Source organism: Nocardiopsis sp. MG754419, assembly GCF_018207095.1.
Classification (GTDB): Bacteria; Actinomycetota; Actinomycetes; order Streptosporangiales; family Streptosporangiaceae; genus Nocardiopsis.
Window position 1 is genome coordinate 1 of sequence record NZ_QOCZ01000001.1, and the last position, 57,083, is coordinate 57,083.

General features: G+C 71.3%; 52 protein-coding genes (1 of these 52 running past the window's edge). 35 read left to right on the forward strand and 17 right to left on the reverse strand.

What is annotated here, in order from left to right; genetic code table 11:
• Positions 1 to 531, forward strand: a 531-nt coding sequence (locus DSY14_RS00005; RefSeq protein ID WP_249187089.1) for a cupin domain-containing protein, incomplete at its 5' end; no start/stop codon positions are given.
• Between the two features lie 56 nt (positions 532 to 587).
• Here the strand turns inward: DSY14_RS00005 and DSY14_RS00010 are convergent.
• Entirely contained in the window at positions 588 to 1,241 is a 654-nt protein-coding gene (locus DSY14_RS00010; RefSeq protein ID WP_211714295.1) for a TetR/AcrR family transcriptional regulator, read from the reverse strand.
• Positions 1,242 to 1,524: 283 nt separating this feature from the next.
• Here DSY14_RS00010 and DSY14_RS00015 point away from each other — a divergent pair, with 283 nt between their 5' ends.
• The 4 genes from DSY14_RS00015 (at position 1,525) to DSY14_RS00030 (ending at position 4,481) form a co-directional block, all read left to right on the forward strand.
• Entirely contained in the window at positions 1,525 to 1,908 is a 384-nt protein-coding gene (locus tag DSY14_RS00015; protein WP_211714296.1) for a hypothetical protein, read from the forward strand.
• Between the two features lie 129 nt (positions 1,909 to 2,037).
• A complete protein-coding gene (locus DSY14_RS00020; protein WP_211714297.1) occupies positions 2,038 to 2,733 on the forward strand; it encodes a thioredoxin domain-containing protein in 696 nt (231 codons plus the stop codon).
• Positions 2,730 to 3,389 carry a vitamin K epoxide reductase family protein gene (locus tag DSY14_RS00025; protein WP_211714298.1) on the forward strand — a complete coding sequence of 220 codons (660 nt, stop codon included), beginning with the start codon at positions 2,730 to 2,732 and terminating at the stop codon, positions 3,387 to 3,389. Before DSY14_RS00020 ends, DSY14_RS00025 begins: the two co-directional genes overlap by 4 nt.
• Before the next feature lie 396 nt (positions 3,390 to 3,785).
• A complete protein-coding gene (locus DSY14_RS00030; protein WP_211714299.1) occupies positions 3,786 to 4,481 on the forward strand; it encodes a hypothetical protein in 696 nt (231 codons plus the stop codon).
• A gap of 279 nt (positions 4,482 to 4,760) precedes the next feature.
• Here DSY14_RS00030 and DSY14_RS00035 read toward each other — a convergent pair whose 3' ends face one another.
• The 3 genes from DSY14_RS00035 to DSY14_RS00045 are packed head-to-tail and all read right to left on the reverse strand — an operon-like array spanning position 4,761 to position 7,538.
• A complete protein-coding gene (locus tag DSY14_RS00035; RefSeq protein WP_211714300.1) occupies positions 4,761 to 5,489 on the reverse strand; it encodes a cupin domain-containing protein in 729 nt (242 codons plus the stop codon).
• Complete coding sequence (locus DSY14_RS00040; RefSeq protein ID WP_211714301.1) at positions 5,486 to 6,391, reverse strand: PmoA family protein; 906 nt, start codon at positions 6,389 to 6,391, stop codon at positions 5,486 to 5,488. The genes DSY14_RS00035 and DSY14_RS00040 overlap by 4 nt, the downstream gene beginning before the upstream one ends.
• Positions 6,384 to 7,538, reverse strand: a complete 1,155-nt coding sequence (locus tag DSY14_RS00045) for a Gfo/Idh/MocA family protein (RefSeq protein WP_211714302.1) — start codon at positions 7,536 to 7,538, stop codon at positions 6,384 to 6,386. The genes DSY14_RS00040 and DSY14_RS00045 overlap by 8 nt, the downstream gene beginning before the upstream one ends.
• A gap of 332 nt (positions 7,539 to 7,870) precedes the next feature.
• On the opposite strand from DSY14_RS00045, the gene DSY14_RS00050 reads away from it, so the two are divergent.
• The 7 genes from DSY14_RS00050 (at position 7,871) to DSY14_RS00080 (ending at position 16,419) form a co-directional block, all read left to right on the forward strand.
• The gene (locus DSY14_RS00050) at positions 7,871 to 8,977 is read left to right on the forward strand and encodes a substrate-binding domain-containing protein (RefSeq protein ID WP_211714303.1); all 1,107 of its coding nucleotides are present in this window, start codon (positions 7,871 to 7,873) and stop codon (positions 8,975 to 8,977) included.
• Positions 8,978 to 9,068: 91 nt separating this feature from the next.
• Entirely contained in the window at positions 9,069 to 10,394 is a 1,326-nt protein-coding gene (locus tag DSY14_RS00055) for an ABC transporter substrate-binding protein (RefSeq protein ID WP_211714304.1), read from the forward strand.
• Between the two features lie 155 nt (positions 10,395 to 10,549).
• The gene (locus DSY14_RS00060) at positions 10,550 to 11,410 is read left to right on the forward strand and encodes a carbohydrate ABC transporter permease (RefSeq protein WP_249187090.1); all 861 of its coding nucleotides are present in this window, start codon (positions 10,550 to 10,552) and stop codon (positions 11,408 to 11,410) included.
• Positions 11,407 to 12,267, forward strand: a complete 861-nt coding sequence (locus tag DSY14_RS00065; RefSeq protein ID WP_211714306.1) for a carbohydrate ABC transporter permease — start codon at positions 11,407 to 11,409, stop codon at positions 12,265 to 12,267. Before DSY14_RS00060 ends, DSY14_RS00065 begins: the two co-directional genes overlap by 4 nt.
• Positions 12,264 to 14,168 carry a DUF2264 domain-containing protein gene (locus tag DSY14_RS00070; protein WP_211714307.1) on the forward strand — a complete coding sequence of 635 codons (1,905 nt, stop codon included), beginning with the start codon at positions 12,264 to 12,266 and terminating at the stop codon, positions 14,166 to 14,168. The genes DSY14_RS00065 and DSY14_RS00070 overlap by 4 nt, the downstream gene beginning before the upstream one ends.
• Before the next feature lie 195 nt (positions 14,169 to 14,363).
• Positions 14,364 to 15,422, forward strand: a complete 1,059-nt coding sequence (locus tag DSY14_RS00075) for an NAD(P)-dependent alcohol dehydrogenase (protein WP_211714308.1) — start codon at positions 14,364 to 14,366, stop codon at positions 15,420 to 15,422.
• A gap of 109 nt (positions 15,423 to 15,531) precedes the next feature.
• Positions 15,532 to 16,419: a helix-turn-helix transcriptional regulator gene (locus DSY14_RS00080; protein ID WP_211714309.1), complete on the forward strand. Its 888-nt coding sequence runs from the start codon at positions 15,532 to 15,534 to the stop codon at positions 16,417 to 16,419.
• Between the two features lie 24 nt (positions 16,420 to 16,443).
• Here the strand turns inward: DSY14_RS00080 and DSY14_RS00085 are convergent, their stop codons facing one another.
• Complete coding sequence (locus tag DSY14_RS00085) at positions 16,444 to 17,010, reverse strand: dihydrofolate reductase family protein (RefSeq protein ID WP_211714310.1); 567 nt, start codon at positions 17,008 to 17,010, stop codon at positions 16,444 to 16,446.
• A gap of 245 nt (positions 17,011 to 17,255) precedes the next feature.
• Here DSY14_RS00085 and DSY14_RS00090 point away from each other — a divergent pair, with 245 nt between their 5' ends.
• Positions 17,256 to 18,956, forward strand: a complete 1,701-nt coding sequence (locus DSY14_RS00090; protein ID WP_211714311.1) for a PQQ-binding-like beta-propeller repeat protein — start codon at positions 17,256 to 17,258, stop codon at positions 18,954 to 18,956.
• An 87-nt stretch (positions 18,957 to 19,043) separates the two neighbouring features.
• Here DSY14_RS00090 and DSY14_RS00095 read toward each other — a convergent pair whose 3' ends face one another.
• Positions 19,044 to 19,427, reverse strand: coding sequence for a helix-turn-helix domain-containing protein (locus tag DSY14_RS00095; protein WP_211714312.1), 384 nt, complete (start codon positions 19,425 to 19,427; stop codon positions 19,044 to 19,046).
• An 82-nt stretch (positions 19,428 to 19,509) separates the two neighbouring features.
• Between DSY14_RS00095 and DSY14_RS00100 the strand changes: the two genes are divergently transcribed.
• A complete protein-coding gene (locus tag DSY14_RS00100) occupies positions 19,510 to 19,920 on the forward strand; it encodes a RidA family protein (RefSeq protein ID WP_211714313.1) in 411 nt (136 codons plus the stop codon).
• Positions 19,921 to 19,966: 46 nt separating this feature from the next.
• Here DSY14_RS00100 and DSY14_RS00105 read toward each other — a convergent pair whose 3' ends face one another.
• Positions 19,967 to 20,926: an FkbM family methyltransferase gene (locus tag DSY14_RS00105; RefSeq protein WP_211714314.1), complete on the reverse strand. Its 960-nt coding sequence runs from the start codon at positions 20,924 to 20,926 to the stop codon at positions 19,967 to 19,969.
• A gap of 314 nt (positions 20,927 to 21,240) precedes the next feature.
• On the opposite strand from DSY14_RS00105, the gene DSY14_RS00110 reads away from it, so the two are divergent.
• Positions 21,241 to 21,852, forward strand: a complete 612-nt coding sequence (locus DSY14_RS00110) for a GNAT family N-acetyltransferase (RefSeq protein WP_211714315.1) — start codon at positions 21,241 to 21,243, stop codon at positions 21,850 to 21,852.
• A 136-nt stretch (positions 21,853 to 21,988) separates the two neighbouring features.
• On the opposite strand, the gene DSY14_RS00115 is transcribed toward DSY14_RS00110, so the two are convergent.
• The 5 genes from DSY14_RS00115 to DSY14_RS00135 form a co-directional block, all read right to left on the reverse strand.
• Positions 21,989 to 23,074 carry a hypothetical protein gene (locus DSY14_RS00115; protein ID WP_211714316.1) on the reverse strand — a complete coding sequence of 362 codons (1,086 nt, stop codon included), beginning with the start codon at positions 23,072 to 23,074 and terminating at the stop codon, positions 21,989 to 21,991.
• Positions 23,071 to 24,075 carry a toll/interleukin-1 receptor domain-containing protein gene (locus DSY14_RS00120; protein WP_211714317.1) on the reverse strand — a complete coding sequence of 335 codons (1,005 nt, stop codon included), beginning with the start codon at positions 24,073 to 24,075 and terminating at the stop codon, positions 23,071 to 23,073. The genes DSY14_RS00115 and DSY14_RS00120 overlap by 4 nt, the downstream gene beginning before the upstream one ends.
• A 38-nt stretch (positions 24,076 to 24,113) precedes the next feature.
• The gene (gene fxsT, locus DSY14_RS00125; protein ID WP_211714318.1) at positions 24,114 to 28,004 is read right to left on the reverse strand and encodes an FxSxx-COOH system tetratricopeptide repeat protein; all 3,891 of its coding nucleotides are present in this window, start codon (positions 28,002 to 28,004) and stop codon (positions 24,114 to 24,116) included.
• 249 nt (positions 28,005 to 28,253) lie between these two features.
• Entirely contained in the window at positions 28,254 to 29,423 is a 1,170-nt protein-coding gene (locus DSY14_RS00130) for a PrsW family intramembrane metalloprotease (RefSeq protein ID WP_211714319.1), read from the reverse strand.
• Positions 29,420 to 29,959: a hypothetical protein gene (locus DSY14_RS00135; RefSeq protein ID WP_249187091.1), complete on the reverse strand. Its 540-nt coding sequence runs from the start codon at positions 29,957 to 29,959 to the stop codon at positions 29,420 to 29,422. The genes DSY14_RS00130 and DSY14_RS00135 overlap by 4 nt, the downstream gene beginning before the upstream one ends.
• A gap of 440 nt (positions 29,960 to 30,399) precedes the next feature.
• On the opposite strand from DSY14_RS00135, the gene DSY14_RS00140 reads away from it, so the two are divergent.
• The 3 genes from DSY14_RS00140 to DSY14_RS00150 all read left to right on the forward strand — a co-directional run bounded on the left by DSY14_RS00140 (position 30,400) and on the right by DSY14_RS00150 (position 32,631).
• Positions 30,400 to 31,191, forward strand: coding sequence for a class I SAM-dependent methyltransferase (locus DSY14_RS00140; protein ID WP_211714321.1), 792 nt, complete (start codon positions 30,400 to 30,402; stop codon positions 31,189 to 31,191).
• Positions 31,192 to 31,531: 340 nt separating this feature from the next.
• Complete coding sequence (locus DSY14_RS00145) at positions 31,532 to 31,957, forward strand: hypothetical protein (RefSeq protein ID WP_211714322.1); 426 nt, start codon at positions 31,532 to 31,534, stop codon at positions 31,955 to 31,957.
• A complete protein-coding gene (locus DSY14_RS00150) occupies positions 31,942 to 32,631 on the forward strand; it encodes a hypothetical protein (RefSeq protein ID WP_211714323.1) in 690 nt (229 codons plus the stop codon). Before DSY14_RS00145 ends, DSY14_RS00150 begins: the two co-directional genes overlap by 16 nt.
• Positions 32,632 to 32,911: 280 nt before the next feature.
• Here DSY14_RS00150 and DSY14_RS00155 read toward each other — a convergent pair whose 3' ends face one another.
• Positions 32,912 to 34,387, reverse strand: a complete 1,476-nt coding sequence (locus tag DSY14_RS00155; protein ID WP_211714324.1) for a bifunctional phosphatase PAP2/diacylglycerol kinase family protein — start codon at positions 34,385 to 34,387, stop codon at positions 32,912 to 32,914.
• A gap of 562 nt (positions 34,388 to 34,949) precedes the next feature.
• Between DSY14_RS00155 and DSY14_RS00160 the strand changes: the two genes are divergently transcribed.
• The 7 genes from DSY14_RS00160 to DSY14_RS00190 all read left to right on the forward strand — a co-directional run bounded on the left by DSY14_RS00160 (position 34,950) and on the right by DSY14_RS00190 (position 42,381).
• The gene (locus DSY14_RS00160; protein WP_211714325.1) at positions 34,950 to 35,273 is read left to right on the forward strand and encodes a hypothetical protein; all 324 of its coding nucleotides are present in this window, start codon (positions 34,950 to 34,952) and stop codon (positions 35,271 to 35,273) included.
• A 122-nt stretch (positions 35,274 to 35,395) separates the two neighbouring features.
• Positions 35,396 to 36,814, forward strand: a complete 1,419-nt coding sequence (locus tag DSY14_RS00165) for a PQQ-binding-like beta-propeller repeat protein (RefSeq protein WP_211714326.1) — start codon at positions 35,396 to 35,398, stop codon at positions 36,812 to 36,814.
• 177 nt (positions 36,815 to 36,991) lie between these two features.
• The gene (locus tag DSY14_RS00170) at positions 36,992 to 38,278 is read left to right on the forward strand and encodes an NAD(P)/FAD-dependent oxidoreductase (protein WP_211714327.1); all 1,287 of its coding nucleotides are present in this window, start codon (positions 36,992 to 36,994) and stop codon (positions 38,276 to 38,278) included.
• On the forward strand, positions 38,275 to 39,036 hold the full coding sequence (locus DSY14_RS00175) for a DUF1365 domain-containing protein (RefSeq protein ID WP_307851082.1): 762 nt from the start codon (positions 38,275 to 38,277) through the stop codon (positions 39,034 to 39,036). The genes DSY14_RS00170 and DSY14_RS00175 overlap by 4 nt, the downstream gene beginning before the upstream one ends.
• Complete coding sequence (locus DSY14_RS00180; RefSeq protein ID WP_211714329.1) at positions 39,033 to 40,271, forward strand: cyclopropane-fatty-acyl-phospholipid synthase family protein; 1,239 nt, start codon at positions 39,033 to 39,035, stop codon at positions 40,269 to 40,271. The genes DSY14_RS00175 and DSY14_RS00180 overlap by 4 nt, the downstream gene beginning before the upstream one ends.
• On the forward strand, positions 40,268 to 41,575 hold the full coding sequence (locus DSY14_RS00185) for a cyclopropane-fatty-acyl-phospholipid synthase family protein (protein ID WP_211714330.1): 1,308 nt from the start codon (positions 40,268 to 40,270) through the stop codon (positions 41,573 to 41,575). The genes DSY14_RS00180 and DSY14_RS00185 overlap by 4 nt, the downstream gene beginning before the upstream one ends.
• Positions 41,572 to 42,381, forward strand: coding sequence for a DUF1295 domain-containing protein (locus DSY14_RS00190; protein ID WP_211714331.1), 810 nt, complete (start codon positions 41,572 to 41,574; stop codon positions 42,379 to 42,381). Before DSY14_RS00185 ends, DSY14_RS00190 begins: the two co-directional genes overlap by 4 nt.
• A 46-nt stretch (positions 42,382 to 42,427) precedes the next feature.
• On the opposite strand, the gene DSY14_RS00195 is transcribed toward DSY14_RS00190, so the two are convergent.
• Together DSY14_RS00195 and DSY14_RS00200 are read right to left on the reverse strand one after the other, a co-directional pair.
• A complete protein-coding gene (locus DSY14_RS00195) occupies positions 42,428 to 43,213 on the reverse strand; it encodes an SDR family oxidoreductase (protein WP_211714332.1) in 786 nt (261 codons plus the stop codon).
• A gap of 246 nt (positions 43,214 to 43,459) precedes the next feature.
• Positions 43,460 to 44,509 (reverse strand): NAD(P)-dependent alcohol dehydrogenase, encoded by a 1,050-nt coding sequence (locus tag DSY14_RS00200; protein ID WP_211714333.1) that lies wholly within the window; start codon positions 44,507 to 44,509, stop codon positions 43,460 to 43,462.
• 239 nt (positions 44,510 to 44,748) lie between these two features.
• On the opposite strand from DSY14_RS00200, the gene DSY14_RS00205 reads away from it, so the two are divergent.
• From DSY14_RS00205 to DSY14_RS29405, 5 genes are all read left to right on the forward strand, one after another.
• Complete coding sequence (locus DSY14_RS00205) at positions 44,749 to 45,132, forward strand: VOC family protein (protein WP_211714334.1); 384 nt, start codon at positions 44,749 to 44,751, stop codon at positions 45,130 to 45,132.
• Between the two features lie 310 nt (positions 45,133 to 45,442).
• Entirely contained in the window at positions 45,443 to 45,841 is a 399-nt protein-coding gene (locus DSY14_RS00210; protein WP_211714335.1) for a glyoxalase/bleomycin resistance/extradiol dioxygenase family protein, read from the forward strand.
• A gap of 119 nt (positions 45,842 to 45,960) precedes the next feature.
• A complete protein-coding gene (locus tag DSY14_RS00215; protein WP_211714336.1) occupies positions 45,961 to 46,947 on the forward strand; it encodes a sigma-70 family RNA polymerase sigma factor in 987 nt (328 codons plus the stop codon).
• A gap of 117 nt (positions 46,948 to 47,064) precedes the next feature.
• Complete coding sequence (locus tag DSY14_RS29400) at positions 47,065 to 47,259, forward strand: hypothetical protein (RefSeq protein ID WP_307851083.1); 195 nt, start codon at positions 47,065 to 47,067, stop codon at positions 47,257 to 47,259.
• Between the two features lie 384 nt (positions 47,260 to 47,643).
• Positions 47,644 to 47,922 carry a hypothetical protein gene (locus DSY14_RS29405; protein ID WP_307851084.1) on the forward strand — a complete coding sequence of 93 codons (279 nt, stop codon included), beginning with the start codon at positions 47,644 to 47,646 and terminating at the stop codon, positions 47,920 to 47,922.
• Between the two features lie 50 nt (positions 47,923 to 47,972).
• Here the strand turns inward: DSY14_RS29405 and DSY14_RS00225 are convergent, their stop codons facing one another.
• Complete coding sequence (locus tag DSY14_RS00225; protein ID WP_249187092.1) at positions 47,973 to 48,566, reverse strand: TetR/AcrR family transcriptional regulator; 594 nt, start codon at positions 48,564 to 48,566, stop codon at positions 47,973 to 47,975.
• Positions 48,567 to 48,606: 40 nt separating this feature from the next.
• Between DSY14_RS00225 and DSY14_RS00230 the strand changes: the two genes are divergently transcribed.
• A complete protein-coding gene (locus DSY14_RS00230; RefSeq protein WP_211714337.1) occupies positions 48,607 to 49,509 on the forward strand; it encodes an alpha/beta hydrolase in 903 nt (300 codons plus the stop codon).
• A 147-nt stretch (positions 49,510 to 49,656) separates the two neighbouring features.
• Here the strand turns inward: DSY14_RS00230 and DSY14_RS00235 are convergent, their stop codons facing one another.
• On the reverse strand, positions 49,657 to 50,037 hold the full coding sequence (locus DSY14_RS00235) for a VOC family protein (RefSeq protein ID WP_211714338.1): 381 nt from the start codon (positions 50,035 to 50,037) through the stop codon (positions 49,657 to 49,659).
• Positions 50,038 to 50,127: 90 nt separating this feature from the next.
• Here DSY14_RS00235 and DSY14_RS00240 point away from each other — a divergent pair, with 90 nt between their 5' ends.
• The 4 genes from DSY14_RS00240 to casA all read left to right on the forward strand — a co-directional run.
• The gene (locus DSY14_RS00240) at positions 50,128 to 50,745 is read left to right on the forward strand and encodes a TetR/AcrR family transcriptional regulator (protein ID WP_211714339.1); all 618 of its coding nucleotides are present in this window, start codon (positions 50,128 to 50,130) and stop codon (positions 50,743 to 50,745) included.
• A gap of 160 nt (positions 50,746 to 50,905) precedes the next feature.
• On the forward strand, positions 50,906 to 52,075 hold the full coding sequence (locus tag DSY14_RS00245) for a glycosyltransferase (protein ID WP_211714340.1): 1,170 nt from the start codon (positions 50,906 to 50,908) through the stop codon (positions 52,073 to 52,075).
• Between the two features lie 1,435 nt (positions 52,076 to 53,510).
• Complete coding sequence (cas3, locus tag DSY14_RS00250) at positions 53,511 to 56,423, forward strand: CRISPR-associated helicase Cas3' (RefSeq protein WP_211714384.1); 2,913 nt, start codon at positions 53,511 to 53,513, stop codon at positions 56,421 to 56,423.
• Positions 56,413 to 57,083, forward strand: the 5' end (the start) of a protein-coding gene (casA, locus tag DSY14_RS00255) for a type I-E CRISPR-associated protein Cse1/CasA (protein WP_211714341.1). The gene runs 1,087 nt beyond the window's last position; 671 of the gene's 1,758 nt are visible here — the first part of the coding sequence; its start codon is at positions 56,413 to 56,415; the stop codon falls past the right edge of the window. The genes cas3 and casA overlap by 11 nt, the downstream gene beginning before the upstream one ends.

The following is a 57,083-nucleotide window of genomic DNA, read 5'->3' on the forward strand; positions in this document are numbered from 1 at the left end:
GCCATGAACGAGACGACGCCGCACCCGCCCGACCCCACCCCCGGGCCCGGCCTGGACGAGCGCACCTTCGTTCTCGGCGCGCAGATGCGCGCCACCATCCTGACCTCGGGGGAGGAGTCGGGCGGGCGCTTCGACGTCACCGACTCCACACGGACCCCGGGCGCGCGCACGCCCCTGCACCTGCACACAAGCTACGAGGAACGCGTCTACGTGCTGGAGGGCACGTTGACCGTCTGGCTGGGAGACGTGGTCAGGCACGTGGGGCCGGGCGACTACGTCACGATCCCCACCCACGTGCCGCACACCATCGAGGCCGGTCAGGGAGGCGTGCGCGCCCTCAACATCAGCTCCCCGCCCGGGTTCGCCGAACTCGTCGCCCGTGTGGGGATCCCGGAGGAGCAGGCCACGGAGCACACCGACCTCGACCTCGACCTGCTCGCGCGGGTGGCCGCGGAACTCGGTGACGTCGTCCTCGGTCCCCCCGGTACGGTCCCCGCCGATCTCGACGCGGATGCCGCGGCCCGGTCGTAGGTCGCCCACGCGCGGCGCCCGGGGCGGGTGCCACCGCCCAAGCCGGGACCGGGGGACTACTCGGGAGTGCGGGAGGCCGTCCGCGGGTCCGGCGCGCCGAGCATGGCGACGGCCTGGTCGCCGAGCCACCGTTCGGCCTCGTCGTAGGTCCATCCGCACTCGTCGATGAGCGTGCGCCAAGCCGACAGCCCGAAGCAGAACCACAGGCGGTCCGTCACGCCGTCGACGTCGAGGTGCGGGGCGACGCCCCCGATGTCGACCAGGTGCTCGGCGGCGCCGCGCAGAGCGCCTCGGTACTCCTGGAGCACGCGCTCCCAGGTCTGTTGCGCCGCGTCGTCGGCGTTCCGCGTGGAGTGCAGCAGATCGATCGTGGTCTCGAACCGCTCGGTGTTCTCGCGGGTGCTGCGCGCCAACAGCCCGACCGCGGTCGCCAGGTCCGTCGTCCGACCCACTTCCGCGACGGTCTCCGAGGCCCGCGAACCGGCGACATCGGAGGTGATGAGTGTGTGCAGGACCTCGGACTTACCGCCGACGCTCACGTACACCGTCTTCACGGCGGTGCCGGCCGCGCGGGCGATGTCGGACACGGTCACCCTGCTGTACCCCTGGGCGATGAACAACTCACGCGCGGCGCGCAGGATGTCCTGCTGGGTCCTGTTCGCCTCCCGTTCGCGTCGGGGGGAGTTGTACTTCCGGGTCGATCCTGACATGCGTCAACGATAGCGGAGATTCACCCTGTGGATATTCGTTATACCTGCTGTGATGTGGATGTGTCCGTGGCCGCCGTGTCCACGGCGTCCGGCGCGCGGGTTCCAAGACCGTGGTGACTCGGACGGGGTCCCCGGCGGCCTCGGTGGGTCTCGTCGGACACCTCCACGCGGAGTGGGCCCACGGCGCGGACGGGGTCGCGGGGCCGCACCGCGCACGGGCCGACCCGACCCGGAATCACCACCCCACAGGGGCTCCGGCCAGGGGAGGGGTACAGTGCATCCCATGAGAAGCGACCTCGCCGGTCAGCGCCTGGGCACCCTCGCCGTGCTCGTGGCGCTGCTCGTGGTGATGTCGTTGGCCTGTTCCCTCCCCGTCGCCCGGATGAGCGCGTCGGCCGCGACCGCTCCGGTTCCGACCGGTACCGCGGAGCGGTCCGTCGAGGTCGAGGACACCTCCGGCGCCGAGGAACGGTCTCACGTGTGCGGCGTTCCCGAGAGCCCGCCGTCCCTGGCCTCGAACCCGCTCCTCGACCCGCTCACGCTCCTTCCCGTGCTCGATCTGTTCGAGCCCGCCCCGGACGTCGACGCACCCCCTCCCGCGCAGGAGGACGTTCCCCCGCCTCACGGAGAAGGCCTGCTGACCCTTCTCTGTGTGCAACGGGTCTAGATCACGACCTCGGCGTCGCTCCGTCGCCGAGCCTCCCTCTCCGCGCGGCGCCCCACGCCGGTGGCGCGCGCACGATCGTGATCACCTCATCCCGGCGCGCCCCACGCGCGCCGGTCGAAGAAGGAACCCGTGAACAAGAACCTGACCATCAGTCTGTCCCTCCTGGCCGCCGTGGCGCTCGTCATCACGCTCGCGGCCTTCCTCGCCACGGGGAACGACTCGACGCCCGGCACCGAGAACGCCGCCGGGCCGCGCGCCGTGGCACCGGACGAGATGCCCACCGTGGACCCCGAACTCCTCGTGCGCGAGGACAGCCGCCACCTCGACGAGGTCGACGGCGCCCGGGTGACCGTCGTGGAGTTCCTCGACTTCGAATGCGAGGCCTGTTACGCCCAGTACCCGGTCATGGAGCGGGTCCGGCAGGAGTACGACGGGCGGATCGACTTCGTGATCCGCTACTTCCCCCTGCCCGGTCACGCCAACGCGGTCCCCGCGGCCGCCGCGGTCGAGGCCGCCGCCCAGCAGGGCGAACTGGAACAGATGTACGCGCGCATGTTCGCGACCCAGCCCGAATGGGGCGAGTCCCAGGAGTCCCAGGTCGCGGTGTTCGAGGGATTCGCGCGGGACCTGGGGCTGGACATGGACGAGTTCACCGAGACCATGAACTCCCCCGAGACCGCCGAGCGGGTGCAGGCCGACTTCGACGACGGTGTGGAGGCGGGTGTGCAGGGCACACCGACGATCTACGTCAACGGCGCGCGGACGTCGAGCATGCCCACCTTCGAGGAGCTCTCCTCGATGATCGACGTCGAGCTGGCCGAATGAGCGGCCCGGCGACCGCCGAACGGTCCCCGGTGCGGTCGGACGGCCCCGAGCCCGGAGCGCGGGTCGTCGCGGCGGTCCTTCCCTGGCTCCTGACCCTGTGCGGGGCCGTCGGTCTGACCGCGGCCACCGCTCTGCTCGTCGAGAAGATCCGTGTCCTGGCCGACCCCGACCACGTTCCGGCGTGCAGTATCGACCCGGTCCTGTCCTGCGGCACGGTCATGACCACCCCGCAGGCCGAGGTGTTCGGCTTTCCCAACCCGATCCTGGGCGTCATCGGGTTCACGATCGTCACCACGGTGGGGGTGGCGCTCATCGCGGGCGGCCGGTTCCCCCGGTGGTTCTGGCTGGGGCTCCAGGCGGGAACGCTGTTCGGGGCCGTGTTCGTGCACTGGCTGATCTTCCAGAGCCTGTACCGCATCGGCGCGCTCTGTCCCTACTGCATGGTCGTCTGGGCGGTCACCGTGCCGATCTTCTGGTACGTCACGCTGTACAACCTGCGCGCGGGACACGCGTCGCCCGCGCCCGCGCCCGTGTCCGTGCGGGCGGTCGTGGACGTCCTCACGCGGTACCACAGCACCGTGCTCGGTGTCTGGGCCGCCGTCCTGGTCGGCCTCATCGCGCACGCCTTCTGGTCCTACTGGTCCCTGCTGCTGTGAGCCGCCCCTCGGTGCGTCCCTGAAGGACCGGTCCCCTCGTCTCCGGCGATCGGACGGCAAGGGCGCCCCGCGTGGGTGACGGGGCCCGATCCATCACGGCCCGGACCGATCGGTGCTCCGACCGTCGCTCGCACGTCCGACGGTCGGGACGCCGACGGGGACCGGTGGCCGCCGCCGTTCCGCGCCGGCGGTCCGGTGGAGGGGCGGCCGGGGTGCGGGCACGTTCCCCGCACGCCACGGTGCGGCGCCGCCGCCGTGCGCGGAAGGACCGCCGGGCGGCGTCTCGTGTGTGACGCGGCCCGCATCGCGCGCCGTGGGGGTGACTGTGCCCCGACGGCATGGTGTTCGATGGTCGTGTCCGGGACACGGCAGGGGATCGACGGGCGCGGAGGAATCATGGACAGTCGTGGTCGACCGTCGGGGTCGAAGGACGTTGATCCCTGGGGGGAGTGGGACCTGTGCGGTGGTGAGGAGGAGTCCGACGGTGCCGATGGCGCGCGACTGCGCCCGATCCGGCGCCGCGACGTCCTGCACCGTGTCCTCTACTCCATCGAACACCGTGGTCCTCAGGGGGAACGGGTCGAGTACACCGTCGAGTTCGACGCCACCCGTGAGGACGGGAAGGCCGAGCTGTACGCCGACGGTCGACGGCGGGCCACGGCCGAACCACCGGCCGCCTTCCCCGTCCCCGGCGGGACGATCGAGTTCGACGTGTCCCTGTACGGGGTCCGCCGCGTGCACCTGGTCCTCGACGACGGTGAGGAACGACGGCTCACCCCGGTGCGGGGCACGATCGAGGACCTGCGCGGCCGGTTGCACCGACGGCATCCGGGGGTGAGTCGGACCATCGCGGTGTCGGCGATCGTCGTCCTGCTGGTCAACCTCGTCCTGGCCGTTCCCCAGGGGTGGGAGACGCTGACCGAGGTGCCCGGGATCGCCGCGATCTTCGGCACCTTCGACGCGCCGATCCACCTGCCGGCATGGCTCAACACCGCACTGCTCCTCGCCGGGGTCGTCGCGGTGGTGGAGCGGGTCCTGACCTTGCGGAGCAACCGCGTCATCGACGCCGAGACGCTCTGGACCGGGCTCTGACCACGACCGGTCGACCACGTGAGCGGCCCTCCGACGGGGGCGGGCCGGCGCGTGGGCCGTGCACGGAAGGGTTCGGTGCCGGAGGCGGGATCCGTCGTCGGGGGAACGGTTCTCCGAGCACCGCGACCCGTCGGTCGTCGGACCCTCCGGGGGTGCCGCTCGGGCCACGTTCGGAGACGGCCCGTGGGGTGTCCTCGGCGCGTCGGCCGCCCCGGAACCCTCCGGGGCGGCCGACGCGGGCCGGTGCACGCGTCCGTGGGGACGGGCCCGGCGCACCGATCACTCGGGTCCGTTCACCCGCCAGGTGCGCAGACGACCGCACATGCCGAAACGGCGCGGCCCGGGGTGCGGTTCGGGGCGCACCACGGCGGCCTCGCCCATGATCCCGCGCTCGCCCCGGCCCAGGGAGGCGAGCTGGTCCCTGGTGCGCGCGGTCTCGCGCTCCACGCCCTGCTCCCAGATCTCCCGCCACCGCGCCACATGGGGCTCCACCAGGCGCACCGCCAGACGGTGGAACTCCTCCAGGGCCGCGGGCCCCCGGGCGTCGATGGCCGACACGAGTTCGGCGTACCCGCGCAGCGCCAGGTCACGGCGGGTCCGTGCGGCCCCGGCCAGGCCCTCCTCGGACGCCTCCTGAGGCAGGCGCACCGCCGCGGCGTAGGCCTCGGGGTCCGCCAGGATCTCCCGGGGGAAGGTCAGCACGGCGTCCCCGGCCTCCGGCAACCCGGAGTTCTGCATCACCACGACCAGTTCCAACCGGTCGACGTTGACCAGGCGGTGCACCGTGCCGGGACCGAACCACAGCAGGGAACCGGCCGTGAGGGGGGCCACGGACACCCCGGCCTCGGCGATGGTGTGGACCTCGCCCTCGCCGGAGGTCACCACGTAGGCCTCGGTGGAGGCGGTGTGCACGTGCGGTGTGCCTCCGTGCACACCGTCCGGGGTCGGCCAGTCGTAGACGCGCAGGTGGCTGACGGCGGTCACGCCCGGGAAGCGCGGGGCGCTCATGGTGTGAACTCCTTCGCGAGGTCGCCCGCGTCCTCGGCGTCCAAGAGACGGTCGACGAACACCAGACGGTGGGCGAGTTCCAGGCTCCGGTCGGGCGGGAGCGTCATCTCCTCGGCGAAGGTGGGGGAGGGGCTGAACACCGGGAAGGGTTCGGAACGCACGAACCATCGGATCGGGACCGGGCCGCTCGTGGTTCCGGCGTGGGCGATGATGGTCGCGCCGCCGTCGTGTTCGTCGTGTCGCCCCCCGAAGGCGATCCAGTCGGCCTCGGTCCCCATGATGTCCGCCCCGCTCCGTCCGGTCGCGCTGACCACCGGGCCCCCGGTCCAGGCGCGCGGGCCGCGCCAGAAGAACCCGGTGTACCCGGCGTTCGGACGCCCGTGGGTGGTCGGGCTACCGAGCTCCAGGTCGGAGCCGCGCACGTTGGTCAGGGTCGTGGAGAAGTCGAGCGCCCACAGCCCCCGGGCGTGGTCCACCGAGTGGAAGCGGTGGGTGCGGGCCTCCGTCAACCACCGTTCCCCGGTCGAGCCGACCCAGGTCAGGGACTCCGTGACCGTCACCTCGCCGTCCTTTCCGGTGAGGGCGTCGAACCGGTCGTGACGGATCGTGCCCACGTTGTCCAACCACTGGTAGTCCCGTCCCTCGACGAAGGTCGGTCCGCCCCAGAAGTTCTGCCCCGAGACATGGGACCAGGTCATCTGCAGACCCTTGTGCCAGCGGTGGTCCCACGGGCGGTACCCGGTCAGCGGGGCGCCGGTCAGGGTGCGCAGGGGGTGGAGGTAGGGCTTGGGCGCCTCGACGGCGGGGGCGTCGGACCGCAGCACGTAGCGGGCGATCTCGACGTCGCCCACCAGCACGGTGAGAGCGTCCGGACCTTCGACGAACCGTGGGGTCTCAGACATGGGCGGTCTCCTCCTGGTGGGACAGTACGGCGGTGGCCGCGGCCGGGTCGGGTCCGTACATCGCGTGGTGGAAGGGGTCGTCCTCGGTCAGCTCCGACCGGCGGACGGTGGCGCCGGTGAGCGCCGACCGGTACATCCCGGCCACGAGTTCGAGGGCTCTGCGGCCGTCCCGGCCACTGGCCGCCGGTCGCTCGCCGCGGTCCATCGCGTCCAGCAGCTCCTTGAGCTGGGCGCCGTGCGAACTCGGTTCGTCGGCCCGGGGCGGCCAGTGGGCGGCGTCGAACGTCCGGTCGGTGTGCTCGGCCGGTGTCCACCGCCAGTTCGCGTTGGCGTGGCCGTACAGGTGCTCCAACTCGACGGTGGCGTGCTCGAAGTCGAAGCGCAGGTAGCTGGTCTCGCGCGGGGAGAGCAGGCTGTTGACCACCGACACGGTCGCCCCCGACTCCAGACGCACGATCGCCATCGACACGTCCTCGGTCTCGGTGGCGCGCGCGGTGGTGCTCATCACCGCGGTCACCTCGGACCAGTCGCCGAGCAACGAGAACATGAGGTCCATCTGGTGGATGCCGTGGCCCATGCTCGGGCCACCGCCCTCGGTCTCCCAGCGCGCACGCCAGGGCACCTCGAAGTAGGCCTCGTCCCGGTACCACAGGGTGTGGCACACGCCCACGAGGGGACGTCCCAGTGCCCGGCGGTCCAGGAGCGAGCGCAGGTGCGTGGCGCCCGACCCGAACCGGTGCTGGAACACGTAGGAGGCGTAGGGGCCCCGTTCGCCCTCGTGGGCGCCGATCCGGTCGTACTCCGCCAGTGACAGCACGGGGGGTTTCTCGCACCACACCCAGGCGCCGGCCTCCAGGCCCGCGATCACGGTGTCCCGGTGCGCGGCCGGAGGGGTGCACACGATGACCAGGTCGGGGGACTCGGCGGCGAGCATGGCGTCCACGTCGGTGTAACGGCCGGGGACGTTCCACTCGTCCGCGGTCCGTTCCACCGCGGCGGCGTCGAGGTCGACCAGCGCGACCACGGAGGTCCGTGCGCCCTGGTCGGCCAGTGCGGGCAGGTGTCGGCCCCGGGCGATGCCGCCGCAACCGACGACGGCGACGCGACGGGTGGGTGACGAAGGGGGTGACGTCAGGGGAGTGGCCAAAAGGGGCTCCTCGTCGGCGACCAAAAAGTGAACGTTCACTATTTCTGTCACATCACGGTAGTGATCCTTCTCGAAGAGTGTCAACACCCGGGGCTCCGGATCGGGCCCGAGAGTGGTGGGGTGGTGACCGCGGGTCCGATCCGCGCGATCGCCGGGCGCGTACCCGCCCGCCCCCCGTACCGGGCGACCTGGTCGGATCGGGCCCGGTCGGACGCCCGTCCGCCGCCACCGAAGCGGTGGTCCGAGCGGCCTACGGCGTGACCGGTCCCTCCGCGAAGATCGGTCGATCGGTACCCTCCACTCACACGCTCACACGAACACGAGGACGACGTATGCGGGAGTCGGTGCGGGATCGTCGCCGTCGGATACTGGTCATGGTGCAGGCCCGGGGGCGGATCAGGGTGCGGGACCTCGCCGCCGAACTCCAGGTGTCGATGGTGACGGTCCGCCGTGACATCGAGGAACTGGTGCGGCGTGGCGACCTCCGGCGCGGGCACGGGGTCGTGAGCTCCCTCGACCCCGTGGAGGGCCGCTCCGTGCCGGTGACCGGCAACGACCGCGCCATCGCGCTGGTCATGCCGGAGAGGCACCCCTACCTCAACGAGGTGGTCCACGGTGCGCGCACCGCCCTGGAGGCCGCCGGGACACGGGTGGTCCTGCACATCACCCCCTACGGAATGGGGGCCGAACGGCCGATCGTCGAGCGGGTGCCCGGGCAGGACGTGCGAGGGCTGTTGATCTCGCCGCGGTGGCGGAGCGGGGCCCGTGAGCGCGAGGACTACGCGTGGCTCTCCGGTCTGGACGTGCCGACGGTGCTCGTGGAACGGCGACCGGACCGGGGCGGCGCCCTGCACGGTGTCGACTCGGTCTGCACCGACCACTGGTACGGCGTGCACCTGGCCCTGGAGCACCTGGTCGCACTGGGGCACCGGCGCATCCTGCTCGCGGTGCGCGCGGACAGTCCCACGGCCCGGGCGGTGCGCGCCGCGTTCACCGAGATCGCCTCGGCGCACCCCGCCATCGAGGCGACGGGGACCGTGCTCAGCGCCCCCGGCGCGGACCCCGACGGCGGGACCGTGGAGGCCCCCGACTTCGACGACCCCACCTGGCCGGCGAAGGCGTTGCGCGGACCGGGTGCGACGGCGGCGTTGGTGCACGGCGACGTGGAGGCGCTCATGATGGTCCAGCAGCTCGCCCAGGCGGGGGTCCGGGTGCCGCAGGACTGTTCGGTCATCGCCTACGACGACGTGGTGGCGGCCATGGGATCCACCCCGCTGACCGCCGTGGCTCCCCCCAAGACGGAGATCGGTCGGGTCGCGGCGGAGCTGATCGGTGAACGCCTGGACGCGCGGGAACGCGGGGCCACCTGGTCACCGCGGCGGGTCGAGCTGCTCCCGCGCCTGGTGGTCCGCGCCTCTACGGGAAGAGTGATCGTTTGAGCGTGTGACTTTCGTGTCATGATCCATTGACCGCAAAACCGCCGTGTGTCCAGAATCACTGTGTTCCCACGTGGTCATCTGGAGGCACACGATGTCGGGTCCCCCCAGCCGTCGCACCCTGCTCGCCGCCGGACTCGCGGCCCCCCTGATCGGAGCTCTGGGCGGTTGCGGCCCCTCGGAGGGCTCCCTCTCCGCCGGAGACCGGACCCGGATCACCTTCTGGTCGGCGCTGCGGGGCAGCCAGGAGGTCGTCGCCGCGTTCAACGCGTCCCAGGACCGGATCCACGTCGACTTCGAACAGGTCCCGACCGGCACCCAGGGCGGCTACGCCAAACTCGGCAACGCGGCGCGTGCCGGCAACGCGCCGGACGTGGCCACCATCGAATACCCGCAACTGCCCGGCTTCGCCATCGACGGTGTCGCCCGTGACCTCAACGACCTGGTCACCGACGATCTGCGCGCACAGTTGCTCCCCCAGGCGCTGGAGAGGACCACGTTCGACGGGCGGCTCTACTCCGTGCCCTTGGACCTGGCCCCGATGGTCCTGCACTACCGCAAGGACGTGTTCGACCACCACGGCCTCCGCGCGCCGCGCACCTGGGCGGAGTTCGCCGATCTGGGGCGCACCATCCGGGACCGTGTCGAGGGGAGCCGGATCACCGCCTTCCCCACCGACGGCGCGAGCCAGTTCGCGGCCTTCGTCTGCCAGGCGGGCGGACAGTGGTTCGACATCCGGGACGACGCCTGGCGGGTCGCGATGACCGACGCGCCCACCCGACGGGTCGCCGAGTACTGGCAGGGGCTCATCGACGAGGGGCTGGTCCACACCACCCCCACCAACAGCCAGCAGTACAACGCCCAGGTCAGTGACGGATCGATCCTCACCCGGCTCACCGGTTCCTGGGACGCCGGAGCCCAGATGAACGCCCGCCCCGGCCAGGCCGGTCAGTGGGCCGTGGCCCCGCTCCCGCAGTGGGAGGAGGACGACGCCCTGCTGAGCGACCACGGCGGATCGACCTTCGCCGTCTCCACGGACAGCGCCCGACCCGAGGCCGCGATGGAGTTCATCGCCTGGCAGGTCGCCCACCCGGACGCCTTCCGTGCCCGCCTCTCCGCCGGGACCAGCACCCAGTTCCCGGCCGCCCCGGCCCTGGTCGATGTCGGTCGGGAGGCGCTGGACCCCGACTACTACGACGGCCAGGACCTCTACTCCCTGTTCGACGCCGAGGCCGCCAAGGTGCGCGACGACTGGGTCTGGGGGCCGCGTATGAGCTCCACCTTCCAGGTCATGCACGACAACTTCGCGCGGGTGGGACCGGGGCGCATGTCCGTCCTCGACGCGGTCGCGGCCGCGCAGGAGGGGACCATCCCCGACCTGCACGCCCTCGGCCTTAACGTCCACGCGGTACACGGCTGAACCCCCGCCCCCGGCCAGGAGAGTCCCACCCCATGTCCGACACAGCCGCACCACCCCAGGCGTCGACGGAAGGACCGGCCCCGCGCCCACTTCCACGTCGCCCGGCCCCACGTCACCGGGGGCGACGCAAGGAGGCGACCGCGTGCGCGGTCCTCATGGCCCCCTTCTTCGTCCTCCTCGTCGGCGTCTTCCTCGCTCCGGTGATCACCGCCGTCTGGCTGAGCTTCTTCACCGACGACCGCTCCGGGCTCGGGTTCGGGCCGGAGTCGACGACCTTCGTCGGCCTGCGCAGCTACGCCGCCGTGTTCGGCGACCCCACCTTCCTCGGTGCCCTCGGCGTCGTGCTCGTCTTCTGCCTCGTCTACATCCCGCTGCTCGTCCTGTTGTCCCTCACCCTGGCGCTGCTGCTCGACTCGGGCGCCGCCCGACTGCGCCCCCTGATCCAGCTGGGCCTGTTCCTGCCGCACACCGTGCCCGGGATCATCGCCGCCATCATCTGGCTGTACCTGTACACACCGGGGATCAGCCCGGTCGTCGACGTCCTCGCCGGCGCGGACGTCACCATCGACCTCCTCGGCGTGGAGACCGTCATCCCGTCGATCGTCAACATCGCCATCTGGACCAACCTCGGCTACAACATGGTCATCTTCTACACCGCGCTCAGGGCCGTGCCGCGTGAACTCGTCGAGGCGTCGGTGGTCGACGGGGCCGGCCCCGTCCGTACCGCGCTGAGCGTCAAGGCGCCGCTGATCCGCTCATCGGTCGTGATGGTCGTCCTGTTCAGCCTCATCTGGACCCTGCAACTGTTCACCGAGCCCATGCTGCTCAGCCAGTCCACGCCCGTCATCAACTCCCGTTTCACCCCCAGCATGTACATCTACGACGCCGCGTTCACCCGCAACAACTACGGGCTCGCCGCCGCGGCCTCGGTCATCCTGCTGGTCTGCACGGTGGCCCTGTCCTACGTGGTCACCCGCTGGAGCAACCGTGACGCGCGGCGAAGGGCGGCAGGATGAGCACCACCGTTCGGTCACGGCGACCCCGCTTCCTCGGGCGCACCGCCGTCAACGTCGTCCTCGGCGTGTTCGTCCTCTACACGCTGCTCCCGGTCCTGTGGCTGGTGCTCGCCGCCTCCCGCAACGCCGACGCCCTCTCGGCCAGCGACCTCTTCTCGCCGGAGAACTTCTCCCTGTGGTCCAACCTCGTCGACCTGTTCGCCATGGACGACGGCATCTACGGCCGCTGGTACCTCAACACCCTGCTCTACGCGGTCGTCGGGGCCGCCATCAGCGCCCTGATCAGCGTCGCCTGCGGCTACGCCTTCGACAAGTACCGGTTCCGGCACAAGGAGACGCTGTTCGGCCTGGTCCTGGCCGCGGTCATGGTGCCCCAGACCGTCCTGGCCCTGCCGCTGTACCTGATCGCCTCGCACCTGGGGGTCGTCAACACCTTCTGGGCGGTGTTCGTGCCGCTGTTGTTCAACCCCTTCGGCGTCTACCTCGGGCGGATCTTCAGCGAGGGGTACGTGCCCGACGAGGTCCTGGAGGCGGCCCGCATCGACGGCACCGGTGAACTCGTCATGTACGTGCGGGTGGCCTTCGGCATGCTCGGTCCCGGGGTCCTCACCGTGTTCCTGTTCCAGCTCACCGCGATCTGGAACAATTTCTTCCTGCCCATGGTGATGCTGTCCGACCAGGAGCTGTACCCCGTGGCCCTCGGCCTGTACAGCTGGAACAGCGCGGCGACGGTCTCGCCCGAGTACTACCCGGTCGTCATCACCGGCGCACTGCTCGCCGTCCTGCCACTCATCGTCGCCTTCCTTCTCCTGCAACGCTTCTGGAAGGCCGGACTCACCGCGGGAGCCGTCAAATGACCCCATGGCCGTCACCACCCGAGGACCGCGACCTCAGTCCCCACACGGGATACACCCGCGCGCACTGGGAGGCCGCCGCCGACGGCATGCTCCGGGCCGCCCTACGCTGGGCGAGCCCCCGCGGCGCCCTCCTCGACCTGCCCGGGCGTCCCTCGGCCTCCGGCGTGCGCTCCGACGGACTGGAGGGTTTCGCCCGCACCTTCCTGGCCGCCGCCTGCCGGGTCGCGGGGGACGGGGGCCACGACCCCTACTCCTGGCTCGAGCGGTACGCCGAGGGTCTGAACGCCGGCACCCTGACCCCGGGCGCCGAGGACGCCGAGTCCTGGCCGCTCATCCTCGACCACGACGTCCAGGGCCAGCCGTTGGTGGAGGCCGCCTCCGTCGCCTGGGGGCTGCGCCTGACGCGGCCCTGGCTGTGGGACCGTCTCGCGCCGGAGGTGCAGGACCGCGTCGCGCACTGGCTGGAGGACGCGCTCACGGCCCTGCCCGCCCCCAACAACTGGTACCTGTTCCCCTTCGGGGTCGCCGGGTTCCTGGAGTCCGTCGGACGGGGCGGGGAGCGGACCGCGCGCGTGCGCCGCCGCGCCCTCGACCTGCTGGAGTTCTGGTACCGGGGACAGGGCTGGTACTCCGACGGAGACGGCCGCGCCTTCGACCACTACAACGGGTGGGCCCTGCACCTGTACCCGGTCCTGGACGCCCACCTGAGCGGTGCGGACACCGTCCACGGCGAGCGCATGGCAGAGCACCTGCGCGGGTTCTCCCTGATGTTCGGGGGTGACGGCGCGCCCCTGTACCTGGGACGGTCGATGACCTACCGGTTCGCGGCGGCCTCCTCCGTGGCCCTGGGCGCCGTGACCGGACACACGCCCCTGACCGGTGGTGTTTCGCGGCGGCTGCTCAGCGGATCCCTGCGGTACTTCCGGGACCGCGGGGCCTTCGACGACCGCGGGTTGCTCGGGCTGGGATGGCACGGTCCGCACGAGGCCACCTGCCAGAGCTACTCGGGCCCGGCCTCTCCCTACTGGGCGTCCAAGGCCTTCCTGTGCCTGCTCGCCCCACCCGAGCACCCCCTGTGGACCGAGACCGAGGGGCCCGCCCCGGTCGAGGGACCCGACCGGGTGGTCTCGCTCGCCGCCCCCGGCCTCCTGGTGCAGACGACCGGCGACGACGGCATCGTGCGCGTGCACAACCACGGCAGCGACCACATCCGCTCCCCCCAGAAACGGACGGCGGAGGCACAGGACCCCCTGTACGCGCGGTCGGCCTACTCCACCCGGACCGGGCCGACGGTCGCGACCGAGGCCCCGGACAACCACTTCGCGGTCCTGCTGCGCGGCCGACGCAGCGCACGCCGCCGGATCCACCCGCTGGGCGCGGGGCACGGGGACGGCTGGGGTTGGGCGGCGTCCTGGCATCGCCCCGTCTTCCCCGGCGGCTCCGCCGTCCTTCCGGCCCTGCGCGTGGAGAGCGCGGTGGTGGCCAGGGGCGCCGACGAGCTGCGGCTGCACCGGGTGGTCGGTGCCGACGAGGGCACGGCGGTGGAGTCGACCGGGTGGGCCGTGGATCCGGAGTCGTCGCCCGAGGCGAACCTTCTCCCGGTGTACGGCTGGACCGGCCGCAAGAAGGTGTGGGCCCTGTCCGGAACCGCCTTCGCCCCGAAGGTCCGTCTGCACCGGCTCACCGGTACGGCCTCCGGCACGAGCGTGTTCCTGGCCCTGGCCCGGTTGGGCGGGAGCGCCCCCATCGAGGACGCCTCCTCGGTCGTCACCGACGTGGCGGTGGACGAGGACGGTGTCACCTTCCGCTGGGTCGCTGAGGAGCGGCCGACCCGGGTCACCTTCGCACCCTGGGACGTGGTGGCGGCAGGGGAGGGGACGCCGGCCGAGGACCGGCCATGAGAGCCCCGGCCCGGGTGGGGCGTGGCCGACGGGTTCCGACAGGGCCTCCCACACCCCCGACCTCCGATGGTCCACTGGTCATCTGAGCGGTCCGCGTCCACGCGGCCCTCGCCCCGACCCCGCCCATGAGCACGGACACCGTGCCCGGGCGGGATCGGGAACACCACCCACCGGAGCAGATTCTCGAGGAGATCCATGTCCTCCGTTCGCGCCTACACGGCCACCTCGCCGACCGCGCCGTTGACACCGGGCACGATCGAGCGCCGCGAGGTCGGTCCCCACGACGTCCTCATCGACATCGCCTACGCCGGTGTCTGCCACTCCGACATCCACACCGTGCGCGGTGACTGGGGTCGGGTGCCCTATCCGCTGACCGTCGGACACGAGATCGCCGGGGTCGTCGCCCACGTCGGCTCCGAGGTCACACGACACCGGGTCGGTGACCGGGTCGGCGTGGGATGCATGGTCGATTCCTGTCGGGAGTGCGTCAACTGCCGCGCCGGGGTCGAGCAGTACTGCCTGCGCGGCTTCACCGACACCTACAACGGCACCGATCGGGACGGATCGGTGACCCAGGGCGGTTACTCCGAACAGATCGTGGTCGATGAGCACTTCGTGCTGCGTCTGCCCGAGTCCATCCCCTTCGAGAGGGCCGCACCGCTGCTGTGCGCGGGGATCACGACCTACTCGCCGCTGCGCACCTGGAAGGCCGGACCCGGCACCCGGGTCGCCGTCGTCGGCATGGGCGGACTGGGCCACATGGCGGTCAAGATCGCCCACGCCCTCGGAGCGGAGGTGACCGTGCTGTCGCAGAGCCTCAAGAAGCGCGAGGACGGGCTGCGCTTCGGCGCCGACCACTACCACGCCACGAGCGACCCGGACACCTTCACACGGTTGGCCGGGACCTTCGACCTCATCGTCAACACCGTCAGCGCTTCCATCGACATGGACGCCTACCTGGACCTGCTGGCGCTGGACGGCACCCTCGTCAGCGTGGGCGCACCGCCCGAGCCGGTACCGGTCACGCTGTTCACCCTCTTCGAGAACCGGCGCTCCTTCGCCGGGTCCAAGATCGGTGGCATCGACCAGACCCAGGAGATGCTGGACTTCTGCGCCGAGCACGACATCGCCCCGGAGGTCGAGGTCATCGGAGCGGACCAGGTCAACGACGCCTGGGAGCGGGTGATGGCCTCGGACGTGCGGTACCGCTTCGTCATCGACGTCGCCACGCTGAGAGAGCCCGCGACGGCCTGAGGCCCGTGGCGCCCCGCCCACCGTGTGCCGGGGGCGGGGCGCACCCCCGTACGCCGAGGGGGTCCGGCAGGGCCTGCCGGAGCGTCGACCCCCGACCTAACCTGGGGACATGGACAAGAAGACCGTTCGTGGGTTCCTCATCAGCAGACGCGCGCGGGTGACACCGGAACAGGCCGGTATCCCCGCCTACGGGGACGACCGCCGGGTACCGGGGCTGCGCCGCGAAGAGGTCGCAATGCTCGCCGGGGTCAGCATCGACTACTACACCCGGCTGGAGCGCGGCAACATCGGAGGAGCCTCCGACGGTGTCCTGGAAGCGATCGCCCGGGCCCTGCGGCTGGACGAGGTCGAGCGGACGCACCTGTTCGACCTGGCGCGCGCGGCGTCCGGGCCCCGTGCCCGCGCCGTCCCGCCCCCGCCCGGTGGTGTGCGGACCTCGGTGCAGAGGATGCTCGACGCGATGGACACGCCCGCGGTCGTCCACAACGCCCGTCACGACCTCGTGGCCGCCAACCGCCTGGGAAGAGCGCTGTACGCGCCGCACTTCGACACCGACCGGCGCCCGCCCAACATGGCCCGGTTCATCTTCCTCGACCCGCGCGCCAGGGACTACTACGTCGACTGGCCCCTGGCACGGCGCACCACCGCCGCGATGATGCGACTGGAGGCCGGACGCAACCCTTTGGACGAGGAGCTCACCGCGCTGATCGGTGAACTGTCGGCGCGCAGCACCGTGTTCGCCCAGGACTGGGCCCGCCAGAACGTGCACAGCCACCGCACCGGCCGCAAGGAGTTCCGCCACCCCGACGTGGGCCTGGTCGAGGTGGACTTCGACGTGTTCGAGCCCACGGGGGACGACCGGCTGTGGATCGTGACCTACACCGTCGAGCCCGGCACCCCCTCGGCGGACGCCTTCGCCCTGCTGGGCACCCTCGCCGCCACCGAGGAGGCCCGAGAGGACACGGTCACGGACCCGGATCCCTCCTCCGACCACTGAACACGCTCCACCCGGGGTCGGGGTTCAGCGCACGACGTCGAAGACCTGCTTCTGGACCCCGTTGGAGTACACCTCGTGCTCGACCAGGGCGAGCCTGGTCAGCTCCTGGTCCGCGTCGCTGAACAGGCGCTTGCCGGCGCCCAGCAGCACCGGGAACACGAGCAGGTGGTAGCGGTCGACCAGGCCGGCCTCGGACAGGGACCGCCCCAGGGTCGCGCTGCCGTGCACGGAGATCGGCCCGCCCTCGCCGTCGCGAAGCTCGGCGACGTCGTCGACGGACCGCAGGATCGTCGCGGGCCAACGCTCGTCCTCGGTGGTGAGCGTCGTGGACAACACGTACCGCGGCATCGCGTTGTACCCGGCGAACTCCTCGGTCATCGACGGCCACACGGGCGCGAAGGCCTCGTAACTACGCCGCCCCAGGAGCAGCGCACCGGCCTCCTCCTGCTCGCGGGCCTTGATCTCGTAGGCCGCCTCGTCCATCGGGACCGTGTTCATGGTCCAGCCGGAGCTGCGGTGGCCGGCCTCTCCTCCGGGGGCCTCCATGACACCGTCGACGGACACGAACGCGGTGACGATCAGAGTGCGCATGTTCTTCTCCTCCTGGATCGGATTCCACTCTGTCGTCGATCGGGACACGGCGCATGCGACACGACCACGGCACTTTTCCTCCGGACCCGGCGCGCACGTTCCCGAAGGAAGCCGAGAGCGGGGGAGCCGGTCGGCCGGTGGGGCCCGCGCGCGCCGTCCGACCGGTGGTTTTCGTGATCGGACCGTGGCAACCGCGGTGCTCCACGGGTCGTCTGATGTCTGCGACGGGATCGGAAGGGGAGCACGTGGACGAGCGGGCGGAGGAACGTGGCGGGATCCGCCGTGGGATGACCTGGCTGGGCGTCGGGTCGATCGTCGGCTCACTGCTGTCGATCACGGTCACGGTCGTGCTCGGTTGGGGCCGGATCTACGCGGAGGCGGGCGGCTGGTGGGCCGTCGCGGCCGTCGTGTCGGTGCTCGTCCTCCTGCACCACGTGCACTGGTTCGGGGACCGCATGCCCTTGCTCCCCGGCGGTCCGGGGCCACGCCCGTACCGCCCCTGGATCCTTGCCTTCTTCCTGGTCGGGGCGGTCGTGACCGGCCTGAGCCTGCCGCTCGGCGCGGCCGAGGCGCTGGTGCCCGCGGACGGTGTCCTGCGTCCCTCACCCACGGCGGTGCTCCTGTGGTCGGCCACCTGCGCCTCGACCCTGGGGTGCGCGCTGTTGCTCCTCGGCGCACGCGCCCCCGAGCTGCGTCCCGCACGCACCTCCCTGCCACCGCTCGTCGTCGGTGCCCTGGTGGTGGTGCTGGTGGAGATCTCGGCCGTGCCCCTGCTGTTCCCCCATGAGCGGCACGTGACCTGGGACGATCCGACGGAGCCCGCCCCGCTTCCCGACCGGGTGGAGCGGACGGGATGGACCTGGGAACCACCCTCCGGTCAGGGGATGCGGAGCGTCGTCCCCGGCCCCCACGGGCCGGTCGTCCTGCTCGTCGACGGCGCGGTGGCGCTCGACGGGGCGACGGGGGAGGAGTTGTGGACCTTCCGTCGTCCCTACCCGGGCGGCGGAGACGAGGACCTCTGGGACTGGAACAACTCCTCCGACGCATGGGTCGACGGTGGAGTGCTGCACGTGGAGTACCCCGACACGGATCCCGCGCGCTTCGGCGGCGACGGCCGGTCCACCGACCCCGGGACGGCCCGGGTGACGGTCGACCTCACCACCGGCGAGCCGGTGGACGGCTCCTTCCCCTCCCGGGAGCGACGCGAGGAGGAACGCGACTCCCGCAGGACGGCCTGGCCGCGTCTGGTGGACCCGCAGGGGGAGTGCGACGACTACCCGCCGCGCCACACGAACACGAGGGACGTCGGGTTCCTGCTCTGCGACGACACGGTCGTCGTGGTCGCGGTGGATCACGACGGCGAGGAACTGTGGCGCAGGGAGTGGCCGCACGAGAGCGATGACGTTCCCGCCGTGTGGGAGGGGCGTCGGGTCGCCGACGACCCCGTGCTGCTCGTGGAACGTGGCGACGCGGTGCCGGTCGGGCTGGACCCCGAGACGGGGGAGGAACTGCTGACCTTCCCCGACGACCTGTATCCCCGGGAGTATCCGCGCTCGGACCGGCGGGTGCTGCGGGCCGACGCCGGAGGATCGGTGGTGGCCGCGCGGTCCGGGCCCGACGGCCTGCTCCTGCAGTCCTCCGACCCGGAGGGGAACGTCCTGGCCCGGGTCGAGGTCGAGGGTGTGTCCTTCGACGCGGTGGGCCACGGTGCGGCGGTGGTGCTGGGCGCCACGGTGCTCCTGCCGGTGGTGGACGGCGCCGGGGCGTGGGACCGGGAGACGGGCACACCGGCCACGGTGCTGGAGGTGCCGATGACCGAGGGGACGGTCACTCCCGTCCCTCGGGGCGACTTCGCCCTGGTCGACCTCTTCGGGACGCCCGGCGGCGTCGTGGTGGCGGAGGGCGACGAGTACGGACCCGAGACGCTCCGTGGTCTGGTGCCCTGACGGCCGCACCCTCGGGGGAAGGTCGACGCGCGCCTGCCCGGGGCCGCCCGCGACGACACGGCCCCGGGGTCGACGGCGGGCGTGGGATCAGACGCCGTCCACCTCGGCGTCGTAACGCTCCCGAGCGCGCTCGATCTCGGGCATGTGGGTCGCGGTCCAGGCGAGCAGGACCTCGATGGGAGGTCGGAAGGACTTGCCCAGAGGTGTGATCCGGTACTCGACGGCCACGGGCCGCGAACCGACGACGCGGCGCTCGACGACGCCGTTGCGTTCCAGGCGCCGCAGCGTGGCGGTGAGCGACTTCTGGGTCACCGCGGGGATCGCCCGGCGTAGTTCGTTGAAGCGGGAGGGGCGCTCACAGAGCACGTTGAGCACCGCCAGGGACCACTTGTCGAGCACCTGCTCGAGGAGCTCGCGGTGGGGCGCGGTGATGTCGAGGGGCGGGTGGTCCGCCGGGTCGGTATCCGTCATGACACCTGGTCTCGTTGAAGTTTCCTTTTGATACCAGGTACCAATGCTAGACCAGATGCCCGACCCTCGTGAGGAGACCGAGATGACCGTGACACGTTTCAGCCCCGAAGGCCTGCTGCGGCCGACCCCCTACCACCACGTCGCCGTCGGCACCGGATCGCGCCACGTGCACGTCAGCGGGCAGATCGCCCGCCACGCGGACGGCACACCGGTGGCCCCGGGGGACCTCGCCGGCCAGGTGGCGCAGGTCCTGCGCAACACGGCCGTGGGGCTGGCCGGGGCCGGCGCGACGTTCGACGACGTCCTGCGGCTGACCTTCTACGTCACGCACTGGAGCCCCGAGAGGGTCGGCGCGTTCATGGAGGGCGTGGAGGCGGTCACGGAGGAGTTGGGTCTGCCCACCCCCCTGCCGCCGTCCTCCCTCATCGGGGTGGAGTACCTCTTCGAACCCGACGTGCTGGTGGAGGTGGAGGCGACGGCCCTGCTGGACTGACCCGCGCGCGACCGGGAGTCCTCTCCGCGTGCCACCGTGCGGTGGTTCAGGCGGGGAGGGCGTCCTCGGGGAGCGTGTCGGCGCGGACCATGACGCAGTCGAACTCCAGGACGCGCTCGGTGCGCTCCTCCCGGGTGACCGGGTACATGCCGGTGACCTCGAACCCCTCGGCCTCGTAGACGGCCAGGGCCTCGGTCATGCGCGGCATGCCCTCGTAGATCCGCATCAGCGCGACCTCGGACTGCAGCCCGACGAACTCCTCGATCCGCTTGCCCGCCCCGGAGTAGGTCTCCAGGTCGAAGCCCTGGGTGTCCATCTTCAGGTAGGGCCGGGGGGCCTCGATCCCGGCGAGCGCCTCGTCCATGAGCCCCTCCAGGCGGCGCAGGACGATGGTCTGGGGGTGGGTCCGTCGGAAGCGTTTGTACCGCGTGTTGCCGTACGCGCTGGGGTCCAGCAGCGAGCTCATCGACCCCTGCACGACGTTGATCTCCGCGGTGCCGTCCTCGCGACCGAGGGCCATCTCGTGCACCCTCCAGTCGGGGTCCTCGGCGGCGACGGCGCGCAGTCTCTCGGCCATGGCGGGCACCGGCTCGAACGAGACGATCCGTCCACGGTAACCGTGTCGGCGCAGTTGGCGGCCGTACTGGCCGACGTTGGCGCCCACGTCGAAGACGCAGTCGACCCGGTAGTGCCGCAGTACGGAGGCCACGTGCCGAGCACCGAGATGGCTCTGGGCCCTCTTGTGCAGGGTGAACTCCTCCGCCTCGTCGAGCGACTCGCGGACGAGGAATTCCGCGCTCGGCCCGAGGGGCACCCGTGTCCAACCCTGGGGTGGGACGACGGGACCGGGATCGGCCTCGCCGCGGGAGACGAGCCAGGCGCGGGGCCCGGCCGGGGTGACCCGGTAGTCGCCGCGGCGCTCCACCACGGCGGCTCCCGGGCCGAGATCGTGCACGTTGACCTGACGGCGCATCAGGTCGAGTAGGCGTCGGCGTAGCGTCGGCATGGATCCCCCAGACGTCACTGTGGGTGGTGGTGTCGGACCCTACGCGTGGTCGTCGATTCTGTCGAGCGGTTCCGGAATATTCGCCTGAGGCCGCAGCTCACAGGGATACGGAGGTCATGGCCGTCGGTCGGTGTCGGGCTTCGGGCGATGATCACTTAACGTGCCCCACCTGGAATGGAGTCCCTTTCGGGTCTGCGGCCTGTATCTCCTATGTCTATTTTTCCTACTTGACATATGGGTTTTTTGAGAAACAGAATCGCGGTGCGACCCGAGGCCTCGGAACGGGGCCGCCGCGAACCGGAACGAGGTTGTCCATGGGCCCACATCCGCCACAGACGACACAGGCACCCGCCATCCGGGTGGCCCGGATCGACGATCCCCTCGCCCGCCCCCTCCTCGACGACCTGCGCCGTGAGCACACCGAGCGCGACGGTGTGGCGGAACACCGGGAGGCGGCCCCTCGCCCCGACACCGACTTCGCCCCGCCCGGCGGTTTGCTCCTGCTCCTGGTCCTGGGCGGCCGTCCGGTCGCCGGCGGCGCCTTCCGTCGCCACGACGTGCGCGCCGCCCGGATCGAACGCGTGTGGACCGCCTCCGACCACCGTCGACGCGGCTACGCCTCCCTGGTCCTGGCCGCCCTCGAACGGGCCGCCGCCCAGGCCGGATACACGAGGATCCACCTGACCACCGGGTCGCGGCAGGCCGCGGCCCGGGGGCTCTGCCTCGCCTCCGGGTACCGGCCCCGCTTCGACGACCACAAGGGCCCCGAGACGCTCGGATCCCTGACCTTCGACAAGGACCTGGGCAGGAAAGACACCGGCGCGAGAACGCACCCGGTCCCGCCCCCGGCCGAGCCTCCGCTGGAGCCGCACCCCTGCACCGGACAGTTCCGCCGGGCCCATCGATCCGGTGAGACGGCCCGGTGACGCTGTCCACCCGCACCGGACGTGCGGGCACGGTCGTGACGTCCCCCGACGGCCTGGCCGCGCCCCGGCCAGGTCCGCGCTCCACCCCTGGCCGTGGGCGGTCGACACCGCTCCGGTCCCCGGGGAGCCCCCGGCTTCAGCGTGTGCGCGAGGGCGACTGCGCGGGCGGGTCCGAGCGGCGCAGCCGCTCGAAGACCAGATCGAAGGTGAAGCCGGCGGTGAACCCCACGGGCACCACGAAGAACAGCAGCCGCCGCGCGTCCAGTGTTTCCAACAAGTCCGGAACGGTCAGCAACTGGGCGGCGACGTACGTCAGGACCGCCACCGCGCCCGCGCCCAGCCCGCGGGCGCAGGCCCGCAGCAGTGAGCGCGAGGACCCGAAGGAGTCGCGGATCAGCGCCCCGGACATCGCCGCGCACATCGGCGCGCCCAACAACAACGCCAGGGTGGCGGTGCCGATCGGACCGGGACCGGGGATGAACACGATCGCGGCCAGCGCGGCGATCAGCAGCAGGATCGCCACGACGAGCCCGCCCGACTCGGCCCAGCGACGGAGTCGGCTCGCGTGCTCCGCGCGGCGTCGGCTCTCGGCGCGGCGCTCCGACTGCGCACGCAGCACCCCCATCACCCGGCCGGCGGAGCCACCGGACCAGGACTCGCCCAGCACCCGCACGTCCTTCTCGGTGACGTGCAGTCCGGATCGGTCCTGTTCGACCCACACCTGTTGGGCGCACCCCCCGAAGGCCGCCAGGGGGACCACCGGAATGCCCTGGGCCAACGCCAGGATGCCCGCGACACGGGTGGAGCGACCACCGCCGATCAGCACCACACCGTCCGCCTCCAGCAGGGTCCGGTAGTAGGGCACCTCCCACTCCTCGCCGGTGTCGCGCACCGTGGTGATCCGTACCGAGGCTCCCACGGGCAGGTCCGGCACGTACTCCTGGTGTCGGGCCGGGTGGGCCAGAACACGACCACCCGGGGTGGGGGCCGTGGCGTACCCGCGCACCACCAGGGTCTCGGCGTAGTGGTCGCGGTCGGAGAACACCACCAGGTCGCACGAGGCCAGGGCCAGCTCCCGTCCCAGTTCGTGGCAGGCGACCCGCGCCGCGTCGACCTCGCGCAACGGGGGATCGTACGCGCGCCGCTCGTCGAGGCTGCCGATCACGGCGATCCGGGGGCGCTCATGCCGCGCGGCCGGATCGGGGGCGGGGGTGGCGCTCACGGTTCGGCGCTCCGTCCTGTGGTCGGGTCGGGGAGCAGAGCGAGCAGGGCGGTCGCCGCCGCGCGGTCCCCGGTCGTGTCGTACACCGCCCTGGAGAGCCAGGTGATCGCGGTGTCGGCGCGGTGCTGGCGGAAGAGGTGGTCCACGAGCCGGAGCATGCGCCGCCGCGCCGGTTCGGTGACGGGCCAGTGCCGGGGGTAGAGCCCCCGCGCCCCGCGCAGCCGGCCCAGACTCCGCAGGAACCCGCGCCAGGTCGTGTCCTCGCTCAGCGCCTCGATCCCGGACAGCGCCAGGGCGACGCGGACGTTGAGCGGGTCACGGTGTCCCGACCCGGTGGGCGGGGGAGTCGGCGGCCTAGCGGAGGTGTCCGTGCCCCCTGCGTCGCCGGACGTCGCGAAGGCCCCGCCGACGTCGGGATCGCCGCCGGCCCTACGGTGCACGGCGTCCCAGGCCGGGGGCGCCGACGCCGCCGCGCCCGAGGGCAGCGCCGGGAGTGGGCGTGCGGCCGCTCGGGCCACGGCCCGTCCCAGGCGGAAGCACAGGGCCTGGTACGACCGGGGGTCGGTGTGCATGGTGTCGAGCAGCCCCTCGTCGGCGTGTCCCAGCGGGCCGATCCAGTCGAGCCGTTGACGGTCACGGACCACCCGCGGCATCGGGCGGCTCAGCGGTCGCCAGACCAACGGCAGGATGGAGTGCGGTGGGTCGTCCAGGGGGCGGAAGAGGCGGACCCGTTCCTCGAAGATCCACCACTCCCGCGCGCACCAGACACTGTCGAGCTGGACGTCACTCAACAGCACGACCAGCGTGCGGGCGGTCGCGCAGTGTCGGGCCAGGTCAGCGCGCCAGTGTCCGCCGGGATCCAGGAAGGGGCCGCTCACCCCGAAAGCGTCGTCGTCGGAGTGCAGACGCACGGCCTCCTCCAGGTCGGCGTGGAAACGCAGGACGTGCCGTCGGTCGACCTTGCGGCCGCCGTAGCTGGTGAAGAAGGCGGCGGGGCGCACGGACCCGCCCACCCTGGCCTCGGTCTCGTGTTCCGTGCTCAGATCTCCGGCACCTCCAGTTCGATGTGGCCGCGTTCGCCGCCCTCCTCGCCCCGGTGCGCCCTGGTGCTGAGGTCGTAGTCGGCGTAGGCGATCTCGGCGTGCGGGTGCTCCGAACCGAACCTGTCCCTGAGCGCGGACTGCGCGCGCAGGTCCAGCGCGACCACCTCGGTGTCCCGCCCACCGGCGGCCACCAGGGCGTTGGCCAGGTTCACCGCGGCGCCCAGGGCGAGCGGGTGGTCCTCGCCCACCTGCGCGTTCTCGACCAGCCCCCGGTGGGCGCGCCGCCCCTCCCGCACGGCCCGTTCCGGGTCCTCGGATCGCCAGGCGTAGGTGGCCAGGTTGGAGCGGGCGGTGTGGGTGAAAGGGTGCGCGTCGCCGAAGACCTCCGCGTGGCCGGTGACGCACTCCTCGGCGCGCAGGAGCGCCTGCTCCCAGCGCCCTTCGGAGGCCAGGCAGGCGGCGAGTTCGAGGACCATCGCCAGACTGCGCGGGTGGCGGTCGCGGAACTCCGCCCGGTGGAGTTCGTAGGCGCCCTGGATCCGGCGCAGCGCCCGGTCCGGCTCGCCCACCAGACGTTCGGCGGCGGCCAGTTCCTTCAGGGCGTGGAGCGTGTGCGAGGAGCGCTCCCCGAGGACCCGCCCCAACATGTCCGCGGCCCGGGCCAGTTGCCGTCGGGCCAGGACGTGGTCACCGAGCCGGCGAGTGTACGTCGCCTCGGCGGAGGCGAAGATCCAGGTGTAGGCGTGCTCCTCGCCCAGAAGGTCGGCGGCGGTCCGGAACGCCTGGGCGGCCGCGGTCGCGGCACCCGCGTAGTCACCGCAGGCGGACAGGGACAGCGCCAGATTGTGCTGGGCCAGCAGCGTGTGCACGTACTCGGGGCCCCGCTCGGTCAGGTAGTCGGCGTGGATGTCCTGGTCGCACTCCAGGGCCTTGCGGAAGAGGCCCTGGGCGCGCAGGTCCGCCGACATGCCGCGTCGGGTGAGCAGGGTGAACGGGTGACGCGCGCCGAGGACCTCGGTCTGTAACTCCAGGGTGGTGCGGTTCAAGCGCCACGCCTGGAGGTGTTCGCCGTTGGCTCGGTGGACGTTGGCCAGTTGGGTGGCCAGACGGAGGCGCAGTCGGTCGCGCTCGCCGAAGCGAGCGGTCCACCGGTGCAGCAGACACGAGCCCAGCTCCAACGCGGTGTGGTATTCGCCGCGCCGATGGTGGTAACGGACCTGGTTGACCAGCCAGCGCCGGATGTCGTCGTGGTACCCGCGGTCGGCGCCCGAGGCGGTGACGTGTCGGCTCAGGTGTGCGTAGCGGCCGTCGTGACGGGGGTCCTCGGCCTCCTCGTCATGGGGTGCGTACCCCGCGAGGACGAGCCGGGTCGCCTCACGGATCCGCTCCCGTTCCTCCTCGGGCACGCGGTCGCGGACCACCTCCTGGATCGCCGGGTGGACCGAGAAGGTGCGCTGTCGCCGGTCGTGGCTCATCAACAGGACCCGGGTCAGTTGGTGGTGCACCGAGTTGAAGTTGATCTGACCGCTCCTGTATCGCGGGTCCGCGGCCCCGTACTCCTCCACGGCCTGGGGCGAACGCAGCAGGTCCTCGGGGATGTCCACGGGCGCCAGATGGGAGACCAGCCGCATCAGACGCAGGCTGGCCGGGTGGTGTTCCTCCAGGTCGTCCAGGGCCAGGGAGCTGCTGAGTCGCTCGGCGAAGGAACCGGCGCCCTGGGTGACGGAGCGCGCGCGTTCGTCCAGCAGGCCGATGTAGGCGCCGACGATCGTGTCCCAGTCGCCCTCCCGGTACGGCGAGGACAACCACTCCAGGGCCCGTTGGAGCAACGCGGGCAGGTGGCCCAGCCGGGCCGACAGGCGCAGGGCCGTGTCGACCGGGATGTCCGGCAGACGGGTGCGCAGCAGGTCCAGGGACTCCGCCTCGCTGAAGGGTCCCACCCGCAGACATCCTTCGAGGCCGTGGGTCTCCCATTCCCGGTGGTAGGAGGTGATGACGACGTGCCCATGGTCGTGGGGGACGAGCGTGTCGAGGTCGCCGGGCGGCCCCGCGTCGTCGAAGACCAGCAGCCATCGGTTCACCGGACGACCCTGTCGCAGGGTGTCCAGGACCGTGTCGAGTTCGTCGAACCGCTGCTCGGGGTAGGCGCGGGCGAGCTTGTGCTCCAGCCGCTCCAGCGACGCCTCGACCTGCTCGGGGTGGTCGGCGCCGATCCACCAGATGAGGTCGTAGTCGAAGCGGAAGCGCCGGATGTACTCCCGGACGATCTCCGATTTGCCGCTGCCGGGCATGCCCACCAACACCACCGGCGGCTTGTCGACCATGCCGTGGCCCAGACGGTCGCGGATGTGTTCGAGGTACCCCTCACGGCCGCTGAAGGAACGGCTCGCCCTGGGCGCGTTGTTGATCCGGACCGGGTCGGGAGGGCCCGCGGGATAGCGCGGCCCGTGCCCCGGACCGCGGAGCGTGTGGTCCTTGAAGGAGGGATCGAAGCGGGACAGCAACGCCTGGCGGGCGTCCTGTTCCTCACGGATCAGGAGGTTGATCCGTTCGAGGTCGGGCAGGTCCAGGGCGGGCGCCCCCTCGCCGACGGTCACCTGCAGCACCCGGGGGCGTGGGGCGGTGTCCGTGCCGCCCGCCGTCCGTTCACCGGTCCGTCGCAGGGCCTCCCGGGCGGCGGAACCCGCCAGGTGGGCGGAGGCGAGCACCATGACGATGCCGTGGTCCATGCCGGGGGAGTCCGGGGTGGTGGGGCGGTCCACCCTGACGCCGGCCCATTCGAGCTGGGCCCTGACCCAGTCGGCCCACACCCGGTCGCGGGGCGCGGCCAGCAGGGTCACCGCGGTGGTCGCGCCGTCCCGCGATCGGCTGTAGAGCCGCGCCGCCCTGCGTGACCGTTCCCGATCCAGGTGGCGTCCGCGCGGGACGGTGCCGTCGGTCAGCAGCGCGGTGAGCCGCTCGTAGGACCGGTACAGCGAGGTGGGCATCCGTGGGCGCTCCAGGAACGCGGCGAGGGTGTGGCGCTCGGCGACCACCGCCCGGTAGGGGATCTCCGCCCACTCCCAGTACGACAGCGGGTCGTCCTCCGGCACCTGGACGTAGGGGGAGAGCCGCGCGTAGGTGGCGTCCATGAGGGAGGACAACTGGGGCAGTTCCTGGTCCACCCGGGTCAGGACCGGGCGGACGCGTACGTGCGGTGCCTCGGCCCTCAGGTGCGCGGCGATGTCGACCGCCTTGGTCACGTGGGCGGTGTTCGGCGACAGACAGAGCGCCACCTGGTCGGCCAGCAGCTCCGCGCACAACCGCCCCAGCAGACCGTTGCCGGGAGCGGTGTCGACCAGGACGTGATCGTAGTCGGTCCGCAGGAGCCGGGTACGCAGAGCCCGGAGGAAGTGCCTGGCCAGGGGCATGGTGTCGAAGGTCGTGCCGAGGATCGCGTTGAGTCGGGTGCGGTGGTCGGAGTCCTCGGCCCCGGGGCCGAGATAACCGATCGCGCCTTGAGGGACGTCGGGGAGTACGGCCCAGCGGCTCAGCGGGTCGATCCGGTCGCTCAGGTCCGTTCCCCGGGTGCACACCCGCACCGGGTCCGCACCCGCCCGTCGAGAGTCCTCGATGATCCCGGTGATCATGTCCGTGAGTCCGTGGGGGCGTTCGCCGTGGAGGGCGAACAACGGGGCGAAGTAGTCCCGGAGTTCGGGGGTGCGCAGGTCGAAATCGACGAGCAGGACACTGCGCCCGGTACTGGCGATGGTCCAGGCGACGTTCGCGAGGGAGGTGGTGCAACTGCTTCCGGGCAGGGGAGCGTGGAATACGAGGATGCGTCCGGTGGAGCCGGTGCCCTCGCATTCGTGCTGGATCGGCGCGGCTTCGGGGGTTCCCTTTTCCATTGTTCGGGGGTTCCGTGCTCTGTTCGCGTCCGCGACGTGCGGTGGCCTGGGGAGTTGGTGTTCCCGATTTCACGCACGGTGAACCCCGGGTGAGTCGGCAGGAAATGTTCTCCGCGGGGCGCGCAGAAAGGTGTGGTGACGGTGGTGTTGATGTTTTGTGAGGGATGATAAAGAAAAAGGAAAGAGCCCCCGACCCGGGGTCGAGGGCTCCGTCCGTTCCGTCGCTTCAGTCCGTTCTGACCTTGATGTTCATTCGGGGCGGCCCGGGGCGATGGGGACCCGGTACTCCGACGCCCGGTCCTCCGCCATCGCCACCATACGGTCCTGCCGCTCGGCCGCGGCCGGCCGCTCCGGCTGGGGCACCTTGCGCAGTTCCCTGCGTCGACCGTGGCGACTCGCCAGGGCCACCGCCGAGGAGCGTCGCAGCCCCAGCTCGTCGCCCTCCTCCGCGAGGGCCCGACGGACTCGGGCGCGGTAGGCGTGCCGCACCACGAAGTAGACGACCATCGCGGTCACGAACACCACCAGGGTCTTGGCGATGGCGCCGAAGAGGTCGCCGAGGAGCGGCGTGTCGAAGAACCAGTGCACGCCCACCGCGATCAGGAGCAGGAGAGCGGCCCACAGCGCGCGGCGCTGGTCGGGGCGCCAGGAGGCGGCGGCCACCAGGCCGACCGCCGTGCCCGCCACCGCCGTCATGGCCCAGTGCGAGCCCAGGCCGGTGAGCACCACCCGCAGGATGAACGTCTGCACCACGGCGACGATCCCGTCCACGCCGCCCTGCATGGCGATCACGTTGAGCGAGTAGGTGAAGTCCTCGACCACCTGGAAGCCCAGACCCACCAGCGCGCCGATCACGAAGCCGTCCATGGGCCCGCGCACCACCCGGGGCGCCATGACGGCGATGAGGACGATCCCGGCGACCTTGAGGAGTTCCTCGTTGATCGGTGCGGTCAACGCCGCGCCCCAGGCGCTGCCGAAGGGCAGACCGCCGACCGTGTTCCAGACCGCGCTGAGGTTGCCGTTGGCCACGAGCGCGAGCCCCACGGCCGCGGTCATGCCCCAGATCAGGGCCAACAGCGAGAAGACCTTCGACGGTGGGGTGACCGGACGGACCCGCCTCAGCAGCCAGAACGCCAGGGCGCCGACCACGGCGATCATCAGCGCCGACAGCACCGACTGCCCGGGGAACACCAGGACCGCGCCGAGAAGGCCGTTCACCATCAGCCCGAACCCGACCACGCACAAGAGGCCGAACAGGATCGCGGAGGCCAGGCGTGGCAGGTTCTGCGAACCCCACCGCCCGGTCTGCGGAGCGGGCAAGCGCTCGGTGCCCTCATGCCCCTGCCCCGAACCGCGCGGTGACGGCACGTGGGCGTCTCGGGTGGACGGGCGTTCGGGTTCGGGTCCCGCGTGGCTCATGAACCGCCCTCCGTTCGGTCGAACCTGAGGGACTGGAGGAGTTTCTCCACATCGACCAGGTCGGACTCGCCTGCGCTACTGGTCGCCGTGGTCTCCACGGCGAACACACCATTGGGGGAGGGGAACAGGGCCGCCGTCCCCGTGGTCTGGTTGCTGTGCAGGGTCCCGGCCAGTCCCTCGGCACCCGCCTCGGAGGTGACCGGCTGCGGGTCGGTGAGGCTGGCGGAGGAGTCCCCGACCCGGACGAGGTTGCGCATGCCGTCCCAGAGTTCGGTCTCCGACACTCGCTCGGGTGGAGTGACCACGCTGAGCAGCATGACCACCGGACCCTTGCTGAACTGGTACCGCGAGCCCTCGGTGCTGGAACCCTGGTGGAGCTCCCAGCCCTCCTCGAAGGTCAGCTTCGCGTCGTACCCGGCGTCGGAGGCGACCGTCACGCTCCGACCGGCCGCCACGGGTGTGGTGTCGGGCAGGACGGCGTTCAACGCCATCCACCCGAAGACCAGGATCACGACCACGGCGGCGACGATGCCCAAGGGAATCCAACCGCTGCGTGGTCCGCCAGGCCGGGCGTGCCGTAGCCCCCCGCTCTCCTCCACCATCCTGCCCCCTCGCTGTACTTCGTGGTCCGACCAGCGAAACATCGGAGGCAGCCGGAAAAGACGAAGATTGGCCGCCTTGGCACACGTTTACGGCGATTTCACCAAATCCGGATCCGGCGCGAGGCCCGGGGCGCCGCCGCGATCGACGGAGTCGCATCTCCGCCCTTGGAGGTCTTGTCGAGTTCGTCGACCGAGCGGTGCCCCGTTCCTGGAACGCGGTTCCCTGCGCGTCGACCACCCGGGAGGCGACCTGCGTGAGAACCTGGGGTGGCGTCCCCGGGAACGGCCCGCACACCCCCTTGGCACGGCGACGCGGACATGATGGGATGCCAACGCCCGAAAGCGCACTCGAACCCGAAGGCCATGGCCAGCCGATGTCGAAGCACACCGATGCCCTGACCAGGGACCGCTCGTCCCTGGGACACCGCATCCGTTACGCCCTCCGCAACCCCGCGAAGATCGGCCCGTACGTGCGCCGATCCGCTCGTGACCTGCGCCTGCGCCTGACCCACCGCGACCACGTCTCCTACTACCGCGCGGTCATGGCCTCCGACGCCGCGCGCGACCCCCGATCGGCGGTCGGCAGCCGCAACGAGGAGCGGTGGCTCGCGCTGGGACGGATGCAGTTCGAGTACCTGGTCGACCACGGGCTTCGCCCCGAACACCGCATGCTCGACATCGGGTGCGGGAACCTCCGGGCCGGCTGGCGGTTCATCGACCACCTGGACGAGGGCGGCTACTACGGCATCGACATCTCCCCGGACATCCTCATGGCCGCGAAGAAGGTCCTGGCCGAGCGGGGGTTGCAGCGGAAGTTGCCGCACCTGACCATCACCCAGGACCTCACCTTCGACTTCCTCCCCGACCACCACTTCGACGTCGTGCACGCGCACAGCGTCTTCTCACACTCGCCGTTGGAGGTCATCGAGGAGGCCCTGGCGAACGTGAAGCGGATCCTCGCCCCCGGCGGTTTCTTCGACTTCACCTTCGACCGCACCGAGGGCACCGAGCACCACGTGCTGCGCGAGGACTTCTACTACCGCACCGAGACCCTGGTGGCCCTGGCCGAACGGCACGGACTGCGGGCGAGCTTCATGGACGACTGGGAGAAGCTCCCGCACGGCCAGTCCAAGATCCGGGTCTCCGTGCCCGAACCGGCGGAGTAGAAGGAACGTCGGCGACGGGGCGGCGGCGTCACCCACGGCGCACGGCGCTCGGCGGGGTCTCTCGCATGGCGCCCCCCGTTCCACGCGTCGTCGAACCCGTGAGGGGAACACGGAGCCTCGCCCGCCCGGTCGGCGGTGGTCCCCGAACCCCCGTGGTCGACCCCGTCCGCCCCCGCTCCTTCACCGAGTCCCTGTCACCGTCGAACACCCTGCCCCGCGCCGCCGGTGGGGGAGCACCAGGTGGACGCGTGTCGTGGTCCCGTTGCCAGCGTGACCCCGGCAAAACGGACGTCGAGGGCAAGAGGGCACAAGTGAACAGCGGGGATCAGGAGGAGCGTCGGTGGCCTCTGGAGAGCGTCGCCGTCCGGATTGGGAGTCCACCCGCGGGGGCTCCTTCGTCACCGCGCTGGACCCCGTCACCGGTGAGGTCCTGGAAGAGGAACGTGCGGACGACGAGCACGACGACGGTTGGGAACCTTTCGGCGATTCCCTGCTCACGGCCGAGATCGAATTCGAGACCGGGGTCCGGGCGGGGGAGGACACCTGGTCGCCCCGGGCCAGGGAGATCGGTACCGGAGAGGAACTCTGGAACACCCCGATGGGCGTGGGGGAGGCGGGCTGTACTCCGCGTGGCACGAGCGAGAACATCGCCTTGGTGGGGGACGTCGTCGTCGTTCCCCACTTGTGCGCGGGTCCCGAGGGGACCCGGACGATCCGCCTCTTCCGGAGTACGAGACGGTGCACGCGGCCGTGGCCCTCGACCTGACCACCGGGCGTGAACGGTGGCGTTGGGAGCGCACGGAGACGGAGGAGCCTCGCCAGGTGGGAGCGCCGCGGGTGCGTGCGGGGCGTGGTACCCCGATCGCGGGGGAGAGGCCCGTGGTGGTGGTCGGTGAGCAGCTGACCCGGGCCGGGACCTACCTGGACGCCGCTACCGGTGCGGAGGTGGCGGTCTTTCCCGACGAGGCGGTCGACGAGGACCGACGCTTCATCTCTCCCGACTTCCGGTTCCTTCGAGAGGACACCGGTGGGGTGCGGTTCTGGGAACAACTGCCGGAGGGCCGACGGGGGTCGCCCGTCTTCGCGCTGTACAGGGCCGACGCCGCCGAGGAGAGCGTCGACAGCGTGCGGGTCGAGGACGATCGGCGCAATCTCTTCTACGACGCGCGGAACACCGTGGCGCTGGCCGACTCCACGGTCCTCATGCCGCACACCGGCAGGGAGGGGGACCGTCCGGAACCGCGTGCGTTCTCCGTCCTGTCCATCCCCTGGGACGGAGGGGTGGAGGAGGCCACATGGATCGAGGTCGCCGCGCCGCCAGGCGAGGAATTCGACTACCCGGAGGGCGTCGAACACCACCTGCTTCCGGTTCCGGGCGCGGTGGTCTCCTACGCCGGTGATCCCGAAGCGAGGACGTCGAGTGAGACGCCCACGCTGTAGGGCCTGGTGCCCTGATCCCGCGGCCCGGACCACCGGTCCCGACGGTGGGCGGTGACCGGCCGGTCGGGGAACCAGAGCCGGCGCGCCGAGGCTGCGGTGGTTCCGCGGACGCGCGGCTCCCCGGAACACGGGGGCGTGTGTCGCGGTGCCCACCGGCGGTCCCCCTGCGGTCCGGGAGGGTGCCGTGGGTGGGATGGCGAGGATCGAGCCATCCCACCCACGGGAAGCGCAGGTTCCCGAGGTGCGCTCGGGCGCCCGCACCCGGGCCGAAACGACGTCCCTAGGCGCGGGTGTCGGCGGGCACGAACACCCGCAGCGCCGCGGGGCGCTTGCGGAACGTCATCGTCGGTGAGCCCTCCATGACCTCGCCGTCCACCGCGATCAGTCGGGGCTCGGAGGGAATGGCCAGGGTCAGCGACTCGGTGAGGCGTTCGGTGTACCCCTGCCCCGACAACGGTCGACCCAGCAGTACGTCGGCCAGGGCCCGCAGCCGTGGGAACGGGTAACGGGCGCACAGCACGCGTACGTCCAGACGGCCGTCGTCCAGGTGTTCCCGCAGCCCCGGAACCCGGGCGTGCGTCCGGTACCGGCAGTTGCCCACGAACGCCCACCACACCTTGGCCGGGCGTCCGTCCACCAGGGCCTGCGTGGGACGGACCTCCCGCAGGTCACGCCACAGCGCGAGCATGAAGGCCGGCCACTTGCCGATCCTCTCGGCCCACCGGTCCCGGCGCTCCACCATGTGCGGGTAGGACCCGAACGACGAGGTGTTGAGGAAGAGGTGTCCGTCCACCTCGCCCACGTCCACCCGGGCCAACCGGCGGTCCGCGAAGGCGCGCAGCGCGATGTCGATCGAGGTCACGCCCAGGGTGCGGGCGAAGTTGTTCAGGGTGCCGTCCGGCAGCACCAGCAGAGGGCGGTCGTGGGCCAGGGCCGCCGTGGCCCCCGCGTTGACCGTGCCGTCACCACCGGCCACCGCGAGCACCTCGCAGTCGCGCGCGGCCTTGTCCATGACCTCGACGATGTCGTCGTCGGCCGACATCGGCACGATCCGGGCCCGGGGCAGTTCCCGGGCCACACGCGTGGTGGTGTCGGCGGTGGTGAGCGTGGGCAGGGTGCCGTCGGCCGAGCGTGGGTTGAGCACCACGGTCACCCCGAAGCCCTCCGGGTCCACCGAGGCCTCGCCCGCGTCCACGGTGCGCGCACCGTGCACCAGTTCTGGCCGGGGCGGGATGATCGCGCGGGCCACCAGTGCGGCGGCGACCCCCAGGGCCGCCCCGCCGATCACGTCGCCCGGATAGTGGACACCGCTGTGCACCCGGGAGAAGCCCACGGCGCCCGCCAGAGCGGTCACCAGGGACGACAGCGGTACGGGTGCGTCGGCGGCGACCCCACCGGCGAAACCGAACGCCGCGGCGGTGTGGCCGGAGGGGAAGGAGGAACTCAGGTAGGAGCGGTAGGGGAAGCGGGCGGTGGGCACCGCCGAACTGTCCGGCCGTGCCCGCTCCGTCAGGTACTTGACGCCGGAGGCGGCGGCGTTGGCCAGGCCGGCCGCGGCGATGGCCCGCAGCGCGGTGCGCCGCAGCCGGGGGCCGCCGGTGACCGCGAGGGTGGCCGAGACCATCATCCAGGGGGCCATGTGGTCGGTGGCCTGGACGAACCGCGGCGTGTACCCGTCCAGTCTCGGGGTCCCCACACGGGTCACCCTGTCGTAGACACTTTTGTCGATGCGCTGGAGGCGACGCAGGATTCGCATGCTCCCAGCCTGGTAGGAACGGGATGAGTTGTCCATAAGCCGCGCTGCGGGGTCGCCCACGTACCGGGACCCTGGCGGGCGGATCACACCGACGCAGAGGCGTCCGTGCAGGTCAAGCGGTGTGCGCGCGAGTGGTGAACGCCACGGTGGGGGGAGCGTCGCGGCGCGTGTCCTCGGGCCGATGGCGGTCCGCGTGCGGTGCCGGCGGAGGGCGTCCGAGGGGCGACGCGCCGTGAAGCGGTGTCCTGAACCGGTCACCGGCCTCTCGGCAGGGCGGTCGAAGGCGCGCCGTCGCCGGTCCGGCGGGTGCGCGCGAAGGTCCCGCGGAGGACTCCGGCCGCTCGGTCCCGGCACCGGAATCGCCGCGTGGCCGGGGGTGACGCGCCGCACCGCCACCCACGATCGGGTCCGGGGCGGAGCGGCCGGCGACGGCGCCGCGAGCACCCCGGAAAGATCATCGCGCCGGGGTGCCGCGCGTGACCGGAACCGGCCCTGGGGATCACGTTTCGGAGCGGTCCAGGATGAGTACAGTTCGGGCGTTCCCCCCTGAGGAAAGGCGCCCATGTCCACCAACGAGAGCCCTGAACAGACCCACCTCGTGGTCCTGCACTCGTCCCGGCCCCTGGAGGTCGACCTCGGTGCGACCCACCCCGAGCACCGGATCACCGTCCTCACCGACGGTCCGCCGGGCGCGGTCGCCGAGGAACTCACACCGCCCGACACCGTCTCCATGCCGCGGAGCGAGTGGCACGACCAGCTCGCCCGGTGGACGCGCGGCGGACCGGTCGACGTGGTCACCTTCGACGAGACCTGCACCGAGGTCTGCGACGAACTGCGCTCCGCCTTCGGCCTGGGTCCGCTCCCTCCGGAGAGAGTCACGCCCTGAACATCACCCCCCTGCATTCCGAGCGCACCGCGCCCGCGCCGCCCGCCGGGACCGATCGACTCCGTCGCCGGATCCTGCTCGGACTGGGCGCCGGCGTCCTCTTCGTCGTCCTCGTGGCCGCGGTGTCCTGGTACCAGGAGCGGGCCGGGCTGATCCACGAGACCGCGCAGGAGGATCCGGGGCTGCCGGCCGCGTATCCGGTGGGACCGCCGGGGCACGGGTGGAGTTGGTCGCCTCCGGCGGACACCACCGTGATCGACCTCGTGCGCGGCACCCACGGGCCGGTCGCCCTGCTCGCCGACGGCCTCGTCGCCCTGGACGGCTCCACCGGACGGGAACTGTGGACCTACCGGGACCTGACCGCGCCCGCACTCGACCCACAGGCCCCCGTCGCCTCCGGCGGGGGCGTTCTGGGGGAACGTGCCTCCTTCCTTCGCCCGCCGGAGGGCGACGACCCCGGCCGGTTCGTCTCCCTGGACGCCGCCACCGGCACGATCGTCGGGGAGTGGGAGGTCCACGCCGACGATCTCGCCGGTGGGTGGAACGTGTTCACCCCGAGGGTGTACCTGCACTCCCTCACCCCCGGGGAGGCCGGGGCGCTCCCCGCGGACCTGGCGGCGGGCTCCACGGACCGGGGCGTCGTCCTGGCCCGTGCGCCGCAGGACGGCGAGGACCTGTGGGCCTTCCGCCCACCGTGGCCGACCGAGGTCTGCGCCACGCAGGGCGAGCCGCTGATCCACTCCGGGCAGGACACCGGTGTCTCTGGCTGGGTGGTGCTCGTCCACGCCTGTATCGGCGAGGACGAACTCGCCGAGCTGAGCCTGGGGGAGTTCCCGGACGACCCCCTGGTCTTCGCCGGCCGGGCCGAGACTTTGACCGCCAACGTCACCGCGCTGGACCCCTACACCGGCCGCGTCCTGTGGGCCGACACGCGGCCGGTGACCGACGCCGCGGACACGGTGACGCTCCGGTGGTTGGACCGTTCTCCGCCGATCCCGGGCGAACCACCGGCACTCCTGGCCGAGGCCGTTCCGGAACCGCTGACGCCGTTCGTGGTCGAACCGGTGGAGGGGCGCCGTTTCGTCTTCCCTGAGGAGGCCGTGGACGAGGCGTGGTCGCCCGTCGACCCCGGCGTGCGGATCCTGCGCGCTGACACCTCGGGTCTGGTGGTGGCGGTGGACCGCGTTGACGAGGCCTACGTGCCCGACGCCGAGTGGGCCTTCGACGCGCTCAGCGTGGACCCCGAAGGCGCGGTCGAGGCCTCCGTCACCGTCGACGAGGAGGGTGTCACCGAGGCGCACCTCGCTCACGCGGTGGCGTTGGAACAGACCCTCCTGCTCCCGACGCTGGACACAGAGGAGGGCCGGGCGCGGGTGTACACGGCCCCGTTGGACGGCGGAGAGGAGGGCGGAGCGTGGACGGTGTCCCTGCCGACCTCCCGAGCCGACGCCGAACACCGGCTGTTGGCGGTGCCGGGCGCGGTCGTCTCCCATCTCACCGACGGCGCACGTGTCACCGACATCCACGGACTGGTGCCCTGACACCGCCTCCATGTCGCGTTTCGGTCCTCATGTCATACGGTGAGAAGTCATGACCGAAAAGTGCGCCGAGAAGCCCCTCGGAATCCGTGAATCTTTTTTCACCGAATACCACCCATCCACCCGTCCGCCGGCGTCGAATAACTCGTGACAGAAGCACCATGGGACACGAGAGGGCGCATGAGCACACACCATCGACGGCGGATCGCGGTCATCGGCAGTGGGGTCTCCGGGCTCACCGCCGCGCACATCCTGCACCGCCGCGACGACGTCACGCTGTTCGAGGCCGACGACCGGCTCGGCGGGCACGCCCACACCCACCGGCTCCCCGGACCGGACGGCGCGACCCTGGGTGTGGACAGTGGGTTCATCGTCCACAACCGCCGCACCTACCCCCACCTGTTGCGGTTGTTCGACGAACTCGACGTCCCCACCCGACCCACCGAGATGAGCCTGTCGGTGAGTTGCGCGGGTTGTGGCCTGGAGTACGCGGGAGCCCGGGGTGTGCGCGCCATGTGGCCGAACCGTTCGCGCGCCAACGCCGACTTCCTCGCCATGCTCGTCCACATCCCCCGGTTCCACCGCGCCGCGGCACGTCTGCTGCGGACCGCCCGGCGGTTGGACGGGGAGGAGAGCGCGGTCGGCCCGACCCTGGAGGCCTTCATCGCGCGCCACCGGTTCCCGACGTACTTCACCACCCACTTCCTGCTCCCCCTGGTCTCGGCCGTGTGGTCCTGCCCACCCGGCACCGCCCTGGAGTACCCGGCCCGTCACCTGTTCACCTTTCTGGAACACCACGGCATGCTCGGAATCTGGGGCTCGCCGCGCTGGCGCACCGTCGTCGGCGGCTCGCACACCTATGTTGAGAGGGTGGCCAAGAACCTGCACGCGGTCCGCACCGGTACCCCGGTCCGTGGGCTGGAACGCGGCGGAACCGGTGTGCGCCTGCGCACCGACACCGAGTCGATCGACTTCGACGCCGTGGTGGTCGCCACCCACGCCGACCAGGCCCTGGCCCTGCTCGACGCCCCCACCGACACCGAGCGCGAGGTCCTGGGCGCCTTCTCCTACTCGCACAACCGCACCCTGCTGCACACCGACACCACCGTGCTGCCGGCCGACCGCACCACCTGGGCCTCCTGGAACCACCGCCTCCCCGAATGCGCCCCCGACCACGAACCGGTGCGGGTCAGCTACCACATGAACCGTCTCCAAGGCCTGCCCGACGGACACGACTACGTCGTCACCCTCAACGACGACGGTGGTGTGGACCCCGAGAGCGTGGTGGCCACCATGGACTACAGCCACCCCGTCTTCACCCCGGAATCGGTGGCGGCCCAGAAGCGCCTGCGGTCCCTGGACGGCCCCACCCTCGCCTTCGCCGGAGCCCACCACGGATGGGGCTTCCACGAGGACGGCTGCCGCGCGGGGGTCGAGGCCGCCGCCGCCTTGGGGCGAGTCTGGTGACCCGTGCCCCGGCCCTGTACGAGGCGACCGTCGCCCACGCGCGGTCGTCTCCACTGCGGTACGCCTTCTCGCACCGCACCCTCTACTGGTTCGTCGACCTGGACCGGCTGCCCCGCCTGTCCTGGCCGTTGCGCCTGCTGGCCGACTTCCGCGCCGCCGACCACGGGTCGGGGCGGGCGGCCACGATCCGCGCCGACCTGGAGGACTTCCTGCGTTGCCAGGGCGTGGAGGAGACCGGGGGGCGCGTGTTCATGCTCGCCCATCCGCGCGTCCTCGGCCACGTGTTCAACCCGATCACCGTGTTCTGGTGCCACGACGCCGACGGTGACCTGCGGGCGGTGGTGGCCGAGGTGCACAACACCTACGGTGACCGTCACCGCTACCTGCTCCACCCCGACGCACGCGGGCGCGCCCGGGTGGACAAGGCCATGTACGTGTCGCCGTTCAACGACGTCGACGGCCACTACCGGCTCTCCCTGCCCGAACCCGACGAGCGACTGGCCCTCACCGTGGCCCTGCACCGCGACGGGCAGCCGCCCTTCACCGCCTCGGTGCGCGGTCGGCGCCGGTCCCTCACCTTCGGCACACTCCTGTGGCTGAACCTGCGTCGACCCCTGGCGCCGCTGGTCGACGCCGCACGAATCCGCTTCCACGGCATCCGGCTCTACCTGCGCGGTCTGCCGGTGCGGGAGCGTCCGGTTCACCGCCCGGACCACGATCCGGGCGGACAGCATGTATCACGAGGAGCGCGACGATGACGACTGTCAACCCCACCCCCCTGGACGCCGAGCGTTGGCCCGACGTGGTCCGGGTCCCACGCGGCCGGTTGCGCGCCGCGGCGGCCCGCCTGGTCACGGCGCGGGCCGCACCGCTGTCGGGGATCCGACTGCACACCGGTCCCACCGCCCCGCCCGAGGGCGGCGACCCGGTGCTGTGGCTGCGCGACCCCGACGCCTTCTACGCGCGCCTGGCCCAGGACGGGCTCATCGGGTTCGGTGAGTCCTACATGGCGGGGGAGTGGGACTCACCCGACCTCGTCCCCTTGCTCACGCGTTTGGCCACGCACTACGAACGGCTCGTCCCCCGGGCCCTGCAACCGTTGCGGCACATCACCCTGCCGCGGCGTCCGGCCTCGGACCGCAACACCAAGGCGGCGGCCCGACGGCACATCAGCCACCACTACGACCTGTCCAACGACCTGTTCACGCTGTTCCTGGACCGCACCATGACCTACTCCTCGGCGCTGTTCACCGAGGACGATCCCCGCGACGAGGACGGGCTCGCGCGCGCCCAGGAACGCAAGATCGACCGTCTCCTGGACTCCGCCGGAGTGGGGGAGGGCACCGCACTCCTGGAGATCGGCACCGGCTGGGGCGAGCTCGCCGTGCGCGCCGCCCGCCGAGGCGCCCACGTCACCTCCATCACGCTGTCCAGAGAACAGCGCGACCTGGCCCGCGAACGCGTCGCTGAGGCGGGGCTGACCGACCGGGTCGACGTGGAACTGTGCGACTACCGCGACGCCACCGGTTCCTACGACGCCGTGGTCAGCTGCGAGATGATCGAGGCCGTGGGCGAACGCTACTGGCCCGCCTACGTCGAGGCCCTGGACCGACTCGTGCGCCCCGGAGGCAAGGTGGTGCTCCAGAGCATCACCATGGAACACGGACTCATGCGGGCCTCCCGCGGCTCCTACACCTGGATGCACAAGTACGTGTTCCCCGGCGGACTGATCCCCTCGGTCACCGCCCTGCGCCAGGAGTTCACCACGCGCACCCGACTGCGCATCAGCGACCGACTCTCCTTCGGCCCGGACTACGCCGACACCCTCCAGGTGTGGCGCCGGACCTTCACGGACGCGGCCGACGAGGTCGACGCCCTGGGTTTCGACCCCACCTTCCGCCGGATGTGGACCTTCTACCTCGCCTACTGCGAGGCCGGGTTCCGCTCCGGGATCATCGACGTCGAGCAGATCACTCTGGAGTCCACCGCATGACCACGACCGAACAGCCGACCACCGTCACCCCGGGCACGCCCGGGACCGCCGCGCGCGGGGTGGCCCACCTGCTCGGCCCGCTGCTCGCCGCCTTCCTCAACGGCGTGGCCCCCGTACGGCTGCGCGCCTGGGACGGGAGCGAGTACGGCCCCGAGGACGCACCGCGGGTGACGGTGCGCGACCGCGAAGCACTGCGGCACATCCTGGCCCGCCCCGGCGAACTCGGGCTCTCCCGCGCCTACGTCACCGGGGGCCTGGAGGTGGAGGGCGACCTCACCGACGCCCTGAGCCGTGTGTGGGCGTCCGTGGCGACCCACGGCACCTCGGTGCCCGGCCCCACCGAGTGGGCGCGTGTGGCCCACGTCGCCCTGGTCCTGGGTTTGGTGGGCCCGCCCCCGCCCGCGCCTCCCACCGAGGCGCGCATGGGCGGTCGATTGCACAGCAAGGAGCGCGACGCCGCGGCCGTCTCCCACCACTACGACGCCGGCAACGACCTCTACGAGCTGCTGCTCGACGAGACCATGGCCTACTCCTGCGCCTACTGGGACCCCGAGCGGCCCGAGCAGACGCTGGCCGAGGCCCAACGCGCCAAGCTCGACCTCATCTGCACCGACCTCGGCCTTGAGGCCGGTGACCGACTGCTGGACGTGGGCTGCGGCTGGGGCTCGCTCACACTGCACGCCGCACGCGAGTACGGCGTGCGGGTGTGCGCCGTCACCCTGTCCGCGCGCCAACGCGACCACGTGGTCCGGCGCGCCGCCGAGGAGAGGCTCGACCACCTGGTGGACGTGCGTCTGCTGCACTACCGCGACATCGCCGAGGGGGCCTTCGACGAACCCATCGGGGCCGGGTTCGACGCCGTGGCCACCGTGGAGATGGGCGAGCACGTGGGGCGCGAGGCCTACCCGCACTTCGCGGGACACCTCCACGACCTGCTCCGGCCGGGCGGCTCCCTGTTCGTCCAACAGATGTCCCGGCGCGGCGCCCAACCCGGTGGCGGCCCGTTCATCGAGCGCTACATCGCCCCCGACATGCACATGCGTCCGCTGGGCGAGACCCTCGGGCTCCTGGAGACGGCGGGGCTGGAGGTGCGCGGTGTACGGGCGTTGCGCGAGCACTACGTGCGCACCGCGCGTGCCTGGTCGGACGTGCTGGAACGTCGCTACGACGAACTGGTGCGGATCGCCGGCCCGCAGAGCGCCCGGGTGTGGCGGCTCTACCTGGCCGGCGGGTCGCTCGCCTTCGAGGAAGGACGGATGGGCGTCGACCAGATCCTGGCCCACCGTCCCGAGGTGACCCGATGAGCGCCGGCGTCGCGCTCCTCCTCAACATCGGTGTGACCGCCCTGGTGCTGGCCGCGGTCATGCTCACGACCTTCGCCATCGGGGTGCGGCTGGGACGCCACAGCGTGGTCGACTCCGCCTGGGGCGCGGCCTTCGCCGCCGCGGCCCTGACCACCGGTGTCGTCGCGACCGCCACCGGCCACGGCGACCCGGTGCGCACCTGGATCCTCGTCGGTCTCACCAGCGTGTGGGGCGTGCGTCTGGCGGTGCACATCGGCCTGCGCAGTCGGGGCAAGGGGGAGGACCCGCGTTACGAGCGGTTCCTGTCGGGGGCTCCCGGGAACCCGAACCTGTACGCCCTGCGCGTGGTCTACCTGCTCCAGGGTTCCCTGGTACTGCTCATCTCCCTGCCCATCCAGGTGGCCGCCTTCACGGCCGGCCCCTGGGGGTGGGTGGCCACGCTCGGTTTGCTGCTGTGGCTCACCGGGTTCCTGTTCGAGTCGGTGGGCGACGCCCAACTCGCCCGCTTCAAGTCCGACCCCGCCAACAAGGGTCGGATCATGGACCGGGGACTGTGGGCTTGGACCCGTCACCCCAACTACTTCGGTGACGCCTGCGTGTGGTGGGGCCTGTTCCTCATCGCCGCGGGCTCCTGGTGGGTGCTGCTCACCCTGCCCGCCCCGATCGTCATGAACTACCTGCTCACACGGGGGTCGGGGCAGCGCCTCATGGAGGAGCACATGGCCGGCCGGCCCGGCTGGGCGGAGTACACCGAACGCACCAGTGCGTTCTTCCCCCTGCCGCCCAAGCGCCGCGCCTCCACCTGAGGACACCGTCGGGGGCGTGCCCGCGTTCGGGCACGCCCCCGGGCGGTCAGACCGACGGCACCTGACCGCCGTCCACGCGCACCACCGAACCGGTCACGTACGCGGCCTGCCGGCTCGCCAGGAAGGCGGCCACCGCGCCGTACTCGGCCGGGTCGCCGTAGCGGCCGGCGGGGATCGAGGCGCGGCCCTTCTGCTGGACCTCCGCCTCCGGCAGCCCCTCGCGCTCGGCGCGGGCCCGGTCCAGGGACTCCACCCGCGGGGTGGCGATCCGGCCCGGCACGATGACGTTGGCGGTCACGCCGTCCGCGGCCACCTCGTTGGCCACCGTCTTGGACCAGGAGTGCAGCGAGGCGCGCAGCGTGTTGGACACCCCCAGGTTGGGGATGGGGGCGATCGGGCCGGACGACGTGCTGGTGATGATGCGTCCCCAGCCGCGTTCGCGCATACCGCCCACGACCGCGTCGGTCAGCTCGATCACCGGCAGCACCATGGCCGCGTACATGTCCTGCCACAGGCCCGGCTCCTGGCCCAGGGCCGGGGTGGGCGGCGGGCCACCGGTGTTGTTGACCAGGATGTCGACCGGGCCGAGTTCGGCGGCGACCTGGTCGGCGACGGCGCGGGCGCGGCCGTGCTCGGCCAGGTCCCACACGATGCCGACGGCGTCCGTGCCCAGCTCACGACAGGCGTCGACGGTGGCCTGGAGGCGTTCGGGGTCACGGCCGGTCACCGCCACCCGCACCCCTTCGGAGGCCAGGGCGACCGCCATGGCCCGCCCCAGTCCGGAACTGGCGGCGGTCACCAGGGCGACCTTGCCGGCGATTCCCAGATCCATCTCGTTCCCTTCACTGCAATGCGGCGATGTCCAGGGAATCCTGACAGGTTCTGTGACTCATGTGACAGGCGGGGTTGGCCGAAGGCCCTCGCGGGGCGGTCCGTCCGCCACGTCGTGGCGCATCGGGCACCCCGGAGTCCCTGGTGCGCCGTGGCCCACGCGCCAGGGCCGCCCGGTACCTCGCCCGGACGAGGCGGGTCGGACGCCCGATCGCCGGTGCGGCCCCGAAGGCCCGGGGAGCCCCGATCAGCGCGCGTTGGGCGTCACGACGGCGCGACCGCTGATCTCTCCCGCCTCCAGCCTCCGGTACGCCTCCAGGGCGTCGTCCATGGAGAACCGTTCCACCTCCGGGCGGATCTGCCCGGCCTTGTACATGTCCACCACCTCCCACAGGTCCCTGATCGAACCCCAGTAGGTGTTGGTCACGTAGGACTCGTAGGGGTTGGTGAAGAACGAGAACTCGTGGGTGCCGCCCCCGATGCCCACCACGCTGAGCCGGCCGCCCTGGGCCATGCAGGCCGCGGCGGCGGCCACCGTCGGCCCCGCCCCCACGAAGTCGAAGGCCGCGTCCACGCCACGGCCGCCCGTGAGCGCGCGGATCCGCTCCACCTGGTCGGGGCCGGCCCCGACCGTGATCGCCCCGCTGTCCTCGGCGCGCTTGCGCGCCCCCTCCTTGACGTCGGTGGCGATGATCGTGGCGCCGGTCAGGGCGCAGAGGATCTGCACACCGATCTGCCCGAGCCCGCCCAGACCGATCACCAGCGCGAACCGTCCCCCGCCATGGAGGTGCGGGAGCGCCTGGGTGATCGCGTGGTAGGGGGTCAGGCCCGCGTCGGCCAAGGGCGCGGCCGCCACCGGGTCGGCGTCGCCCAAGGGGATGAGGTGGTGGGCGGGGACCGTCACGTACTCGGCCATGCCGCCGTCCCGACCGAGCCCGACGGCCAGGTAGGGCATGGTCGCCGCGTTCTCGCAGTAGGTCTCCCGTCCCTCGGCGCACTGGCGACAGTGGCCGCACCCGATCGGACCGTAGGCCATGTAGGCGGCGCCCACCTCGATGCGGTCGCTCACCCCCGGGCCGACCGCCTCCACCCAGCCGGCGTTCTCGTGCCCGAGCACGAAGGGGGGCTTCTGGGCACCGGGCTGTCCCTCCTCGAACAGCCGGTACACGCTGATGTCGGAGTGGCACGCACCGGCCCCGGCCACCCTCAGCAACGCGTCTCCGGGTCCCGGCTCCGGTTTCGGTACCTCGGTGAGGGAGGGGAACTCCCCGTAGTTCTCGAACACCACTGCGCGCATGTGCGGTCTCCCCTCGCGTGAGGCGCGGTGCCCCGGCCGGGGCACCGAAGGGCGAGCCGGCCTCACGCGAGGTGCCGTCTCGCCCACGCGAAGTTAACACCGGGGTTCCGAGGAGTCGCCCAAGGGCCGTGCACGGATTCGTCCGCATTGTTTGACCCGCCGGTCGCCTCCAGCACGATGAGTCCGCCCCGGTGTCCGGGTCGGTACGGGGCGAGAGCACCCTCACCGAGGAGGACACCATGTTCGACACCACCCGTGCCTTCGGCTCCTTCGCCGTCCCCGACACCGACGCCGCCCGGGAGTTCTACGGCACCACGCTCGGGCTGGACGTGCGGCCCGTCCCCGGAATGGAGGAGCACGGCCTGCTCCAGATCGACCTGGGCGAGGGCCGCGTGGTGCTCGTCTACCCCAAGCCCGACCACGCGCCCGCCGTGTTCACCGTCCTCAACCTGCCGGTCGACGACATCGACGCCGCCGTGGACGAACTCGTCCGTCGCGGCGTCACGATGCTGCGCTACGACGCGTTCGAGCACGACGAGAAGGGCGTCGTCCGCGGGGGTGAGCCCCTGGTCGCGTGGTTCGCCGACCCGGCGGGCAACACCATCGGACTCATCCAGGAGTGACCGGGCTCGGGGCGTGGGCGCGGCCTCGACGCCGGACCACGCCCCGGTCCCGTGGCGGGCCGTCCCGCCACGGGACCCCGACCTTCTCCGCGGACCTTCCCGGGTCCGTACCCCGCCGGCGCCCTGCCCGGGCGCCGGCTCCCCTCGTGCGCGGACGGCGTCCCGGGCACGACGTGGGGGGTGACCCGTGGAACGCCGCCGGTCCGGGAACGGCCGGGTCACCGGGGCTGCGGGGCGGCGCGATGAGTCCGCCGCCCCAGCGGAGTCGGTACGGGTGCAAGCAGACCAACGACACCACCGGGAGGCCGCCGTGAAGCGCCCCGTCCTCGACAGCATGCTTCTGGCCAGCACCGATCCCGACCGCCTGCGCGACTGGTACGCCGCCGTGCTCGACCCGGTCGAGAACAGCACCATGGACGGGTACCGGGTGCTGCGGTTCGGGAGCTTCCACCTGCTCATCGACCACCGTGACGACCTCGGCCCCGAGGCGGCCGACGCCACCCGGATCATCCTCAACTTCGACGTCGACGACGCCCGAGCGGTCGCCGCCCTCATGGACGAGCGCGACACCTCCTGGGTGGCCCCGTTGGAGGACCGCGACGGCAGCCTGTTCGCCACCGCCCGGGACCCCGACGGCAACTACGTGCAGATCATCCAGCTCAGCCCCGAACACCTCGCCGCCATGGAGCGCGGCCCGGAACAGGGGTGACCGCGAGAGGGCTGTTCGGCTCCTACCGAGGGGTCGGACCGCCCCACCTTCGCGCCCAGGAGAACGCTCGGCAAAAGAAGGTTCGAAGGCATGTCGTTTCGTCGTAGGGGAGGCGTAGCGTGACGATCGTGGCTGAGCGAACGGTCGTCGACCAGGACTTCGCGCGGCTCATCGGCCCCTACCGCCGTGAGCTCTACGCGCACTGCTACCGCATGCTCGGTTCGGCGCACGACGCCGAGGACCTGGTCCAGGAGACCTACCTGCGCGCGTGGAAGGGCCTCGACCGCTTCGAGGGGCGCTCCAGCCTGCGCACCTGGCTGCACCGTATCGCCACCACGGCCTGTCTCACCGCCCTGGAGAAGCGCGGTCGCAGGCCCCTGCCCACCGGACTGGGCGGACCCACCGACCATCCCGAGGGCGACCTCGTCGACAGCCCCGAGGTGCCCTGGCTGGAACCGATGCCCGACCGTTCGGGGTCGGCCGCGGACGACCCCGGGACCGTGGTCGCCACCCGGGAGAGCGTGCGGCTCGCCCTCATCGCGGCCCTGCAATACCTGCCGGTCAAGCAGCGTGCCGTGCTGCTGCTGCGCGAGGTGCTGCGGTTCAGCGCCGCCGAGGTCGCCGGGATCCTCGACACCACCGTCCCGGCCGTGAACAGCCTGCTCCAACGCGCTCGCGCGCGCCTGGACGAGGTCCTGCCCGAGGAGGAGAGCGTCCCCGAACCCTCCGCCGAGCAGCGTGAACTCCTGGACGGGTACGTCACCGCGTTCGAGAACTACGACATCGCGGCGCTCACCGCGCTGTTCACCGCCGAGGCCGCCTTCGAGATGCCGCCGTTCGCCACGTGGGTGCGCGGGCCCGAGCACATCGCCCGCCTGGTCGCCGCCCAGTGCCCCGCGCAGAGGCCGGGGGACCTGGCGCTGGTTCCGACGGTCGCCAACGGTCAGCCCGCCTTCGGCATGTACCTGCGCGACGAGCACGGCGTCCACCGGGCGTTCGGCATCCACGTGCTCACCCTGTCCGAGGACGGGATCGCGCACTGCTCGGTCTTCTTCGACACCGGGCTCTTCCCCCTGTTCGGGCTGGACCCCGTCCTGGGGCGCTGAGGACGCGACGGTCGGTGCCGCAGGACCGCACGGGTGTCCCGGGGGCTGGGAAGCCGCCGGGACACCCGTGCGTCAGCCGGGATCGCCGGTGGGGTCGCCGCCGCGGCGTTACGTCGGGTGAGAGTCGATGCGATCGTCCACGAGGCCCATGACGGGCCCGGCGACGGCCTGGGCGCGTTCCTGACCCTGGCGCCGAACGGGCCGGCCGCCCTGCGCGCTCTGGACATGTTTGACGCGGTGCGGCGGGCCGTGGCCTTCCCCCCACCGCCGCGATCGAGTTCGTCAACGGATCCGGTCGACGCCTGGGCGTGATGAGGGACGGCTCGCACCCGAGCCCGGACGGGCTGCGCACCCTCACCGTCCGGCGCGACGACCTGCAACGGGTGCCGGCCGAGGCCGCGCGGGACAGGGCGTGCGCATCGAGTACGGCAGACGCTTCACCGGCCACACCGAGACCGACCACGGGGTGAGCGCCGCCCGTTCCGACACCGACGGGAAGCGCCACGTCCGGGAGTTGTTCGCCGACGACCTCCCGGACATCACCACCCTCCTGCGGGCGACCGAGGCCACGCGCTTTCGCCCCATGGGCACCTACGATCTGGCCACCCTGCCCCGATGGAGTCGGGGGCGCGCCGCCGTGATGGGCGACGCGGCCCACGCGGTGTCCGGTTCCCGTGGCCAGGGGTTTCCCTGGCGATGGAGGACGCGCTCGTCCTCGCACTCCGCCTGCGCGACCTGCCCGACCCGACACGGGCCTTCGCCGCCTACGAGCACCGGCGGCGCGGCCGGGTCGAACGCATCGTGGCCGAAGGACGCGGGCGGGGCGAAGAGAAGGTGGGTTCGGACCACCCCGCCGCCCTCCTGGTACGTGACATGACGCCGAGGGTCGTGTTCACGCTGCTGAGCCGGTGCGGCGGACAGGCCTGGATCCACGACCACCGTGTCGACTTCGAGGACACCGGCGTCCCGGACTGATCAGGGAGTACGGGACCGTGGGCACACCGACACCGACGGACGAGTCCGGATCACCGGGTCAGCGCGGCCAGGGAACCCGCCAACGTCCGCGCCGCGTCCTCCTGGTCCAGGAGCACCCCGTGCAACTGGGCGTCGGCGGTGTGCACGAGCAACGCCGCGGTACGGGCCGGGTCGGATCCGCCCCGACCGCAACGGCGCAGGTGCCAAGTCAGCTCGTCGACGACCTCGGCGCGCACCGCGTCGAGGACGGCCACGGCCTCCGGCGCTCGCGGCGCGTAACGATGCATCAGTACGTGCAGGCGCGGCCGATCCCGGTGCTCGGCCACCAACACCTCGCACAGCGAGGCCAGAGTGTCCTCCCACGTGGGCGGCTCCGCCCGCAACCGCACGAACAGCTCGCCGAAGCGGGCCCCGGTTGCGCGCACGTGGCGTTCGGCCAGGGCGTACAGCAGGGCCCGCTTGTTCGGAAAGTACTGGTACAGGGTTCCGATGGAGTACCCGGCCCGTTCGGCGATCCGGTTCGTGGTCGCGTCGTACCCCTCCCGCTCGAAAACCTGAGCAGCCGCCTCCAACAACACCTCCACGGTGTGCCGAGAGCGCTGCTGGCGCGGGGTCTTCCGCGGCGTGTCGATGGCGACCCCCATGCGAGTTGTCCACGCCGACCGCAGGGCCGACGATCGTCGTATGGACGATCCTTACACGCCCCTCATGCCGGACTCCCTGCGCGGTGACACTCCACCCGTGCAGCGGGATCGGTTCCGCGACGGGTCCACGACCGTGCACGTCGAACGATGGGGTGACCCGGAGGCCGAGCGGCGGGTCCTGTTCCTGCACGGGGCGGGCGGCCACGCGGGCATGCTCGCCCCCTACGCCGCGGCCGTGGCCGCCCGGGGGATCCACGTGATCGTCCCGGACCTGCCCGGGTACGGGCGCACACACGTGGCCGACCGCGGCGCCCTCCGCTACGAGCACTGGGTGCGCGTGGCCGGCGAGATGGCCCGCGCCGAACGCGAGGACCTCGGGGCACGGATCACCCTGGTCGGGGCCAGCCTCGGCGGCATGCTCGCCTACGATGTCGCCACCCGCACCGGTGCCGCGCACACGGTGGTGGCCACGTGCCTGCTGGACCTGCGGGAGCGCCACGCCCGACGCCACATCTCCCACATGCCCTGGATGGGCGTCCTGGCCCCCCGGCTCATGCGTCCCCTGGCCGGTCCGCTGGCCCGTGTCACCCTGCCGGTCCGCCTGTTGACCGACATGCGCGCGATCAGCAACCGCCCCGAGCTGACCCGGGTCGTCTTGCGGGACCGTCTCGGCGGTGGCAACAGCGTGCCGCTCGGCTTCCTGCGCTCCTACCTGGAGTCGCGTCCGGCGACCGAACCCGAGGACGCGGAGGGTTTCTCCCTGGTACTGGCCCATCCCGAGGAGGATCGCTGGACCCCCGTCGAGGCCAGCCTGCCGTTCTTCGAGCGACTGGCCGTGCCCACACGGTTGGTGATGCTTCCCGACACCGGGCACCTGCCGGCCGAGGAGCCGGGCGTGAGCCTGTTGATCTCCACCATCGTCGAGTCCGCCACCCCGGGGTGAGATGCTGCGGTGTCGGTGTCGGTGTCGGTGCGAAGGGGACGAGGCCTCGCCCCGACACCGCCCCACTGGTGCGGGTCCCGACGGTGCTCCACCGCATCACCGCGGAGGGGTACCGCGAGGCGTGCGCCGCGGGGGAGCGGTGCCCGGTCAGGGCGTCGGTCGGAGCCTGCCGCTGAGAACCATCCGGTTGCCCTCACTGTCGCGGAACTCCGCGACCGTGACCCCGGGCATGTAGGCGGCCTCCTCCGGCTCGGTGACGATCTCCACGCCGGCGGCGCGCAGGGACTCCACCGTGCCCGGTACGTCGTCCTCGACCAGCACCAGAACCGGTCCCGGTGAGGGGATCTCGTCCCGGCGCGGCACGAAGTGGAGCGCGGTGTCGGCGTCGGGGAACCCGAGCTCCACCCACCGCCACCCGTCGTCGCCCATGGGCACGTCCGCGAGCGTGCGGCAGCCCAGTCTCCCCGTGTAGAAGGCCAGCGCCCGGTCCTGGTCGAACACGGGCAGCTCGGCGAACTGGATGTGCATGGTGGATCACTCCTGAACTAGACGGTCCAGTACTGAAGAAGAAACTAGACTGTCCAGTACTCATTGGTCAACGACTCCGGGAGCAAGAGCGTGAACCGACCCGAGGGGCGTTCGGAGCGCAAGAGGCGCTCCATCCTCGAAGCCGCCGAGGAGGTGTTCCTGGACGGCGGATACCTCGGCACCAACATGGACGAGATCGCCGCCCGTTCCCAGGTGTCCAAGCAGACGATCTACAAACACTTCGGCAGCAAGGAACGGCTGTTCGTCGAGATCGTCACCCACATGACGGACTCCGCCGGCGACCTCGTCCACACCCACCCCGCACCGACCCCCGACGAGGACCCCGCCGACCACCTCACCGACTACGCCCTCCGCCAGCTCACCGTCGTGCTCACCCCGCGACTGATGCGGGTGCGCCGCCTCGTCATCGGCGAGGTCCCCCGTTTCCCCGAACTCGCCGAGGCCCTCTACCACCACGGACCCGGCCGGGCCATCGACGACCTCACCCGCGTCCTCGAGACCCTCGCCGACTTCGGACACCTCTCACTCGCCGACCCCCGCGCCGCCGCGGCACGCTTCAACTGGCTCGTGATGTCCGAACCCGTCAACCGGGTCATGCTCCTGGGCGACGACGCGATCCCCGGGCCCGAGGAACTCCGCGCCCACGCGGCCGAGAGCGTCCGCGTCTTCCTCGCCGCGCACACGTGAACCGAACCCGTCCGGAGCCCGTCCCAGTAATTCGGGGTCGACGATTCGACGTAGGATTCGCCCCGATACCAGGCCTCGGCAGCCCCCGATCACGGCTAACGTGCTCAGGGGCCACACGTCGTGGCCGGAATTCCCCATCGCCCACCCGGACGGGACTCGCGTGAACAGCACCAACGACCACCGTGACCTGCGTCTGATCGTCACCGGAGGCGGCACAGGTGGTCACACCTACCCCGCGCTGACCGCGGTCAACGCCCTGCGACAGCGCCTGGAGGCCGACGGGCACTCCCTCGAGGTGCTGTGGGTGGGTGCCGCGGGCAGTCTGGAGAAGCGGGTCGCGACCGCCAACGGGATCGCGTTCGAGGCCGTTGCCACCGGCAAGATCCGCCGCTCGAAGAACCCCCTCAAGCTCGCTTCGCCGGCCAACGTCAAGGACATGACCAACGTGCCGCGCGGTGTGGCCCAGGCCCGCAAGCTGGTCTCCGACTTCGCGCCCGACGTCGTCCTCGCCACCGGCGGGTACGTGGCCGTACCCGTCGGCCTGGCCGCGCGCATGTGCCGCCGCCCCCTCGTCGTGCACGAGCAGACCGTGCGCCTGGGGCTGGCCAACAAGGTCCTGGCCCGCGCCGGCGCGCAGATCGCGGTGTCCGCCGAGTCCTCGGTCGCACTGCTGCCCGAGGGGTCCCAGTCCGAGGCCGTGGTCACCGGCAACCCGGTGCGCCCCGAGGTGCTCACCGGCCAGGCCGACCTGGCCGCCAAGGGTCTGGGCTTCCATGGCCACGACGCCGACCTGCCCACCGTCTACGTCACCGGTGGTGCCCAGGGGTCGGCGCAGATCAACGACAACGTGCGCGCCATCCTGCCCTGGTTGCTGGCCCGCGCCAACGTCGTCCATCAGTGCGGGGCGGCCAACGTCACCGCTCTGCGCGAGAGCGCCCAGCAGCTCCCGCCCGGGCTGGTCGAGCGCTACCACCTCACCGACTTCGTCGGCCCCGAGCTGCCCGACGTCCTGGCCTTGGCTGACGTGGTGATCTCCCGTAGTGGCGCCGGCACCATCGCCGAACTCACCGCCCTGGGCAAGGCGGCGGTGTTCATCCCGCTCGCCTCCTCCGCCGGCAACGAGCAGGCGCACAACGCCCGCCACCTCCAGGAGTCCGGTGCCGCCGTAGCACTCTTGGGCGAGGTCACCGCGGAGAGCCTCCAGGCCGCGGTGGAGCCCCTCCTCGACGACCCCGCCAAGCGCGAGCAGATCGCCGCCAACGCCCGGTCCCACGGCCGCCCCGACGCCGCCGAGCGTCTGGTGGACGTGCTCCTGCAGGCGGCCCGCTGACCCCGGGGCCGCCCCCAGGGGCGGCCCCATGTCCTTTTCGCGAGGAATGTGATTCCGTGTCTCATTCGCAACAACATGCAGATTCGGCCCTCTTTGCCGGATAGCATCGCAGGTCAGCGAGACTGCTCCCCGCGCACGCGGGGATGACCCCTGTGCGAGGGCTGCCGGCACGCGGCTACTAGTTGCTCACCGTTCCTACAGGGATGAACCCTTCCTGATCGACACGGTCTACAGCAAGAGCATCTGTTCACTGCGCACGCAGGGACGGTGCCGTTGGTGATGAGTACGCGCTCGGATGCAGGCAGCTGCGCACTGAATCCGCAGGGTTAGATTCGTTTTGAGCTTCCGTAAAACTTCCGGGAGGAATTATCTCCGCACTATACTAAACTCAACCTCCTCGATGTAAGCGGGGAGGTTGAGCTTAGTCACGCCGTGTAATTACTCTATTTGGGGACGGTTCTCATGCCGACGAAGGCTGCGATGTGTGTTTTGGGCACTTGATTCGCATCGAGGTCTGGTTTTTGCGTCTTGTGCCTCGGCCGGGTCTGGCCTGCTCGGAAAGCTCTGTAGGAGTTCCCTGTAGTATCAACTGGTGCGGTCGAGGCTTGATTGCCAGTGCTCTAGTAGGCCGAGTTTCACTGCCTGGGTCAGGGGCTGTGGTTGCTAATTTGGGGTGTAGCTATCTGTCTTCGAGCTGAAAGCTAACGCGAATCCCTGTCGTGGCGCGCCTGTGGCGCCTTGCCTTCGATCAGTCGTGAATCTACGTGCTCGGCTGACTCTGCTCGGCGAACGTAGCCCTCTAGCGCCAGCTCATCCGCCTTGGTGATGTGGGACACATCGGCAGGGGAATGCCTGTGATCTTTGATCATGGTCACTGCTGCGTTGCGGTAGTGGTGGAGTACGACTAGATCGCGGTTCGCGTTCGAAGTGTGCACCTTGCAGCCTGTCGCTCGGGAGGCTTCTGCTCTTATGGTGGCAAGCGTAGCACCAACAAGCCTCCAGTGCTGTGCCGAACCGTACCGTTTGACTCTCGTCACATACTGTTCTACCCACTTCGTTGGTCAACAGGCAGGTCATTGGACCTCTACCAACTTCGTTGCTTCAAAACTTGCGATTTGGCCCCTATCAAGTATCATCGCCCTTGATGCTCCCGAGATTCAGCTCGGGATTGCCCCCGAAGTTGGTAGCAGAGTAGTGACCAGCGTCAAGTGCTCCCCGCGCACGCGGGGATGGGTCTGCCACAGGGGCGGCGGCGGCACTGATCAATGTCTGCTCCCCGGTTGCCCGGGGAGGCCCGTTGGTTTGTGCTGGTATCGAGTACCACACGTGTGTCTGAAATGCCTACAAACTGACCATGAGTTTTGGCCGGATCAGGCCTCCGTTCAAGACTCAAAGCCGGTTCTGACGGTCGGTATGGGGCGCTTAGATGTTCTTCATGGATCCGGGAAGCCCTGCACTGCCCTGCAAGGACGGCCTCGCAGGGGCCGCCTGCACGGTGTGGGCCAAACACGATTTCGACTCCGACGGCTGGCTGCCCCTCTACCGCCACATGGCGGACAGCGCCTTCGTCGCGGGCAGACTCTGGGACGCCTGGCTCCCGCGCCAGATCCGCGAACTCATCGGAGCCGCACTCCCCGGCGGTGAATCGGACGCTCGCCTGCTCGCCGTCTGGCTCTCCGCGACGCACGACATCGGCAAGGCCACCCCCGCCTTCGCCTGCCAGGTCGAGCAGCTGGCGGATCGTATGCGCACGTTCGGTCTCGACATGCCGCTTCAGAAGCAGATGGTGGACCGAAACCTCGCACCACACGGCCTCGCGGGCCAGCTCATCCTCGGGGAGTGGCTGGTCGAGCATCATGACTGGCGCGAACGCCACACCAACCAGTTCACGGTGATCATCGGCGGACACCACGGCGTGCCACCGACCCACTCCGCCATCATGGCCCTGGAGAACCATCCGGAACTCCTGCGCACCCCCGGCAGCGCCGACGCCTGGCGGGCGGTGCAGAACGAACTCCTCGACACGGCGGCCCGCCTGGCCGGCGTGGGCGAACGACTCCGTGACTGGCGCACGGTCAAGCTGCCCCAGACGGCTCAGGTCCTGCTCTCGGCGCTGGTCATCACCGCCGACTGGATCGCCAGCAACGCCGAGTACTTTCCCTACTTCCCTGGTGAGCGCAGCGCCGACCCCGAACGCACCGAGCAGGCCTGGAAGCTCCTCGACCTCCCCGCGCAGTGGGAGCCCCAGGAGCCCCTCGGTACGGCGTCGGAGCTCTTCGCCGCTCGCTTCGAGCTGCCGGTCGGAGCCGTGGTGCGTCCGGTCCAGGAACAGGCGGTCGAGGCCGCTCGTACCCTGTCCGGCCCCGGCCTGATGATCATCGAAGCCCCCATGGGAGAGGGCAAGACCGAGGCCGCCCTGGCGGTAGCCGAGATCCTGGCCGCGCGCACCGGCGCGGGCGGCTGCTTCGTCGCCCTGCCCACCATGGCCACCAGCAACGCCATGTTCACCCGCTTCACCCACTGGCTCGACCGCCTCCCTGGTATGCCGAAGGAAGCGGCCTCGATCTTCCTCGCGCACTCCAAGGCGCACCTCAACCAGGTGTTCGCCGGTTACCTCGGTGGCGGCCCCCGATTGGCCACCGACACCGACCGTGATTCCGGCGACGCCCCCGGGAACGCCGCGTTGGTCGCGCACCGCTGGCTGCGCGGACGCAAGAAGGGCATGCTGTCCTCCTTCTCGGTCGGCACGATCGACCAGCTCCTGTTCACCGGCCTCAAGAGCAGACATCTGGCCCTGCGCCACCTCGCGCTGGCGGGCAAGGTCGTCGTCATCGACGAGGCCCACGCCTACGACACGTACATGAACGCTTACCTGGACCGTGCACTGGCGTGGCTCGGTAGGTACGGCGTTCCCGTCGTCGTGCTGTCGGCCACCCTGCCCGCCCGGCGCAGGCGTGAGCTCGCCCTCGCCTACACGGGGGACCAACAGGGCAGAGGCCCGATCGATCCGGCCTATGAGGAGATCGGCCGGATCGACGCCTACCCCCTCATCACCACCGCCACGTCCGGCGCACCACCACGCCTGTACACACCGGCGGCCTCGGGCCGCTCGACCGACGTCCTCCTGGAACCCCTCGACGACGACCTGGTCACCCTCACCGACCGTCTGGAGACGGAACTCGCCGAGGGCGGCTGCGCCCTGGTCATCCGCAACACGGTCACCCGAGTGCACGAGACCGCGGCCCACCTGCGCGACCACTTCGGTGACGCGGCGGTGACCGTCGCCCACTCGCGCTTCCTCGACCTGGACCGTGCCGAGCGCGACGCACAGCTGCTGAAGCAGTACGGCCCTCCCACGAAGGGCACCGAGCTCAGTACGTCTCGCCCCGCGCGGAGCATCGTGGTCGCCAGTCAGGTCGTCGAGCAGTCCCTGGACGTGGACTTCGATCTGCTGGTCACCGACCTCGCACCCGTGGACCTGATCCTCCAGCGGATGGGACGTCTGCACCGCCACCCGCGTGGCGATGGACAGAGCGCGCGCCCGCCCCGGTTGCGCACGGCCCGATGCCTGGTCACCGGGGTGGACTGGGCTCAGGCACCACCGGAGCCGGTGCGCGGTTCGCGGACCATCTACGGCGAGTACCCGCTCCTGCGCTCGTCGGCGGTGCTCCGCCCCCACCTGGAGGCGCGAACCGACGGTGAGCGGACCCTGCGGCTGCCCGAACACATCAGCCCGCTGGTCCAGGACGCCTACCGCGACAGCGCTGACCACGACGACATCGCACCACCCGGATGGTCCTCGGCGTTGGATGCTGCCCGTGACTCCCAGGAGTTCGCGCAGGCCGACAAGGCCACCCGGGCACGCACCTTCCTGCTCGACCCCGCTGAACGCGATGGGCGCGCGCTCATCGGCTGGGTGGACGCCGGGGTCGGCGAGGCCGACGACAGCCAGAGCGGCAAGGCCCAGGTCCGCGACACCGGTGAAAGCCTCGAAGTGCTGGTGGCCCGGCGCGCTGCCGACGGTTCCCTCAGCACCGTTCCGTGGCTGACCGAGGGGCGCGGCGGACTGCCTCTGCCCCAGGAGTCGGTCCCCACGCCCCGGGCATCCCGCGCACTGGCCGCCAGCGGACTGCGCCTGCCCTACCCGTTCACGGTCACCGGAGCGATGATCGACCGCACCATCGCCGAACTGGAGACCGACCTGGTGGCGGCCTGGCAGTCCAAGGAGGCCCACTGGATCGCCGGGGAACTGGTCCTTTTCCTGGACGAGGACGACCGCGCCGCACTGGCCGGGTACACGCTTCACTACACCGAATCCGACGGCCTGGAGGTCACCCGTGCCGAATGAGGCATCCACAGCCGTGGCGACACCCGACTCCGCGACCTCGCCTCCACCCCACTTCGACCTGACCCGGAGGCCTTGGATCCCGGTGCTACGCACCGACGGGGTCGAAACGGAACTGTCCCTGATCGAGGTGTTCGAGCAGGCCGCGCAGGTGCGCCGCCTGGTCGGCGACCTGCCGACCCAGGACTTCGCGCTGCTCCGTCTGCTGCTGGCCATCCTGCACGACGCGATCGATGGGCCGCGCTCGATCGAGGACTGGGGCGAGCTCTGGGACGACGGGCTCCCTTTGGAGGAGACGCGCGCGTACCTCGACACCCACCGGGAACGCTTCGACCTTCTCCACCCGGACACCCCGTTCATGCAGGTGTCGGGTCTGCGCACCGCGAAGGGCGAGTATTCGGCGCTGGACCGGATCGTCGCCGACGTCCCCAACGGTGCCCGCTTCTTCACCATGCGGGCCGACGGGGCCCGTCGCCTCGATCACGGGGAGGCCGCCCGTTGGTTGGTGCACGCCCACGCCTACGACCTCTCCGGGATCAAGTCCGGGGCCGAGGGCGACCCGAGGGTCAAGGGCGGCAGGGGGTATCCCCAGGGTGTGGGCTGGGCGGGTCACCTGGGTGGTGTGTACGCGGAGGGCGACGACCTCCGGCAGACGTTGCTGCT

Coding starts and splice junctions, on each gene's coding strand:
- DSY14_RS29405 (WP_307851084.1), top strand. CDS start 47,644: ATGGAGGACGCGCTCGTCCTCGCACTCCGCCTGCGCGACCTGCCCGAC.
- DSY14_RS00065 (WP_211714306.1), top strand. CDS start 11,407: ATGAGCACCACCGTTCGGTCACGGCGACCCCGCTTCCTCGGGCGCACC.
- DSY14_RS00140 (WP_211714321.1), top strand. CDS start 30,400: ATGTCGAAGCACACCGATGCCCTGACCAGGGACCGCTCGTCCCTGGGA.
- DSY14_RS00155 (WP_211714324.1), bottom strand. CDS start 34,387: ATGCGAATCCTGCGTCGCCTCCAGCGCATCGACAAAAGTGTCTACGAC.
- DSY14_RS00160 (WP_211714325.1), top strand. CDS start 34,950: ATGTCCACCAACGAGAGCCCTGAACAGACCCACCTCGTGGTCCTGCAC.
- DSY14_RS00060 (WP_249187090.1), top strand. CDS start 10,550: ATGGCCCCCTTCTTCGTCCTCCTCGTCGGCGTCTTCCTCGCTCCGGTG.
- DSY14_RS00190 (WP_211714331.1), top strand. CDS start 41,572: ATGAGCGCCGGCGTCGCGCTCCTCCTCAACATCGGTGTGACCGCCCTG.
- DSY14_RS00110 (WP_211714315.1), top strand. CDS start 21,241: ATGGGCCCACATCCGCCACAGACGACACAGGCACCCGCCATCCGGGTG.
- DSY14_RS00185 (WP_211714330.1), top strand. CDS start 40,268: ATGACCACGACCGAACAGCCGACCACCGTCACCCCGGGCACGCCCGGG.
- DSY14_RS00200 (WP_211714333.1), bottom strand. CDS start 44,509: ATGCGCGCAGTGGTGTTCGAGAACTACGGGGAGTTCCCCTCCCTCACC.
- DSY14_RS00205 (WP_211714334.1), top strand. CDS start 44,749: ATGTTCGACACCACCCGTGCCTTCGGCTCCTTCGCCGTCCCCGACACC.
- DSY14_RS00030 (WP_211714299.1), top strand. CDS start 3,786: ATGGACAGTCGTGGTCGACCGTCGGGGTCGAAGGACGTTGATCCCTGG.
- DSY14_RS00225 (WP_249187092.1), bottom strand. CDS start 48,566: ATGGGGGTCGCCATCGACACGCCGCGGAAGACCCCGCGCCAGCAGCGC.
- DSY14_RS00070 (WP_211714307.1), top strand. CDS start 12,264: ATGACCCCATGGCCGTCACCACCCGAGGACCGCGACCTCAGTCCCCAC.
- fxsT (WP_211714318.1), bottom strand. CDS start 28,004: ATGGAAAAGGGAACCCCCGAAGCCGCGCCGATCCAGCACGAATGCGAG.
- DSY14_RS00170 (WP_211714327.1), top strand. CDS start 36,992: ATGAGCACACACCATCGACGGCGGATCGCGGTCATCGGCAGTGGGGTC.
- DSY14_RS00095 (WP_211714312.1), bottom strand. CDS start 19,427: ATGACGGATACCGACCCGGCGGACCACCCGCCCCTCGACATCACCGCG.
- DSY14_RS00085 (WP_211714310.1), bottom strand. CDS start 17,010: ATGCGCACTCTGATCGTCACCGCGTTCGTGTCCGTCGACGGTGTCATG.
- DSY14_RS00015 (WP_211714296.1), top strand. CDS start 1,525: ATGAGAAGCGACCTCGCCGGTCAGCGCCTGGGCACCCTCGCCGTGCTC.
- DSY14_RS00080 (WP_211714309.1), top strand. CDS start 15,532: ATGGACAAGAAGACCGTTCGTGGGTTCCTCATCAGCAGACGCGCGCGG.
- DSY14_RS00180 (WP_211714329.1), top strand. CDS start 39,033: ATGACGACTGTCAACCCCACCCCCCTGGACGCCGAGCGTTGGCCCGAC.
- DSY14_RS00075 (WP_211714308.1), top strand. CDS start 14,364: ATGTCCTCCGTTCGCGCCTACACGGCCACCTCGCCGACCGCGCCGTTG.
- DSY14_RS00195 (WP_211714332.1), bottom strand. CDS start 43,213: ATGGATCTGGGAATCGCCGGCAAGGTCGCCCTGGTGACCGCCGCCAGT.
- DSY14_RS00100 (WP_211714313.1), top strand. CDS start 19,510: ATGACCGTGACACGTTTCAGCCCCGAAGGCCTGCTGCGGCCGACCCCC.
- DSY14_RS00105 (WP_211714314.1), bottom strand. CDS start 20,926: ATGCCGACGCTACGCCGACGCCTACTCGACCTGATGCGCCGTCAGGTC.
- DSY14_RS00055 (WP_211714304.1), top strand. CDS start 9,069: ATGTCGGGTCCCCCCAGCCGTCGCACCCTGCTCGCCGCCGGACTCGCG.
- DSY14_RS00130 (WP_211714319.1), bottom strand. CDS start 29,423: ATGAGCCACGCGGGACCCGAACCCGAACGCCCGTCCACCCGAGACGCC.
- cas3 (WP_211714384.1), top strand. CDS start 53,511: ATGGATCCGGGAAGCCCTGCACTGCCCTGCAAGGACGGCCTCGCAGGG.
- DSY14_RS00230 (WP_211714337.1), top strand. CDS start 48,607: ATGGACGATCCTTACACGCCCCTCATGCCGGACTCCCTGCGCGGTGAC.
- DSY14_RS00235 (WP_211714338.1), bottom strand. CDS start 50,037: ATGCACATCCAGTTCGCCGAGCTGCCCGTGTTCGACCAGGACCGGGCG.
- DSY14_RS00035 (WP_211714300.1), bottom strand. CDS start 5,489: ATGAGCGCCCCGCGCTTCCCGGGCGTGACCGCCGTCAGCCACCTGCGC.
- DSY14_RS00010 (WP_211714295.1), bottom strand. CDS start 1,241: ATGTCAGGATCGACCCGGAAGTACAACTCCCCCCGACGCGAACGGGAG.
- DSY14_RS00040 (WP_211714301.1), bottom strand. CDS start 6,391: ATGTCTGAGACCCCACGGTTCGTCGAAGGTCCGGACGCTCTCACCGTG.
- DSY14_RS00050 (WP_211714303.1), top strand. CDS start 7,871: ATGCGGGAGTCGGTGCGGGATCGTCGCCGTCGGATACTGGTCATGGTG.
- DSY14_RS00025 (WP_211714298.1), top strand. CDS start 2,730: ATGAGCGGCCCGGCGACCGCCGAACGGTCCCCGGTGCGGTCGGACGGC.